The following is a 55,255-nucleotide window of genomic DNA, read 5'->3' as shown; positions in this document are numbered from 1 at the left end:
GCCGCGTGGGCGGCGAGCGCGTCGTTCCGCGGCAGCGACAAGCGCGGCGGCGCGAACGGCGGCCGCATCCGCCTCGAGCCGCAGCGCAGCTGGGAGGCCAACCGGCCCGAGCAGCTCGGCCGCGTGCTCGACGCGCTCGAGGCGATCAAGGCCGAGTTCGACGCCGAGGGCGGTGCCGAGGTCTCGATCGCCGACCTGGTGGTGCTCGCGGGCAACGTCGGCGTGCAGCAGGCGGCGGCAGCGGCGGGCCACGACGTCGAGATCCCCTTCCTGCCCGGCCGCACCGACGCCGCGCAGGAGCAGACGGACGTCGAGTCCTTCGGGTTCCTCGAGCCCGCGGCGGACGGCTTCCGCAACTACGAGAGCGCACGGGCCCTCGGCATCCCGGCCGAGCACCTGCTGCTTGACCGCGCCAATCTGCTGACCCTCTCGGCACCCGAGATGGCGGTGCTGCTCGGCGGCCTCCGGGTCATCGGCACCAACTGGGACGGCTCGCAGCACGGCGTGCTCACCGACCGCCCGGGCGCACTGACGAACGACTTCTTCGTCAACCTGCTCGACCTCGACACGCAGTGGCGCGCGCTCGACCCGCAGCAGCGTGCGTTCGAGGGCGTCGACGAGTCGAGCGGCGAGCGGCGCTGGACGGGCACCCGCGCCGACCTGGTGTTCGGCTCGAACTCCGAACTGCGCGCCGTCGCCGAGGTGTACGCGAGCGACGACGCCGAAGCGCAGTTCGTGCGCGACTTCGTCGCAGCCTGGGTCAAGGTCTCGAACCTCGACCGATTCGACGCGCGCTGACCCGCAACCGAAGCGCAACCGAACCGCAACTCGACTGCGGTCGAAGCGCCTGACCAGGGGCCGTTTCCGAACATTCGGAGGCGGCCCCTGGTCGTCGGTGACGGTTCTGCGTCGATTTCCCCTCGAAATGCTCAGGTTTTGCCATAATGAACACAAACCTGGGGGAAACCTCTCGATTCCATGAAAGAGAGCACAATGACTGGCGTCCTTCGCAACGCAGTTTCTGAAGCACTCGCGACCCTGCTGTTCGTCTTCACGATCATCGGCGCGATCAACAACGGCGGCGACTTCACGCCGCTCATCATCGGCTTCACCCTGATGGTGCTGGTCTACGCGACCGGCCACATCTCGGGTGCGCACCTCAACCCGGCCGTCTCGCTCGGCGCGCTCATCCGCGGCGCGCTCAGCGTCGGCGATTTCGTCGTCTACATCGTCGCCCAGTTCGTCGGCGGCGTGCTCGGCGCCCTGCTCGCCTCCGCCCTGTGGAAGCGCCCGGACGCCGCGGTCAAGATCGAGACCGGCCCGGCATTCATCGCCGAGCTCGTCTTCACCTTCGTGCTCGTCTTCGTCGTGCTCAACGTGGCCACCTCGAAGGACAACGAGGGCAACTCGTTCTACGGCCTCGCCATCGGCACCACCGTGTTCCTCGGCGCCTCGACCGTCGGCCCGATCTCGGGCGGCGGCTTCAACCCGGCAGTGGCCCTCGGCCTCGCGGTCAACGGCAACTTCGACTGGGCCAACATCTGGCTCTACATCCTCGCGCCGGCCGTCGGCGCGGTGCTCGCGGGCCTCGCGTTCCGCCTGCTCAACGCGCACGACCTGAAGAAGGTCGACGCCTAAGCACCGGCACCCGGCACCGCTCGCAGCGGTGCGCAGAGGGCCCGCACCGGTTCGCCGGGGCGGGCCCTCTGCCGTTCCGCCCCGGCGCCGCAATGCGACGTAATCCGGCGGGACCGCGGCCCGCGCCGCGCTTAGCATTGGCGGAGTTCCGGACCCGGCCGCGACGGCCACCGATCCCCAGGAGAGCGCATGACCGCCCCCACCCCGGTGACCGCCGACGCCGTCGTCGTCGACCTCGAGGGCACGACGAGCGCCGCAGGATTCATCCTCGGCGACCTCTACGACTACGCCCGGCCCCGGCTCGACGCCGTGCTCGGCCGCGCGGACGACGTCGTGCAGCAGGCCCGCGCTCAGGCGATCGCCGAAGCCGGCCTGCACGCCGACGCCTCCGACGCCGAGGTCGCGGACGCGCTCCGCCGCCTGATGGACTCCGACATCAAGTCGACGCCGCTGAAGACGATCCAGGGCGTGATCTGGGCCGAGGGCTTCGCCGCCGGCGAGATCACCTCGCACTTCTTCGACGACGTGCCTCCGCGGCTGCGCGACTGGCACGAGCGTGGGATCCGCATCGCGGTCTACTCCTCGGGCTCCGTCGCCTCGCAGCAGCCCTGGTTCCGCAACGCCCCGCAGGGCGACCTCTCGGGCCTCGTCGAAGCCTGGTTCGACACGGTGAACGCCGGCCCCAAGAAGGATCCGGCCTCCTACGCGCGGATCGCCGACGCCCTCGGCACCGATCCGGGGCGCACCCTGTTCCTCACCGACCACCCCGAGGAGGTCGACGCGGCGCTCGACGCCGGCTGGCGGGTCGTCGCGCTCGACCGCGCGGGAGAGCCGTGGGCGGGCGCCGACTTCGCAGCCCCCGCGGTGCCGCGCTTCGACCGCATCGAGGTCGTCCCTGCGGACGCCCCCGCGGGCGCCGTCGCCGCTCCCGCTGCAGGCGCAGGCGTCCCGCTCGTCCCCGCCGAGCGCCTGCGCGAGGCGGGCCGCGTGCTCGCCGCGGAGGCCTCCCGCTTCGCCGACTTCGGCTGGATGCGCGGCACGGCGGGCAACCTCTCGGCAGTGATGCACCGGGATCCCCTGCTGCTGGCGGTGACCGCGTCGGGCCTCGACAAGTCCGAGCTCACGGAGCGCGACGTCGTGCTCGTCGACGCCGCCGGTCGCAGCGCCGATCCCGCGGACGCACGCAAGCCCTCCGCCGAGTCCGGCCTGCACGCCCACATCGCCGCACGCACCGGCGCCGAGGCCGTGTTCCACGTGCACGCGCTCGACGCCGTGCTCGCCGGTCAACTGTGGCCCCAGGGCGTCGAGATCCGCGACCTCGAGATGCTGAAGGGCATCGGGCACCCGGCCCACGACGCGACCGTGCGGATCCCCGTGATCCCGAACCACCAGGACATGGCCGTCGAGGCCGCGCGCTTCGACGAGGTGTACGCGCCCGCGACGGACGGGACCCCCGAGGTGCCCGCGCTCATCGTGGCGGGGCACGGCATGTACGCCTGGGGCCGCACGGCGACCGCCGCACGGCACCACCTCGAGATCGTCGAGTGGCTGCTGCGCCACGCGGTCGCCGCCCGAGGCCTGTGACGGCGCCCCGCCCGGGGCGCCGCGGAACCCGAGACACCCGAACCCCGAGGAGGGACCGATGACGCTGCTCACGATCTGGAACGAGACCGATCCCGCGACCCCCGTGGTCGAGACCACCGACGAGACGGAGATCCGCACGGCGCTGAACGCGCTCGGTGCGCGCTTCTTCCGCTGGGAGGTCAAGGACTTCGCCGACGACGCGAGCCTCGACGAGATCCTCGCGCTCTACGCCGACGAGGTCGAGCAGGTGAAGCGGTCGGAGGGCTACACCCTCGTCGACATCGTCGGCCTCAGCCCCGCGCAGGCGAACTACGACGAGGTCAAGGGCCCGTCGCGCGAGAAGTTCCTGTCGGAGCACCAGCACGACGACGACGAGGACCGCTTCTTCGCCAAGGGCGCGGGCGTGTTCTACCTGCACGTGAACGGGAAGGTGCACGCGCTCTACTGCGAGGCGGGCGACCTCGTCTCGGTGCCGGCGAACACCACGCACTGGTTCGACATGGGCACCGCGCCCGAGTTCACCTCGATCCGCTTCTTCCACGATGAGGACGGCTGGGTCGGCCACTTCACGGGCAACCCGATCGCCGAGACCTTCGCGACCTTCGATCAGCTGCACGCGCGCCGAGCGGAGCTCGCCGCGGTCTGATCCGGCGGATCACCGCACGGCGCCGCGGTCCCGAGGACCGTCGCCGAAACGGGTCCGTCTCCGGTTCACCGGAGACGGACCCGTTCGCGTTCCGTCGGGTCAGAAATTCAGAGGATCATCGAGAAGAGCACCGAGAACCCGAGCAGGAATCCGGGCAGGCAGAGCACGGCGGCGACGATCCCCCACCACATCGCGCCCCATCGGCGCACCATTCCGGCCCAGATCGCCCCGAGCAGCGCGGACGGGAACAGCAGCAGGCAGGCGAGCCACATCCCGGCGAGCCAGCCGAGCCCGGCCCAGTTGTCGACGTTCACCAGCGCGCCGATCCAGCAGACCGCGAGCACCGCGTAGGGCAGGCCCACCATCCAGGAAGCGGCGGCGCCTCGGCGCAGCCGGCCTTCCGTCGCGTCGCGGGGAGGTTCCCACGACGCGTTCCAGCGGGTGCGCCGCCCGCGGCTCAGCCGCTCGCGGTACTCGGGCGGCAGCGGTGGCTGCTCCCAGGTCACGGGCCCGTCTCCGATCCGCCGATTCCGCCGGTCAGTCCAGCAGCAGTGCGGGCTCTTCGAGCACCGACGCGACATCGGCGACGAAGCGCGAGATCACGTCGCCGTCGACGATGCGGTGGTCGAAGGATCCGCCGACCGTGGTGACCATGCGCGGGCGCACCTCGCCGTCGACCACCCACGGCTTCTCGCGGATGGTGCCCATCGCCATGATCCCGCACTCGCCCGGGTTGAGGATCGGGGTGCCGAAGTCCATGCCGAACACGCCGATGTTCGTGATCGTGATCGTGCCGTGCTGCATCTCGGCGGGCTGCGTGCGCCCGTCGCGCGCGGTGATCGTGAGCTGTTCGATGGCCTTGGCCAGGTCGAGCAGGCTGAGGTCCTGCGCGTCCTTGATGTTCGGCACGACGAGGCCGCGCGGCGTCGCAGCGGCGATGCCGAGGTTCACGAAGTGGTGGCGGATGATCTCGGTCTCGGTGAACGTCGAGTTGACCTGCGGATTGCGGCGGATCGCCCACAGCATCGCCTTCGCGAAGATGAGCAGCGGCGAGACCTTGACCCCGGCGAAGTCGGGCGACGTCTTGAGCCGCTTCACGAACTCCATGGTGCGGGTCGCGTCGACGTCGGTGAAGACGCTCACGTGGGGCGCCTCGAACGCGCTCTCGACCATCGCCTTCGCGATCTGCTTGCGCATGCCCTTCAGCGGGATCCGCTCCTCGCGCGCCTCGGCGGGCTCCGGCGTCGAGAGGTTGCGGAACAGGCTCGCCTGCGAGGCCTGGCGCACGACGTCGTCGCGCAGGATCTCGCCCGCGATCCCCGTGCCGTGCACCTCGGCGAGGTCGACGCCGAGATCCTTCGCGAGCTTGCGGATCGGCGGCTTCGCGATCACCGGGGCCGCGGCGGCGACCGGGATCGGAGCGGCGTTCACCGGAGCGGCGCCCGCGAGCAGCGGCTCACCGCCGCGGCGACGGCGCGACTTCACGGTGCCGGCGGTGCCGTAGCCGACGAGCACGGCTCCCCCGGCGTCCTCCTCGTGCTGCACGCTCGCGGCGGCGTCCGCCACCGCGTCGCGGGTCTCGTCCGAGTCAGCGGGCGCGGGCGATGCCGCCGGAGCCGCGGCGGGAGCGTCCGGTGCGGACGGATCCGCCGCGTCGCCCGAGCGCACGCGCAGGATCGGGTCGCCGACGGGCACCGTCTGCCCGACCTCGGCCAGCAGCTCGGTGACCTCACCGGCGAACGGCGAAGGAAGCTCGACGAGCGACTTCGCCGTCTCGATCTCGCAGATCACCTGGTTCAGCTCGACGCGGTCGCCCGGGGCGACGTGCCACGTCACGATCTCGGCCTCGGTGAGGCCCTCGCCGACGTCGGGAAGGGGGAAGATCTGCTCGCTCATCGGGGATTCTCCTAGTAGTGCATCGTGCGATCGACGGCTTCGAGCACGCGATCGGCATCCGGCAGATAGATTCCTTCGAGGCGCGCGGGCGGGAACGGCACGTCGTATCCCGAGACGCGGAGCACGGGCGCCTGCAGCGAGTAGAAGCACTGCTCGGCCACGTGCGCGGCGATCTCGCTGCCGACGCTCGCGTTGCCCGGGGCCTCCTGCGCGACGACGAGGCGGCCGGTCTTGCGCACCGAGGCGAGCAGCGGCTCGTAGTCGATGGGCGACACGGAGCGCAGGTCGACGACCTCGAGGCTCGTCCCCTCGGCCGCGGCCACGTCGGCGGCCTGCAGCAGCGTGGTCACCATCGCACCGAAGCCGACCACGGTGCAGTCGGTGCCGGTGCGGGCGACGCGGGTGCGGTGCAGCTCGCCGGGGGCGCCGGTCGGATCGACCTCGCCCTTCTGCCAGTACTTCGCCTTGGGCTCGAAGAACAGCACCGGGTCGTCCGACGCGATCGCCTGCTGGATCATCCAGTAGGCGTCGTTCGGGGTGGAGGGCGCGACCACGCGCAGACCCGGAGTGTGCGCGAAGTACGCCTCGGGGCTCTCCTGGTGGTGCTCGACCGCACCGATGTGCCCGCCGTAGGGCACGCGGATCACGACCGGCATCGGTACGGTGCCGTCGTGCCGGCTCGTGATCTTGGCCAGCTGCGTGACGATCTGGTTGAAGGCCGGGAAGATGAAGCCCTCGAACTGGATCTCGATCACCGGGCGGTAGCCGCGCATGGCGAGGCCGATCGCGCTGCCCACGATCCCGGCCTCGGCGAGGGGCGTGTCGAGCACCCGCGCCGACCCGAACTCGGCCTGCAGCCGGTCGGTGACGCGGAACACGCCGCCGAGCGGGCCGATGTCCTCGCCCATCAGCAGCACGCGCTCGTCGGCGGCCATCGCGGCGCGCAACCCCTCGTTGATGGCGCGCGCCATCGGCAGGGTCTGCCGCTCGGTCAGCGTCTGCACGGCGCTCATGCAGCACCCTCCTCGAACGATGCCTCGTAGCGCGCGAGCCAGTCGCGCTGCTCCTCGATCCGCGGGTGCGGCTCGGAGTAGACGTGGGCGAACATGTCGTCGGCGTCGGGCGCCGGCAGGGTCAGGATCGCATCGCGCACCCGCTTGGCCTCGGCATCGGCCTCGGCGGCGGTGCGCTCGACGAACGCATCGTCGATGAGGCCGCGATCGCGCAGGTAGCGCTCGAACCGCTGGATCGGGTCGCGCTCCTGCCAGGCGGCGAGCTCGGCGTTCTCGCGGTACCGGGTCGGGTCGTCGCTCGTGGTGTGCGCCCCGATGCGGTACGTGAGCGCCTCGATGTAGCCCGGGCCGCCGCCCGTGCGCGCCTCGCGCAGGAACCGGCGCCCGACCGCGTAGGCCGCGAGCGGGTCGTTGCCGTCGATCTGCACGGCGCGGAGGCCGAAACCGAGCGCGCGGCGGTAGAGCGGGGTGCGCGACTGTCGCTCGACGGGCACCGAGATCGCCCAGCGGTTGTTCTGCACGACGAACACCTCGGGGGTCTGGTAGCTCGCGGCGAAGATCATCGCCTCGTTGGCGTCGCCCTGGCTGGTCGTGCCGTCGCCGTAGAACACGAGGGTCGCCTCGCCGGTCTCGGTGGCGGCCTCGCCCGCGTCCATCGAGGTGACGCCCGCGCGACGCTTCGCGTCGAGCAACTGCCCGAGCGCGTTGCCCGTCGCGTGCTGGGTCTGGGCCCCGAGCACGAGCGTGTAGAGGTGGAAGTTGCCGTTCGCCGGGTCGGTGACGTCCCAGCCGCCGTGCGTGAGGCCGCGGAACTGCGCCGCGACCTGCAGGAATCCCACGCCGCGGATCCGGGCGATCGCGTGCTCGCGGTACGCGGGGAAGATGTGGTCCTGCGGCTCGGAGGCACGGGCGATGCCCACCTGGCAGCCCTCCTGACCGACGCTCGGCACCCAGAGCGCCAGCTGCCCCTGCCGCTGCAGGTGCGTGCACTCGGTGTCGAAGGCGCGGGTGGCGACCATGTCGACGTACCACTGCCGCAGCTCGTCGTCGGTGACGCCTTCGAGCTCGGCGGCGTACTCCGCGGCGGTTCCGGACGGCGCGAACCGCCCGTCCTCATCGAGGAATCGGATCGGTTCCGGGTCGGCTCCGCTGTGCAGCGGGCTCGCGCTGATCTGTTCGGCCATCGTTCCGAGTGTAACGAGGCCGCATCGCGAATCGCGGATATGTTCGGGGCGTCCCGCCAGTCCGCCCGCTACCGGGCCGCGAGGAACCCGCGCACGATCCCGATCACCACGGGCAGGCTCTCGGCCTCCGCGACCGTGATCCGCACGCCCGCCCCCGGGAACGGGCGCACCAGGGTGCCCTCGGCGGCGAAGGCGGCGGCGAGGTCGGCCGCGCTCTCGACGCCGCCGGGCCCCTCGGGGATCCAGACGAAGTTGCCCTGCGCCTCCGGGATCGCAAGGCCCAGTCCGCGCAGACCCGAGACGAGCTCGGTGCGACGGGCGACGAGCACCTCGATACGGGCGGCGAGTTCGGCTCGGGCGTCCGGCTGCAGCGACGCGAGCGCGGCCGCCTCGGCGACGCCCGTGACCGAGAGCGGGATCGCGGTGACCTGCGCGGCGGCGAGGATCGCCGGGGCGCCGACGGCGTAGCCGATGCGCAGACCGGCGAGACCGTACGCCTTGGAGAAGGTGCGCAGCACGACCAGGTTGGGGTGGTTCGCGAGCACCTCTTCGCCGCGAACGGCCTCCGGGTCGGTGACGAACTCGCGGTAGGCCTCGTCGAGCACTACGAGGGTGTCGGCGGGCACGCGCTGCATGAAGCGCTCGAAGTCGGCGCGGCGGATCGTCGGACCGGTCGGGTTGTTGGGCGTGCAGAGCAGCACGATTCGGGTGCGCTCGGTGATCGCATCCGCCATCGCGTCGAGGTCGTGCTCGGCGTCCGCGGTGAGCGGCACGGGGACCGAGACGGCGCCCGAGCTCAGGCCGAGCGAGGGGTACGCCTCGAAGCTGGGCCAGGCGTGCAGCACTTCGTCGCCGGGGGCCGCTGCCGCGGCGACGAGCTGGAACAGGATCGCGACGGATCCGGCGGCGAGGTGCACGCCGTCGAGCGAGACGCCGAACTCGGCGGCGAGCGCGGCGCGCAGCTCGGGCATCGCGGCGGCGGCGTAGCGGTTGACCGCGGCGGGGTCGGAGAGCACGTCGACGACGGCCTGCAGCGGCGGGAACGGGTTCTCGTTGCTCGACAGCTTGAACCCGGGCCGGGTGGGTGCCGCGCCCTGGCGGTAGGGCGGCACGGCGAGCACGTCGGCCCGCAGGCGGACCGGGGGACGGGGGGCTGCGGACGCGGCTTCGCTCATCCCCTCAGCTTAGCCAGAGCCCCAGGCCAATCCCCGAGACGATCGCGCCGACCGCGGCGAGCGCGATCGCGGCCGCGGCGATGCGGCGAGCGGTGCGGGTCGCGCCCCCGACGGGGAGCCGCTCGGCGACCAGGCGACGCTCCTTCGCCTGCGCGAGTGCGACGAGGGGCGGGCCGGCGAAGACCGCCATGACGCCGAAGGCGGCGCAGGCGCCGGCCAGTGCGCCGCCGATGCCGACCCCGGCGTACGCGAACCAGACGACGACCGCCGTGATCGCCGCCACGACTCCGGTCAGGGCGGCGAGGCCCCCGACCGCGAGCCGCCCCCAGCCGGTGTTGGCCTCCTCGCGCTTGACCCGGGCGATGTGGCGCAGCGTCGAGGCGGAGTGCAGCCCCTCGAGCCGGCGCTCGTCGGCTCGGGACCCGAACAGGATCGCGAGCTCGGCGATGAGCAGTCCGAGCAGCGGCGCACCGATCGCGAACCAGTGCGTGACGACGCCCCACAGCGGCCACGGGAGGCAGACGAGGGCGAGCGGCACCGCGAATCGCAATCGCGGCGCCTGCTCCCAGGTCCGGCGGTACTCGCCGCGGGGCAGGGCGGAGCGCATGCCGATGAAGAGGATGACGAGGTTCTGGATCATCAGGACCACGAGGAGGAGGCACGCGAGCGGCACCGCGATCGCGACGGTGCTCCAGATCGCGAACGCCGGAATCAGGCGCCGACGGGTCCAGACCGTCTCGCGGAGCGCCCACGCGGAGGCCGAGTCGGTCGGGTCCGCTGCGAGCACCGACCGGATCAGTCGTGTGGCACCGACATCGGTGCGGGTACCGAGATCGGCCTGCTGCAGCAGGAGGTCGGAATTGCCGGGGTCGAGCGCAAGGCCCGCCCGCACCAGGCGGGCGGCCTCCCTGCGTTCGTTGATCTTGCTCATGACCGCAGCGGCCGAGCTGAGCACCGTCGGCTCGTTCGGCGCGAGCGACACCGCGGTCTGCGCGTGCTGGCGCGCCAGGTGGAGCGCGCCGGGCTGCCGCTGTCCGACGCCCGCCTCCGCGTGGGCGAGCAGCAGGTGCGCCCCGGCGAACCAGGAGGCTCGCGCCACCATTCCGCGAGCGAGATCGCGCGCGTCCTCGAAGCGTTCCAGATGGATCAGGGTCATGACGAGCGTCATCGGCAGCAGACCGTTCTCGGGCTCGAGCCCGACCGCGGTGCGGGCCGCGTGCTCGGCGGCGGCGAAGTTCTCGCGGGCCAGCTCGATCTCGGAGAGCAGGTCCCAGAGCCGCGGATCCTCCGGGAAGCTCGCGAGCCCGGTCCCGCACTCCTCCGCGGCCTCGTCGAGGCGACCGAACCCCTGCAGCGTCTCGACGCGCCTCGCGACGTCGCTCGCGGTCGTTCCGCGCTCGCTCATCGGGTCCTGCATGCGGCGGCGATCCTCTCGTGGTCCTCGGGCCAGGATAGGAGGCTCGCGGGATTCCCGGGCGGTTCCGCGGCCCGGGTGCGAGAATCGATGGCATGAGGATCATCGTCCGCATCATCGTCTGCGCGTTCGCGCTGTGGCTCACCACGCTGATCGTGGGCGGCAGCGGCGACCACGGCGTCTGGGTCGAGCCCTACGGCGACGACTCGAGCGCCCGGATCATGAGCTTCCTGCTCATCGCGCTCATCTTCGGCATCGTGAACGCCACGCTCGGCACCGTGATCCGCATCGTGTCGATCCCGCTCCGGATCCTGACCCTCGGCCTGTTCGGCCTGATCATCAACGGCTTCCTGCTGCTCGTGGTCGCCTGGTTCGCGAACGCGCTCGGCTGGGGCCTGCACGTCGACACGTTCTGGTGGGGCGTGCTCGGGGCGCTGGTGCTCTCGATCCTGTCGGGCATCATGAACGGGATCCTCGGCACCGGCAAGCGCGCGGACCGGGATCGCTGATCCGATGGCCGGGTCGACGACCGGGGCGGCCGTCGCCGCTCCCCTGCGCGTCTGCTTCGTCTGCACGGGCAACATCTGCCGCTCGCCCATGGCCGACGTGGTGTTCCGCGCCCTCGCCGAGCGGGCGGGATCGGGCGACCGCTTCGCCGTGACCTCGCGCGGAACGGGCGACTGGCATGTCGGCCAGCAGGCCGATGCGCGCGGGCGCGACGCCATGCGCCGGGCCGGCTACGACGGCGAGGCGCACCGGGCCGCGCAGCTGAGCGACGCCGACATCGCGGGCAACGACCTGCTGGTGGCGCTCGACCGCGGTCACGTGGACGCGCTGCGCGAGCGCGGAGCGGATCCCGACCGGATCGTGCTGCTGACCGAGTTCGATCCCGAGCACCCCGAGGATCCCGACGTGTTCGACCCCTATTACTCCGAGCAGCCCGTGTACGACCGGGTGCTCGCTCAGGTGGAGCGGAGCTGCGCCGTGCTGCTGGAGCGGCTCTCGGCGCGCGACGCGGCGGGTTCCGCGGGTCCCGCGTAGCTCGCCACGGGCAGCAGATCGCTCCAGCCGAGTTCGAGATAGAGGCGCCGACCGGCCGGCGAGGCGATGAGCACGCCCGTGTCGGCGCCCCGATCCATCGCCCACCCGGTGAGCGCCGCGACCACGCGACGCCCCAGGCCGCGCCGGCGGAATCGCTCGTCGGTCGAGATCCGGTCGAGGACCACGGAGCCCGCGGCGAGCGCCGCGATGCCGCGCGCCGCCTCGACGCCGTCGATCTCGAAGGACGCCCGGACCACGTCGCCGTCCTCAGCCAGGATCGCGTCGCCGTCGTGCGGCTCCGCCGTGAGGCGCACCGTCATCATCGTCTCGACCTGCGAGACCGTCGGCAGGCCTGCGAGCGCCGTCGCGGCCGCCGGCTCCGGGTCGCCGAGCACGGTCAGCCACCGGCGCGGGCCCGAGGCGAGCGCGGCGAGGCGCGCCGCCTCCGCGGGCGACGGATCCTCGACCACGAACTCGAGGTCGCGATGCTCGTCGCCGACTCGCACCAGCCAGGCGTCCCCGTCGCGCTCGAGCGGCTTCGCGCGGCACGCGGCCCAGCCCTCGGCCCATCGATCGACCATCAGCGACATCGCTGCTCCCCTCGCTCCCCTGCCCCGAGCCTACGCGCCGCAGGTTCGGACGATCCGGACCCGTTCAACCCTACGGATATGCTCGAGTCATGGCCGCACCCGAATCGCACCGCCGTCCCCCGCGATCCGCGACGCGGACCGCCGCACTGCTCGGCGGCATCGCCCTCGCTCTCGCGGCGTCCCTGACCGCGTGCTTCCCCCTGCAGTTCCCGCCGAAGCCCGCGCCGAGCACCTCGGCAGCTCCGGAGTCCTCCAGGCCGAGCGAGTCCAAGCCGAGCCCGAACGACTCCGAATCGGACGACTCGCAAGACGATGACGAGCGGGTCTTCGGCCCCGAGGATCCCGAGATCGACGGGTCCGGCCCGGTGGCACCGCGCCTGGAGGCCCTCGGCGATCGCTACCGGCAGATGCACGACGACGGGTCGCTGTGGAAGAAGATCCCGCAGACGAAGGAGAACGAGGGGGCGTACCTGGCTTTCCAGATCATCCTCACCGACATGCGCTCGGCAACCCGCTTCGGCGTCGACGATGCGACGCAGACCCAGTACGCGAAGCGTGCGAAGCACGCCGAGACCCTCCTGCTCGCCCAGAAGCCGCTCGGCACCAGCGTGAAGTACACGCTGAAGGACGGTCGCACCTTCCGCTACGACGGCGACACGGGCGAGGTCGGTCTCGACTAGGCCGGCGTCCGGATTCTGCCCGCTCCGCGCGATCCCGCTCCCCGCCCGGACGCGTGGGAGAATGATCGGACCAGCGCACGCCACCGACTCGGGAGAACGCCGAACATGACCTCGCTTCCCACGCAGCCCATCAGCCCGCTCGACGGCCGCTACCGCTCCGCGGTCGCCGGTCTCGGCGACTTCCTCTCGGAGGCGGGCCTCAACAAGGCCCGCGTGCACGTCGAGGTCGAGTGGCTCGTCTACCTCACCGAGCACTCGCTGCTCGGCGCCTCCCCCCTGAGCCCCGCCGAGGTCGCCGAGCTGCGCGCCTGGGCCGCGGACTTCGGCCAGGCCGAGATCGACCAGCTCGCCGAGACCGAGCGCACCACCCAGCACGACGTCAAGGCCGTCGAATACCTGGTGCGCGGCAAGCTCGACGAGATGGACCTGGGCCGCCTGGCCGAGCTGACCCACGTCTGCTGCACGAGCGAGGACATCAACAACCTCTCGTACGCCATCACGGTCAAGCAGGCCGTCGCCGAGGTGTGGCGTCCGAAGCTCGAGTCGGTCATCGTCGAGCTGGCGCGCCAGGCCGAGCAGTACCGCGAGCTCCCCATGATGAGCCGCACGCACGGCCAGCCGGCTACCCCGACCACGCTCGGCAAGGAGATCGCGGTGTTCGTGCACCGCCTCTCGCGCCAGGTCGCGCAGCTCGACCAGATCGAGTACCTGGGCAAGTTCTCGGGCGCCACGGGCACCTGGGCGGCGCACCTCGCCGCCGATCCCGACGCCGACTGGCTCGCGATCTCGCGCGAGTTCGTCGAGGGTCTCGACCTCGACTGGAACCCGATCACCACGCAGATCGAGTCGCACGACTGGCAGGCCGAGCTCTACAGCCGGATCGCCCACGTCAACCGGATCCTGCACAACCTGGCGACCGACATCTGGAGCTACATCTCCATCGGCTACTTCCGCCAGATCCCCGTCGAGGGCGCCACGGGCTCCTCGACCATGCCGCACAAGGTCAACCCGATCCGCTTCGAGAACGCCGAGGCCAACCTCGAGCTCTCGAACGCGATCCTCGACTCGCTCGCCGAGACCCTCGTGACGAGCCGCTGGCAGCGCGACCTCACCGATTCGTCGGCGCAGCGCAACATCGGCGTCGGCCTGGGCCACTCGGTGCTCGCGCTCGACAACATCCTCAAGGGCCTCGGCCAGATCGACGCGGCGCCCGAGGCGCTGGCCGCCGACCTCGACGCCAACTGGGAGGTGCTCGGCGAGGCGATCCAGACCGTGATCCGTGCCGAGGTGACCGCCGGCCGCTCCACCATCAAGGATCCCTACGCGGCGCTCAAGGAGCTGACCCGCGGCCGCCGCATCGGCCAGGCCGAGCTCGTCGAGTTCGTCGCGGGCCTCGAGATCGGGGACGCGGCCAAGCAGCGCCTGCTCGCGCTGACCCCCGCGACCTACACGGGCGCCGCCGCGCAGCTGCTCGACCTGCTCCGCGGGTGACGTGATGACGGCGGGCAGGGAGAACGGGGCGCCGCGGCGCCGAAGGTTCTCCCTGCTCGCCGTCGCCGACGAGTTCTTCTTCATCTTCGCCGGGATCGCGGCGTTCTGGCTCGCCTGGCTGCTGCTCTCCGAGAGCTTCCACCTGGGCTGGTGGGGCATCCTCGTCTTCGTGGTGTTCTGGGGCATGCTCGCCTACCTGGTGCTCCCCCGGATCCACCGCGTGCTCACGACGATCTACGTGCCCGACTACTTCATCGGCCGCACCCGCACGAGCGACGGCCTGCTGGGCGATCCCGTCAACCTCGCGCTGCAGGGCGAGGAGGCGCAGCTGCACGCCGCGATGCTCGCGGCGGGCTGGACCCGCGCCGATCCGGTGACCGCGCGCAGCTCGCTGCGCATCGTCACCTCGACGCTGAGCCGCCGGAGCTATCACGAAGCCCCGGTCAGCCCGCTGTTCCTGTTCGGGCGGATCCAGGACTTCGCGTATCAGCAGGAGGTGGAGGGCAACCCGGCCAAGCGGCACCACGTGCGGTTCTGGCGCACGCCCGACGACTGGCTGCTGCCGGGCGGCGCCCGGGTCGGGTGGCTCGCCGCGGGCACCTTCGACCGGGCCGTCGGGTTCTCGCTGTTCACCTTCCAGGTAACCCACCGCATCGATGCCGACATCGACATCGAGCGCGACTTCATCGTGGACTCGCTGCGCGGTGTGTCCCCGACGATCGAGCTCGAGATCCTGCGCGATTTCTCCACCGGCTACCACTCGCGCAACGGCGGCGGCGACAGCGTCCGCACCGACGGCCACCTGCCGGTGGTCGACCTGCGCGGGCTCGACGCGGAGGGGTTCAGCACCGACGAGTCCGACACCGGTGATCGCGAAACCACCGTCATCGAGGGAGGTGCGGCCGATGCACCGCGATGAACCGCGCAAGCGCTCGTCCGTCGAGTCCCCCGCGCCGCTGCTCGCGCACGAGACGGCCGTCTCGCCGCAGGCCAGGCGCCCCGGCACCACGGCCCTCGGTGCCGGGCTGACCTTCGCCCGCGCCCTCGTCGGAGCCTTCTGGCTCGGCGCGTACGCCCTCGTCTGGCGCGAGATGGGCGCCGAGATGGACCTCGACGTCGACGAGTCCCGCATCGCGCTCTGGCTCGTGCTGTTCTTCGGCGGCATCGGCGTGCTCGTGCTCCTCGTGCTCGCCTGGATGATCTGGCGTGGCAGCAACTTCGCCCGCGTCGTGACGATGGCGGGGCTCACCTTCAGCATCATCACGGCCGCGATCGGCTACTTCCGGGCCGGCCAGGAGATCACGATCAACACGTCGCTGCTGACGGTCGCCCTCGACATCCTGGTGCTGCTGGCGCTGTCCAGCCGCGAAGCGCGCGCCTGGGCGCGCGGCTCGCGGGTCCGGCGCCGCCTGCGCCGGGAGTCCCGCCGCAGCGCCCGGTCGGCTCGGCGCACCGGCTCGGCCGCGCGCGGATCCGTCGTGGGAAGATCCTGAGAAGCTCTCGCCCGACTTCATCAGATGATTGCTTCCGGCGCTATCCGTACGACAAGCTGGAGGCACACCGCCGAAAGGATCTGCTGCACATGCCGGAGTCCCAGGACACCACCGCTCCCGCTCGCTTCACCCGCGAGGGCACGCGCCACCGCTTCACCGCCCGCACCGGCACCGTCACAGCCGTGAGCCGCCCGGTGGAGGCGTACGTGCGAGTGACGCTGACCGGCCCGGACTTCGCCGACTTCGTCTCCACGGGCCCCGGAGACCACGCCCGCGTGTTCTTCCCCAACCCCGCCACGGGCGAGTACCTCGCTCCGACGCCCACAGGTGCCGGCGAGGACGGCATCGTGCGGCCCGACGGCCCGATGTTCGCCCGCGATTTCACGCCGCTGAATGTGCGCCGCGATCCCGAGACGGGCGAGGTCTCGGTCGACCTCGACTTCCTGCGGCACCAGGATCCCGGCCCCGCGGCCGCCTGGGCCGAGGCCGCCGAGGTCGGCGACTCGATCGTCGTGGTCGGCCCCCGCGGTTCGCACGGCCTGCCCCACGGCGTGCGCCGCGTCGTGATCGTGGCCGACGGCTCGGCGCTGCCCGCCGCAGCCCGCTGGGCGGCGGAACTGCCCGCGGACGTCGAGATCGAGGTCATCGCCGACGTGCCGCCGGCCGACCTGGAGTGGGTCGACGAGTACCTGCGCCTGCAGGGCGGCCGCGAGGTGCTGGTCAGCGAGGTGTTCGGCGGCCTCGACGACGCCGTGCGCGATACCGGGGTCGATGCCGAGACCTTCGTGTTCGGCGCGGGCGAGGCATCCCGCCTCGTGCCGCTGCGCCGCTTCCTCAAGTACGAGCTGCAGCTGCCGCGCGAGCAGTACGCGCTGAGCGGCTACTGGAAGCGCGGCACGGTCGCGTTCGACCACCACGCCCCCATCGATCCCGAGGATCCCGACGAGGAGTAGGCGCGAGCAGCGCTACCAGCTGCGCCGCACCGAGGCCTTCGGGCCGACCATCGTCCGGTCGCCGAGGCGGATCCCGGCGCAGTCCAGGAACGTGCAGCCCTGGTTGATGAACACCCGCTCGCTCATGGCCGTGAACTCGGCGCTGCGGATCTGCATCAGCCGATCGATGGGCCTGCGTTGCGACCCTCGGGGCTCAGTGCCAGACGTCGTCGGGGTGCTGCAGGTCCTTGCGCGCGGCCTCGTCCTCGGCGCTCGGCTTGCCGCCCAAGCCGACGAGCGCCACGACCATGACGGTCACGATGAACGCCGCACCCGCGAAGATGCCCGCGAGGGCGATCTCGCGCGTCGCCATGAGGACCACGAGCCCGGCGAACACCGAGAGCACCACGGCGAAGCCGATGAGCTCGAGCGGCTTCAGCCGATCGCGACGAGACGGGTCGACGGGTTGCTTCGAAGAGGATTCGGGCTGGGTCATGCTGTGGGTCCTTGCGTGAGGGCGTCCGCGGGTGCTCCGTCTGCTGCGGCCCCGCGCGAGTCGAATGCCGAGATGCCGAGGAACACGCCGCAGACGACGGCGTACCCCCCGAAGAAGCCGATCACCGCGACCGCATCGTCACGAGAGAGGAGGACGACGACCGCGAGCAGGGCCGAGAGCAGGACGGCGGGGAGGCCCGCCGCCCGGGTCTGCGTGCCGCGGAGCACGGTCGTGAGCTGGAGCAGCGCGACGAGGATCGCCCACGCGGTGACCACGAGCGACATCGCGAGCGTCTGGTCGGCGAACGGCAGCACCGCGAGCACCAGGGCCGCGGCGATCGCCGTGCCGGACTGCAGTACGGCGGTGCGCGCCAGCGCGGGATTCTGTCGCGATGCGGCGGCCTCGCAGGCCCACACCGCACCGAGCACGACGAGCGCGGCCACGACGAGCCAGCGATCGAACGCCGCCTGCTCGTGCAGGGTCGCGCTGAACGCGATCGCGAAGCCGATGACGAGCAGCACGCTCGCGCGGACGAACCGCACGGCGCGGAGGCTTCGATCGGCCGTCTCCGCTTGGAGGTCTCCCTCGTTCACCGCAGCTGCCACGCGTTCTTCCCGCCTTTCAGGTCCGATCCAGTCTACCGCCCGGTGCTGGGAGCCGAGCACGCTCGTGCGGGCTCCCGCAGGAACCGCCGATGCGTGCGCGACTCGAGCCGCGCGGCGCGCGTTACATGCCGCTCGGCATGTCCTGGAAGCGCGAGTAGTGGCCCTGGAACGCGACCGTGACGGTGCCCGTGGGACCGTTACGCTGCTTGGCCAGGATGAGGTCGGCCTCGCCCGCGCGCGGGTTGTCCTTCTCGTAGCTGGACTCGCGGTGCAGCAGGATCACCATGTCGGCGTCCTGCTCGAGCGAACCCGACTCGCGCAGGTCGCTGATGGCGGGCATCTTGTCGGCGCGCTGCTCGGACGCACGGTTCAGCTGCGACAGCGCGATGACCGGCACGTCGAGCTCCTTCGAGAGCAGCTTGAGCGCACGGGAGAACTCGCTGACCTCCTGCTGACGGCTCTCGGACTTCTTGCCGCTCGAGAGCAGCTGGAGGTAGTCGATCACGACCATGCGGAGCCCGTGCCGCTGCTTCAGACGTCGGCACTTCGCCCGGATCTCGACCAGCGTGAGGTTGGGGCTGTCGTCGATGAACAGCGGGGCGTCGTTGATGCGCGCCTGCGTCGCGGCGAGCTTCTGGAAGTCGCGACTGTCGAGCGCGCCCTTGCGGAGGGTCTGCATGGGGATCGTGGCCTCGGCCGAGAGCAGACGCATGGCGATCTCGGCGCGGCCCATCTCGAGCGAGAAGAAGACGGTGCAGGCGTTGGCGTGCACGGACGCGGAACGGGCGACGTCGAGCGCGAGCGTCGACTTACCCATGGCGGGACGCGCGGCGATGATGATCATCTGGCCGCCGGCGAAGCCGTTCGTCTTCTCGTCGAGCTCGGAGAAGCCGGTCGGCACGCCCATCATGCCGCCCTCCTGGTTCTGCGCCTTCTCGATCTCCTCGACGGCGGCGAGCACGGCGTCGGAGAGCGGGACGTAGTCGTCGGCCTGGGCCGCGCCGGTCACCGAGTAGATCTCGGACTGGGCCTGGTTGACCAGGTCGACCGCTTCGCCCTCGGCCGCGTACCCCATCTGGGCGATGCGGGTGCCGGCCTCGACGAGTCGGCGCAGCAGCGCCTTCTCGGAGACGATGTCGGCGTAGAAGCTCGCGTTGGCCGCCGTCGGCACGATGCTCGTGACGGTGTGCAGGTACTCGGCACCGCCGGCGCGCTGCAGATCGCCCGTCTTGGTGAGCTGGTCGGTGACGGTGATCGCGTCGGTGGGCTCACCGTGGGAGTAGAGCGCGAGGATCGCCTCGTAGATGACCTCGTGCTTGGGGACGTAGAAGTCCTTGCCGGTGAGCAGACCGGTGACGTCGGCGACCGCGTCCTTCGATAGCAGCATGCCGCCCAGCACGCTCTGCTCGGCGAGCAGGTCGTAGGGCGGGGTGCGCTCGGTGCCGCGACCCCCCTCGTCGTCCATGAGGGGATCGGGGATGCCGAGGTGGGCGATCGACACTCGTGTGCTCCTTCGTGCTGGCCGGGGAGGGTGTTCACCCATCAGACACCGGGCCACCGACATTCACGGTAGAGGGGTGCCGCGTGACCCACAAGGCGAGCAATCTCAACCCTGTGGATAACTCAGTGGAGAAGTCGCGGAAACCTCCCGCGTGTTATCCCCAGGCTTGTGGATAACGTGTGGATGAGTGGTGGAATCTCGCTCACCACAGGCCCAGGATCAGGAGTTTTCCGAAATCTCGCCTGTGGAATGCGGGAACCCTCATTCGAGAGTTGAATGTTGCTGCTCGCGTCCCGATTGTGGAGAGCAGATGCCCCGCCGGAGCGCCACGATCCCGTTTCGGAGGCATCGACGCGGGCGGGTCCTCCGTTCGGGCCGGTTCGGACGAGCGGGCGCCGGGTGCCGTCCCGGTGAACGATCGGCGAACGCGCCGCAGAATGCACTGGGGCGGCGGTTCCGAAGAACCGCCGCCCCAGTGCGTGCTCCCACCGTTCGCCGAGCGAGCGGTGGCGCGTCAGCGACTAGCGCTGAGCGATGATCTGCAGCGTGACGTCCGCGTCGACACCCTCGAAGAGGTGGATCGTCGCGCGGTACTCGCCGGTCGCCTTGATGGTCGGGAGCGTGATCTTGCGCTTGTCGATCTGGCCGATGCCGGCCTCGGCGACTGCGTCTGCCACGTTCGCGGGCTTGATCGAGCCGAAGAGACGGCCCTCAGCACCGGTCTTCGCGAACAGGCGGATCTTGCCCTCCTGGAGCTTCGCCTTGAGCGCCTGAGCGTCCTCGGCGGAAGCGTGCGCGCGCGCCTCGCGGGCGGCGCGGATCTGCGCGACCTGAGCCTCGCCACCGCGGCTCCAGTTCACCGCGTAGCCCTGGGGCACGAGGTAGTTGCGCGCGTAGCCGTTCTTGACCTCGACCACGTCACCCGCGGACCCGAGACCCTGAACCTCGTTCGTGAGAATCACCTTTGCCATGATTCGCCTCCTTAGCGGCCGGAGCCGGAGTAGGGGAGGAGCGCCATCTCGCGGGCGTTCTTCACGGCCTTCGCGATGAGACGCTGCTCCTGAACCGACACACCGGTGATGCGGCGGGCGCGGATCTTGCCGCGCTCAGAAATGAACTTGCGGAGGGTAGCGACATCCTTGTAGTCGATGACGCCGACCGTCTGCTTCTTCGCGGGCGCGGCGGCCTTCGCGTTCTTGCCGCGGCCCGGCTTGCGGCCTGCGCCGCTTGACTTGCCAGCCATATTGATCTCTTTTCGTGATCCGCCCCCGAGGGGGCAAAAGTGTAGTGAGAGGGTGCTCGCCCGAGGGCGAGCGTCCGAGCCCTGTTAGAAGGGCTGCTCGTCGTCGAAGCCTGAGCCGAAGTCGCCTGCCGACCCGCCCTGACCGCCGGTGCCCGAGTTCGCCCACGGGTTGTCCCCGCTGCGCTGGGCCGGCGCCGGAGCGGCCGACTGACCCCAACCGGGCTGCCCGGCGGGCTGTCCGCCACCGAAGCCGCCGCCCTGACCACGCGACTGACCACGGGTCACCTGGGTCGAGGCCCAGCGGAGCGTGGGGCCGACCTCTTCGACCTCGAGGTCGAGCGAGGTGCGCTGCTGCCCCTGGTTGTCGGTGTAGCTGCGCTGGGTGAGACGGCCCTGGACGATCACTCGCGTGCCCTTGGTGAGCGACGCGGCGATGTTGTCCGCGTACTCGCCGAAGGCGCGGCAGCCGAGGAACAGCGCCTCGCCGTCCGACCAGTCGCCCGACTGACGGTCGCGCACGCGCGGCGTCGAGGCGATCCGGAACGTCACCCAGGACTTACCGGCCTGGCTGACGCGCGGTTCGGGGTCGGCAACCAGGTTCCCGACGACGGTGATCAGCGGCTCGCCGGCCATGACTTATGCGCCCTGCTTCGCGGCGCGAGCGGCCTTGGCCTGGTCGCGCTTCGACTGAGCGGCACGCTGAGCGATGAGCTCGTCGGCGCGGAGGACCTTGGTGCGCAGCACGGCCTCGCTGAGGCCCAGCTGACGATCCAGCTCGTTCGTGGCCTCGGGCGTAGCGGTGAAGTTCACCACGACGTAGATGCCCTCGGACTGCTTCTTGATCTCGTAGGCGAGACGGCGCTTGCCCCAGATGTCGACGTTCTCGATCTCGCCGCCCGCGTTGCGGATGACCCCGAGGAACTTGTCCATGCTGGGGGCCACGGTGCGCTCGTCGATACCGGGATCGAGGATCACCATCAGTTCGTACGGATGCATTACTGACCCACCTCCTTCGGACTTCACGGCCACAGGATTTCTGTGACAGGAGGGTGTTTGTGCATTGTGTCCGTGGGCAGCGCGGATCGCGACGCGCACAGACAACCGTCACAGCCTATCAGTTCGAACGATTTCGCGCAGGCCTCACCGCTCGGTGATCGAAAGCCCCTGGAGCGCCGGATCCCCGAAGGTCCGCGCCGCCCAGCTCGGGCAGTCGACCTGCGCCATCAGCGCGCTGTTCGCGGGGGTGAACGCACGCAGCAGGATCGTGCGCTCCCGTTCGCCGTCGGCCGTCTGGTACCGGCTCGTGAGGCGCAGCATCTCGACGCTGCCGCCGCCGTCCAGGGGAACGGAGACCGTGCTGTCCGGCTCCACCTCCGGGCTCCCGGTTGCCCCGGTCCACGGCAGCCCGATCTTCAGCGCGGCCTCGAGCGTGTCGTCCGTCGCGGCGCGGTCGCTCGCCATCGACGCCTTCGGATCCCCGGCCCCCTGGTAGGTCATGAGCACGCAGCTCGTCCGCTCGTTGCGGATCCGGTTGACCCCCTGCTGGTCGATGATCTCGGCCGTCCAGCCGTTCGCGGAGTCGATCGTCATCGACCAGAAGGGACCCGCGGCGAAGTCGACCCGGGTGTCGAGCGAGTTCCCGGAGCCCGCGCCGCCGTCGGACGGAGCGGTCTCGCTCGGCGTGGGGGAGGGAGCGGATCCCGCCGTCGACGATCGCGGCTGCGCGCCGAGCACCCCGGCGACGAGGAACACCCCGAGGGCGATCACCAGCAGGAGCACGAGCGCCCCCGCGCCGATCCCGATCCAGGCGCCGACGGGCAGCCGACGGGCGGCGGAGGGCGGTGGTCCGTAGGGCGGGACGGGCGGCGCGAGCTGCGGGACCGTCGCCTGCGGCGGCGCGTACTGCGGGGGAGCGTACTGCGGCGGAGGCGCGTAGCGGGGCGCATCCGCGGGGGCAGGATCCGCCGGCGCGCCGCCCTGCGGGTCCGGTACCCCCGGGAAGTGCTGATCGGACATGGCGGCTCCGTTCGCTGCGAATCGCTTGCGCCTCACGATACCCGGCGCGGGCGCGAGCAGACGGAATACCCGGGGTCAGCCCTCGAGCGGCACGTGCGGGACCCGGCGGAAGCGTTCGACCCGCGCGATCGGCTCCCGCTGGCCGCCGACGTGCACGATGTCGTCGCCGTCGACCGTCAGCTGCGTGCCGTGAGCGCGCAGCGCGGCGACCTTGCGCTCCATCCAGTCCGAGACGTCGTGCGCCTCCACCCGATCCTCGTCGCCGGTCGCGTCGGAGGCGGTGATCGCCCAGAACGGCAGGCCCAGCGCCTGCGCGACCGCGCGGGACAGCCGGTGCGTCAGCACGTGGTCCGGGTGGCCGTAGCCCCCGTCGTCGTCGTAGCTCACGATCGCGGAGGCGCCCGCCTGGTAGGCCGCGGCGAGCAGATCGTTCAGCGCCTCGACCGCCGGCACGCTGGTCAGCGCGTCGCGGCTCGCGTCGCCCGCGGCGATCGCGCGACCGTCCGGCCCCCAGGCCATGCCCGAGTCCTCGTAGATGGTGGGGGAGAGCTCGTCGGCGCGGGCCGGGGGCACCCCGAGGAACGCGTGCCGCTGCACCCCGAGGAACGCGAGCGCCGCCGCCAGCTCCTGCTGCCGGTGCGGGGCGAGCCCGTCGGTCCCCGCGAGCGCCGCGAACGGCCCGGGCGTCACCTCGCCGCGCTCACCGCGGGTGAGCGTGACGAGCAGGGGCTCGCGCCCCGCCTCGGCGAGCCCCGCGAGGGTGCCGCCGGTCGTGATGGTCTCGTCGTCGGGGTGCGCGTGGACGAACATGACGCGCGCCGCCCCGTCGAACCAGTCGTGCGAATCCGTAATCATGCGAGCTCCTTCGCGGCCCATTCCCTCAGGCGCTCCTCGGCGGCCTCGGGCCCGATGGGACCCTCGTCGAGGCGCACCTCGAGCAAATACTTGTACGCGCGCCCGACGAGCGGCCCGGGCGGCACGCCGAGCACGGCCATGATCCGCTCGCCGTCGAGCTCGGGGCGCACGGCGGCGAGCTCCTCGGCCTCGGCCAGCCCGTCGATGCGGCGCTCGATGTCGTCGTAGGCGTGCTCCAGGCGCTCCGCCTTGCGCCGGTTGCGCGTGGTCACATCGGCGCGGGTGAGGATGTGCAGGCGCTCAAGCTCCTCGCCGGCGTCGCGCACGTAGCGGCGCACCGCCGAGTCGGTCCACTGCTGATCGCTGTAGCCGAAGAACCGCAGGTGCAGCTCCACCAGTCGGGCCACCCGCTTGACCGTGCTGTTGTCGAAGCGGAGCGCGCGCAGCCGCTTCTTGACGAGCTTCGCCCCGACGATGTCGTGGTGGTGGAAGGTCACGCCGCCGCGCTCGAAGCGGCGAGTGGCCGGCTTGCCGATGTCGTGCAGCAGCGCGGCGAGGCGCAGCACCGTGTCCGGGGCCTCGCCCGGGTGGCGCTCGCCCTCGAGCGCGATCGCCTGCTGCAGCACGGTCAGGCTGTGCTCGTAGACGTCCTTGTGGCGCCCGTGGTCGTCCTGCGTGGCGACGAGCGCGGTCAGCTCGGGCAGGAACCGCTCGGCGAGGCCCGTGTCGACCAGCAGCCGGAGGCCGGGTGCCGGGTCCGCGGCCGAGAGCAGCTTCACCAGTTCGTCGCGGATCCGTTCGGCCGAGATGATGTCGAGCCGCTCCGCGAACTCGACCATCGCCTCGCGCGTCTCGGACGCGACGTCGAATCCGAGCTGGGCGGCGAAGCGCGCGGCGCGCAGCATGCGCAGCGGGTCGTCGGTGAACGACGCCTCGGCGGAGCCCGGCGTGGAGATGCGCCCGGCGAGCAGATCCTCGACCCCGCCCGAGACGTCGACGAGGCGCATCTCGGGGAGCATGAGCGCGAGCGCGTTGATCGTGAAGTCCCGCCGCACGAGGTCGCCCTCGATCGTGTCGCCGTAACTGACCTCGGGCTTGCGGGAGTCGTCCCGGTAGACCTCCGCGCGGTAGGTCGTGATCTCGACGGTCTCGCCGTGGACCTTCGCGGCGATCGTGCCGAAGTCCCGGCCGACGTCCCAGGTCTGCGTACCGAGGTCGTCGAGGATCCGCTGCGTCTGCTCGGGACGGGCCGAGGTCGTGAAGTCGAGGTCGGTCACCGAGCGGCCGAGCAGGGCGTCGCGCACGGGCCCACCGACGATCGCGAACTCGTGCCCCGCGGCGGCGAACGCCTCGGCGAGCTCGCGGACGGGCCGCGAGTCGGCGATCGCACGCAGGTCGGCCATGGAATCGGCAAGGGGACGCATGGCTCAAGGGTACCGAGTGCGGCTGTGCGGCCCGCGCCTCAGGCCGCTCACGAGCCCGAGACTCTACACTGGGCGCATGCCCTGCCCGCCCGCCGCGCGCCGTCGAACGCGCCCCCGATCCGGCGCGCTCGCGCGGCTCGTCCGCGCGAGCGCCGCGGTGCTCGGGGTGACGATCGCGCTGGTCGGCGGCCCCGCCTCGGGCCTCCCGCTCGGCGGCCCGGCGGGCGCGTCGGCGCATGCCGACGAGACCTCCGACTCGACGAGCGATGCGACGTCGGCCGCGAAGCCGGAGCTCGTGGTCGCACCGGCGGAACCGGTCATCCGCGACGACGCCGCGTCGGTGGTGTTCCACGTGCTCGTGCGCAACGCGACGCAGCAGGATCTGCCCGCGGGCGGTCTCGAGCTCCGGATCGATCCGAAGCGGATCGCCTCGGCCGGCGCACTGGCCGACGGCCTCGCACCGCCGAAGGGCAGCGGGACCGCTCAGGCGGAGGCGATTCCCGGCTCGGTACTCGCGACCCAGCGCATCGATCCGACGAGCGCGGGCAACGAGCAGACCGTCTCGGTGACGGTGCGCCGGTCCGATCTCGCGATCCTGCTGGGTCAGGTCCCCGGCGTCTTCGCGGTGCACGCCTCGTTCACCCCCGACTCGGCCGGGACCGGCGTCTCGCCTTCGCCGTCGCCCTCCGCGTCCCCGCTGGATCCCTCGACCGCATCGGGCAGATCGCTCGCGGACCGCCTCGACGCGAGCGCTCCCGTCGTCTGGCGCGGCGTCGCCACGAAGCACCGCACCGCACTCACGGTGATCGTCCCGTTCCTGCTGCCCAGCACGGTCACGGGCATGCCCACCCGCGGCCAGCTCGGCGACGCGGCCGCCCGGCTCACGCCCCTGCTCGACGCCGCCGAGCGGCACCAGTCGACCCTGGCGATCGATCCCCGGCTCATCGCCGCGATCCGCGGCCTCGGGTCCCAGGCGCCCCAGTCCGCGCGCGAGCTGCTCGCGCGCCTCGAGGCGTCGACGCTCCCGCAGTTCCTGCTCCAGTTCGCCGACGCCGACCCGGCCGCGCAGGCCGCCCTCGGATCGGATCGCCTGCTCGAACCCAACGGGCTCGGCTACTACACCGCCACCGCACCGAGCACCGGCAGCGAGGACTCCTCCGGCCAGGATCAGAGCAGCGACGACACGGCGCCGACCGCGGACCCTGCTGCCGCCCCCACGCTCGACGAGCTCGTCGCGTGGCCGAACGGCTCCGCGCGGGCCTGGCCCGCCGACGGCCAGGCGGACGCCTCGACGCTCGCGCTGCTGCAGCACAGCGGCTCAGAGTCCGTCGTACTCGACTCGTCCAACGTCTCGCTGACGGGCGGCCCCGCCGCCCGCATCGACGGGATGCAGTCGCTCGTGGCGGATGCGCAGCTGGGCGCCTCGGTGCGCGGCGGTCTCGCGGCGACCACCGAGGCCGAACGGGGCGCCGACACCGCGGAAGCCGCCGCCCGCCTCGCCCTCCTCGCAGCACCCGACGGCACCGCGGGCAGCACCGTGCTCGCGCTCGACCGCCGCACCATGGCCGACGACGATCACCCCGAAGAGGTGTTCGAGGTGCTCGACACGCTCTCCTGGGTCTCGCCGGTCCGCGAGACCGCGCAGGTGACCGGCACCGCGACGCTGCGCTCCCAGAAGCCGGCGCAGGATCGCCTCGATCTCCTCAAGGACGCCATCGCCCGCGAGTCCGCCGTGACCGACCTCGCTCCGCTGCTCGCACGTCCCGAGAGCCTCGGCGAGTACCAGCGAGTGCGACTGCTCGCGCTGCTCTCGACCTCGGGGGCGTCGCCGGAGGCGGACTTCGCGAAGACGGCCTCCGACTACCGGGCGCGCGACGCGAAGCTGCTGAACGGCGTCACCGCGATCCGCAACGACCACACCCAGCTGGTGGGCGCCTCCACACGAGTTCCCGTGCTGCTGCGCAACGACCTGCCGTTCGACGCGGTCGTCACCGTCGCCGCGTCCCCGGCCTCCGCGGCCATCTCGGTCCCGACCCGATCCTTCCCGCGCGTCGAGATCCCCGCGAACAGCGGTCGCACCATGCTCATCCCGGTCGACAGCCGCATCTCGTCGGGGGAGTCCGGTCTCATCGTCGACATCTCGCCCGTCGGCGGCTCCGAGGTGACGTTCACCGGCACGCTGCCGCTCACCATCCGGAGCGTCGTCGAGACGGTCGCCCTGAGCGTGCTCGGCGGCCTCGCCGCGCTCCTGCTCGGCTTCGGCATCTGGCGCAGCATCCGCCGCCGCAGGCGGGCCGGAATATCCGAGGCCCCTGAAGAGTTTCACCCCCTGAACCCTGACCCGGAGTCGGAGAACCCGACGGATCAGGGCCGTCCACACCCCTAGGAGTGTCATGCACCAGATCATCATCATCGGCTCCGGCCCCGCCGGCTTCACCGCGGCCATCTACGCGGCGCGCGCCGGCCTCGAACCCGTGCTCATCGCGAGCTCGGTCGAACCCGGTGGCGAACTGATGAACACCACCGAGGTCGAGAACTTCCCGGGCTTCCCCGAGGGGATCCAGGGCCCCGAGCTGATGGAGAAGATGCAGGCGCAGGCCGAGCGCTTCGGCACCAAGGTCGTGTACGACGACGTCACCGCGGTCGAGCTCGCGGGCGACGTGAAGCGGATCAGCACGGGCGACGGCTCCGTGCACGAGGCGAAGTCGGTCATCTTCGCCACCGGCTCGGCCTACCGCAAGCTGGGCCTCGCCGACGAGGAGCGCCTCTCGGGCCACGGCGTCTCGTGGTGCGCCACCTGCGACGGCTTCTTCTTCCGCGAGAAGACGATCGCCGTCATCGGCGGCGGCGACTCGGCGATGGAGGAGGCGACGTTCCTCACGCGCTTCGCGTCGAAGGTCTACGTGGTGCACCGTCGCGAGGAGCTCAAGGCGTCGAAGATCATGCAGCAGCGCGCCTTCGACAACGAGAAGATCGAGTTCATCTGGAACAGCGAGGTCGCGGCGATCCAGGGCGAGACCGAGGTCACCGGCCTGACCCTGCGCAGCACCGTCGACGGCACCGAGCAGGAGCTGCCGATCGAGGGCCTGTTCATCGCCATCGGCAACGACCCCCGCGTGCACCTCGTGCACGGCCAGCTGGAGCTCACCGAGGACGGCACCATCGCCGTCGAGGGCCGCAGCTCGAAGACCGGGATCCCAGGCGTCTTCGCGGCGGGAGACGTGATCGATCCCAGCTACCGCCAGGCCATCACCGCCGCCGCGTCGGGCACGGTCGCCGCCCTCGACGCCGAGCACTACCTCGCCGCGCTCGAATCCTGAGCGCCCCGAACACTCACAGAAACAAGGAGTCAGCATGTCCCAGGCACTCGCAGTCACCGAGTCCACCTTCACCGACGAGGTCCTGAAGAGCGAGACCCCCGTGCTCGTCGACTTCTGGGCCGAGTGGTGCGGCCCGTGCCGCGCCGTTGCGCCGATCCTCGACCAGATCGCCGCGGAGCACGCGGGCAAGATCCGCATCGTCAAGGTGAACGTCGACGAGAACCCGGGCCTCGCGGCCCAGTACCGAATCACCTCCATCCCCGCGATGAAGGTGTTCAAGGCGGGCGAGGAGGTGCGCGAGATCATCGGCGCCATGCCGAAGCCGATGATCGAGGAGCACCTGAACGGCATCATCTGAGCCGTTCGTTCCCCGAACGCGTGAGGGCCCGGATCCGACTCGGATCCGGGCCCTCACGCGTCGGTCGCGACGCGTCGCCGCGACGGGCCGCTCAGCTCGCGCTGCGCTCAGCGGCTCCGGTCTCGGCGAGCGCGGTCAGCCGGTCGATCGAAGCCTGCAGGTTCTCCGCGGTGGTCGCGCGTGCGCGCTCCTGCCGCTTCGGATCCTCCAGATCGGTCCAGTCGTAGGTGTGGCGCACGAGCGTGCCGCCCTCGACGGGGGAGAGCTCCCAGCGCCACAGGTGACCCGGCTCGGCCTCTCCTTCGGGGGCCGGCTTCCACGCGATGCGGCGGCCCTCCTCGAACTCGACGATGCGGTTGAGGCGCACGGCGCCGGCCTTGGTCAGTGCCATGCGGAAGACATCGCCGACGGCGTGAACGCGCTGGCCGGGGGCGGCCTCGGAGAGGTTGTCGTTGCCGTCCCAGCGGGGCTGCTGGGACGGATCGGCGATCAGTTCGAACAGCACCTCGGCCGGGGCCTTGGTGGAGCCGACTGCGGAGACGATGCGCTGCTCTTCAGACATGCCGTCAGTCAATCATGCCGGGCTGAGCCCGGCATTCACCGGGCTCACAGCGGGTGCGTGGCCGGGGCCTACCCGAATCCGGGGTCGTCGATCTCGGCGAGGATCCGCTTCAGGTCCTGGATCGTCGCGAAGTCGATGATGATCTGGCCCTTCTTGGCCCCCAGCTTCACCGAGACGCGGGTGTCGAGACGGTCGCCCAGGCGATCCGCGATCTCCTCCAGCTGACCCTGGCGCCCGCCCGCACGCGGCTTCGGAGCCTTGCGCTTCGGCTCCTCCGAGGCGACGGCCTCGGCGGCGCGCACCGAGAGCCCCTCGTTCACGATCTTGTCCGCGAGATGGAGCATCGCGTCCGCGTCCCCGTCGAGCGAGAGGATCGCCCGAGCGTGCCCAGCGGTCAGCACGCCGGCCGCGACCCGGGCCTGCACGGCCTCGGGCAGCTTGAGCAGGCGGATCGTATTGGAGATCTGGGGCCGGGAGCGGCCGATGCGCTCGGCGAGCTGCTCCTGCGTGATGCCGAAGTCCGCGAGCAGCTGCTGGTAGGCCGACGCCTCTTCGAGCGGGTTGAGCTGGGCGCGGTGCAGGTTCTCGAGCAACGCGTCGCGCAGCATGTGCTCGTCGGCGGTGGTGCGCACGATCGCGGGGATGCTGTCGAGCCCCGCACGCTTCGAGGCGCGGAGCCGGCGCTCGCCCATGATGAGCTCGTACTTCGGTCCCTCGGCGGGAGCCGGCTCGATCGCGCGGACGACGATCGGCTGGAAGACGCCGAATTCGCGCACGCTGTGCGTGAGCTCATCGAGCGCCTGCTCGTCGAACTCGGTGCGCGGCTGCACGTGGTTGGGGACGATGTCCTCGACGGCGAGGCGCGTGAGCGTCGCGCCGGGCACGGCCTGCAGCTCGGGCTCCGGCTCAGCGGGGGTGCTCGCGGCCTTCGCCTGTGCGCGCGTGCGCGGCTTGGCCGCCGTCGTGCCCGAGGCCTCGGTGCCTGCGGCCGGAGCTTCGGAATCGGAGCCGGAGCCGTCCCAGGCCTCGTCGAGCTCGGTGTCGTTCGCCGGCGCCTCGGTCACGGTGCGGGCGGGGAAGAACACGTCGACGGGACGATCGCCCTCGGTCGTCGACTGGGGGATCAGGGCTCCGATCCCGCGTCCGAGACCGCTGCGCTTCTTCGTAGCCATCAGGCTCCTTCGTTGCTGGTGTTGACGGCGGGGGCCCCGCGCTCGGCCATCTCGGCCGCGGCCTCGAGGTAGGCGAGCGCTCCGATGGAGGCCGGGTCGTAGGCGAGCACGGTCTGGCCGTAGCTGGGCGCCTCCGAGATGCGCACCGAGCGCGGCACCGCGACGCGCAGGGTCTGGGTGGGGAAGTGCTCGCGCACCTCGGCCGCGACCTCGTGCGCGAGGTTGGTGCGGGCATCGAACATCGTGAGCAGGATCGTCGAGACGTTCAGGGTCGGGTTGAGGTGCTTCTGGATCAGCTGGATGTTGCCGAGCAGCTGGCTCAGACCCTCCAGCGCGTAGTACTCGCACTGGATCGGGATCAGCACCTCCTGCGCCGCGACGAACGCGTTGACCGTGAGGAGGCCGAGCGAGGGCGGGCAATCGATGAAGACGTAGTGGAACTCGCGCTCGGAGCGCTCGAGGAACGAGACGACGGCGCTGCGGAGCCGCTGCTCGCGTGCGACGAGCGAGACGAGCTCGATCTCGGCGCCGGCGAGGTTGATGGTCGACGGCACGCAGAACAGGTTCTCGTTGTCGGTGGTCGGCTGGATCGCCTCTTCGATCTCGCTGTCGCCGAGCAGCACCTCGTAGACGCTGGTGATCTCGGACTGGTGCGGGACCCCGAGCGCGGTGGACGCGTTGCCCTGGGGATCGAGGTCGATGACCAGCACGTTGGCCCCGCGGCGCGCGAGCGCCGAAGCGAGGTTGACGGTCGTGGTGGTCTTGCCCACCCCGCCCTTCTGGTTGGAGACGGTGATGATGCGCGGCTCAGTGGGCAACGGAGATTTGGTCCTCTCGAGTTTGCGTCGACGCCTGATCTTGTCCACCAGGTGGTCGCCCACCGGGGTGTTGTTCGTTGCAGTCATGGCATCCTCGTGCGTCATCGAATCGTCGGCGGAGGAGCCGGCCCGCTCACTCCGCCCGCGAGCCACGTTCTACTGTAGCCCGGAAGACCCGGGTCGTTTCGGCGAGCAAGCCCGTGCCGAGCTCCTCGACCGAGACACCGGTCACGCGGTGCTTGCGCAGCACCTTCTCGGCGGCCCGGATCTCGGCCTCGACCGAGGTGCCCTTGAGGAACAGCATCTCGCCGCCGTCGCGCAGCAGGGGAGCGGTGATCGGCACGAGGGTGCGCAGCGCCGTGACCGCGCGAGCCGTGACCTGGTCGACCTCGAACGCGTCGTGGTACTCCTCGGCACGGCCGCGCCGGACCTCGACATTCTCGAGCCCGAGCCGTTCGATCTGCTCGGACAGCCACGCGCAGCGGCGCTCCATGGGTTCGATCAGCAGGAACCGCGCGTCGGGCCGGACGATCGCGAGCACGAGCCCGGGCATCCCGCCGCCGGTGCCGATATCGGCCACGCGCGCACCGGAGGTGATGAGCGGCGCCAGGATCGCGCTGTTGAGCACGTGCCGGGTCCAGAGACGCGGGGGTTCGAGGGGCCCGATGAGTCCGAGCGGCTCACCGCGCTCCGCGAGATCCGCGGTGAAAGCGCGCAGCACATCGATCCGGTCGCCCGCGATCTGCGCGGCCGATGCCGGTTCCGACTCGACGGGAGCGGCCTGCTCGGCCTCGACGGACTCGGGAGCGTCGACCGGATCGATCGGAGTGCCGCGTTTCACGTGAAACCCCTTATGCCTGCGAGATGACGAGACGGCGGTCGCGGCCCTCGCCCCGCGACTCCGAGTGGTAGCCGCGCTCGGCGACGATGTCGTGCACGAGCTTGCGCTCGTACGACGACATCGGCTCGAGCTCGACCTCGGTGCGGCCGGCGGCGAGCTGCGCCACCGCCGCATCGACGAGGCGTCCGAGCTCGGCCGCGCGTGCGTCCCGCGAGCCGCCGATGTCGAGGATGAGCCGCGAGAAGCGACCGGTGCCGCCCTGCACCGCGAGGCGGGTCAGGTCCTGGAGCGCCTGCACGGTGTCGGGCATCGCGAGGCGGTCGAGGTCCTCACCGCCACCCGTCACCGAGACGTAGGCGCGACCGCTCGCGACCGAGATGTCGAGATCCCCGTCGAGGTCCGCGATGTCGAGGAAACCCTCGATGTAGTCCGCGGCGAGATCGCCCTCCGCCTCGAGCTCCTCGAGGGTGGGGTCTTCATTCGTCACCACGGCGCCGTTGCTTTCGGTCATGATCCGCTCCTGCCTACTTCTTCTTCTTGGCGCGCTTGGCGCTCATCGGCTGCTGACGCTGACCCTGGGCCTCGCCGGTACCCTCGATGCGATCGATCTCGGCGGCCTCCTCCTCGGTCAGCTTGCCCTTGGCCTTCAGTCGGGCCTGGCGCTGGCGCCACGCCTCGCTGCCGGGGGTCGGCATGTTCTTGATGACGATGTACTGCTGGCCCATGGTCCACAGGTTCGAGGTGAACCAGTAGATGTTGAGCGCGAGCGGGAAGGTCACGCCCGAGAAGATGAAGGCGAAGGGGATGATGTAGAGCAGGATCCGCTGCTGACGGTACATCGGCGAGTTCTTCGTCTCGTCCGAGACGTTCTTCGACATGATCTGCAGCTGGGTGAAGAACTGCGAGGCGATCATGAGGATCATGATGGCGCCGAGCAGGATGATGATGACCCAGTTCTGCTCGGCCCAGCCCTGCGTGAAGGTCATCTTCAGCGGAGCACCGAAAAGCTCAGCCGCGTTGAAGTTGTGCGTCAGCTCCTGGTTCATGAAGCCGATGCCCGTCTTGTTCTCGGCCGCGTGGCGCAGCACGTAGAACAGCGAGAAGAAGACCGGCATCTGGATCAGGATCGGCAGGCAGGAGGAGAACGGGTTGGTCCCGTGCTTCTTGTAGAGGGCCATCGTCTCGCGGCTCATGGCCTCGCGAGAGAACTGATCCGTCTTGCCCTTGTACTTCGCCTGGATCTTCTTCATCTCGGGGGCGAGATCCATCATGCGGCGCTGCGACTTGATCTGCCGGACCGTGATCGGGATCAGCGCCGAGCGCACCACGAGCACGAGGCCGATGATCGAGAGCACCCAGGTCAGGCCGGACGCCGGGTTCAGCCCGAAGAAGGTGAAGATCTGGTGCCAGACCGCCAGCACCAGCTCGACGAGCCAGCGCAGCGGCCAGAGCAGTGTTTCGATGAAGTCCACTGGGATTCAGGCCTTTCGGTACGTGGGGCGGACGAATCCGCTGGAGTTCGTGACGAATCGAGGACGCCGCTTCGGCGGGACGTCGTCGATCCCCCCGGGGGTGAAGGGATTGCACCGCAGGAGGCGCCAGACGGTGAGCGCGACGCCGGTGACGAAGCCGCGCTGTTGGAACGCTTCCAGAGCGTACCGGGAACAGCTGGGGTGATACCGGCACACCTGCCCGTAGAGCGGGGAGATGAGCCGGCGGTAGACCCGCATCACGGTGATCGCCGCGTTGCGGGGGAGCAGCCAGAGCTCGAGGACCGGAGCGGGGATCACGGTCGGCTTCCCGGTGCAGGGGCCGGATCCTGCTGCCCATCGCGCTCGGCGAGCATCCGCTCCACCTTGCCCAGGGCCCGGGTCACGTCGCGCTCCAGCCCCTCGAATCCGGCTTCTGCGCTGGCCGGCAGGGCGCGGAACACGATGTCCGCTCCCGCGAATCCGGCGTGCAGCCCCCGTTCGACGAGGAACTTCATGCGACGCCGGACGAGGTTCCTGGTGACCGCGTTGCCGACCGCCTTGGAGATGATGAAGCCGAACCGGGCAGGCTGATCCGGAGCGTCGGCCTCGCGCACATGCAAAACCGCGTGGGCGATGCATGTTGCACCACCCACGCGGTTTCCGGTTCGCACGATGCGCCGGTAGTCGTCACCCCGGGTGACGCGATGCTGCCGCGCGGGCACGATCGAACCGGGATGCGTGTGGACTAGGCCGTGAGCTTCGAGCGGCCCTTGCCGCGGCGCGCTGCGACGATGGCGCGGCCGGCGCGGGTACGCATGCGGGCGCGGAAGCCGTGCACCTTGGCGCGGCGGCGGTTGTTGGGCTGGAAGGTACGCTTGCTCATAAGAAGACTCCGTGACTTTTGGCAGTGCTCTCCGCCGCTCTCGGCGACGAAGAAGTTCGGACTCGATGGGGCGCGCGGCACCCGCGGAGAACGCTTCGCGAGCTCCGCAGCGCACACTGGCGCCCATACAAGGTGTTAACTTTACGCGCACTCGGGCCCACAGTCAAAGCGATCCTCCCAGAACACGCGCGAACGCGCGACACGGGGGCCCCAAACCGCGCGGTTTCCACGACTCCGCCGGTTCGACTTGCCTGTGGACAGATCTGTGACTAACGTGGGCGCAGGTGTTCTCCCGGGCGGATCAATCTGACAGAATCTCGCCGTTTTTCCGCCCTTCTGCTTGTGGATAATCTGGGGATAACACCCAGCACAGACTCACAACTTTTCGGACGGATCCCAGTGACAGAGGACGAGGTACAGGGGGTTTGGGCGCAGATCACCCGCGCGGTGGCTGACGACCCGATGGTGGCCCGCTCCCTGATCGGCCAGCTCGGCCTCGCGGTACCCCGCGGGGTCGGCGCGGGATCGCTGTACCTCGCGGTCCAGTACGACTTCACCCAGCGCCTGCTCGATCACGAGCTGCGGCCGGCCATCATGTCGGCGATCGCGAAGACCCCGGACGCCACGGGAATCGAGAACTTCATCGTGCTCGTCGATCCGACCCTGCAGGTCGATCACAGCGTCGGCACGGCGGAGCAGGAGACCGAAGCGGATCAGTCCGTCGATGCGGGTGCCCCCGTTGACGAGCAGCCTCCCGCAGCCGCTCCGGCCGAACCGGTCCGGCCCCTCCACGAGCCCTCGCCCCGCCACGGGCGGCGCGAGATCGAGGACAGCCGGCTGAACGAGAAGTACCGCTTTGACACCTTCGTCATCGGCCAGTCGAACCGTTTCGCCCACGCCGCATCCGTCGCCGTCGCCGAAGCTCCGGCTCGCGCCTACAATCCGCTCTTCATCTACGGCGACTCCGGCCTGGGCAAGACCCACCTGCTCCACGCGATCGGGCACTACACCCGAGAGCTGTTCCCCGACGTCCGCGTGCGCTACGTCAGCTCCGAGGACTTCACCAACGACTTCATCAACTCGATCGCCAACAACGAGGGCGCGGCGTTCCACCAGCGCTACCGCAGCGTCGATCTGCTGCTCGTCGACGACATCCAGTTCCTCGAGGGCAAGGCCGAGACCCAGGAAGCCTTCTTCCACACCTTCAACACGCTGCACGATCACAACAAGCAGGTCGTGATCACCAGCGATGTGCAGCCCAAGCAGCTCCGCGGCTTCGAGGAGCGCATGCTCTCGCGCTTCGAGTGGGGCCTGCTCACCGATATCCAGGTGCCCGACCTCGAGACCCGCATCGCGATCCTGCGCAAGAAGGCGCAGCGCGAGCAGCTCGTGATCGAGGACGAGATCCTCGAGTTCATCGCGACCAAGTTCTCCTCGAACATCCGAGAGCTCGAGGGCACCCTGATCCGAGTGACCGCGTTCGCGAGCCTCAACCAGCAGCGCATCGACATGAGCCTCGTGCAGACGGTGCTGAAGGATCTGATCTCGCTCGACGACGACAACGAAGTGCAGCCGTCGGACATCATCAACCGCACCGCGGACTACTTCGATCTGTCGGTCGACGACCTCTACGGGCAGTCCCGCGCGCAGCAGATCGCGCTCGCCCGCCAGATCGCGATGTACCTCTGCCGCGAGCTCACTCCGCTCTCCCTCCCCAAGATCGGTCAGCTCTTCGGCGGTCGCGATCACACCACGGTGATGTACGCGCACAAGAAGATCGCCCAGCTGCTCAAGGAGCGCCGCGCGGTCTACAACCAGGTCATGGAGATCACCGCCCGCGTGAAGCAGGCGCGCTGACCCGCGTCCCCTCCTCCGGTGCCGCGGGTGCTCTTCGGCGGCCCGGGAGGTGCTCCGCGCACGGCGCCGTCCGCCCGCGAAGCGCGCCCGCGGGCAAGCCGAGCTCGGTTCTCCCCAACCCTTTCCCCACTAGGCGTTAACGCCTCGATCCGGTCGAGTTATCCACAGTTTTCCACTGAGCTGTGGGTAACTGGGGAGAACTCGGGCGAGTCTGTGCATGGATCCGGGTCGCCTGTGGAATGCCGGGAGTGTTAACACTTCGGCGTGATTCCGCGGAACCCCATCGATCCACGTCCCACTCACAAGTCACAACCGTGTAGTTTGCTTACAGGGCTTGGCGGAGGCCGAGTTATCCACAGCATCCACAGGCGTTAACACCGTTAACAGTTCCATCTCTCTTACAGGGGATCTCGATCACGCGTTCCGCTCGGAGGCCCGGCCGGAGCCGGAAAACTGTTCACCGGAGCGACAACGGCACCGTTCCGCGGTTCCCGGCTGGGGAATGACAGGATCCGTGATGCTCACCGGACCCGAGTGTGCAAGGATTGTCAGGCCCGGAACTTGGCATTCGTCCCACCATCACGAGGAGTGGCTTCATGCGTTTCACCGTCAACCGTGACGTGTTCAGCGAGGCCGTCTCGTTCGCAGCGAAGCTGCTCCCGCAGCGGCCGACGCAGCCGCTGCTCAGCGGTGTGCTCCTCGAAGCCTCCGGTGACGCGGTGACGCTGTCCTCCTTCGACTACGAGGTCTCCTCGCGCACCTCGGTCACCGCCCAGGTAGCCGACGCCGGCCGCGCGCTCGTCTCGGGCCGTCTGCTGGGCGAGATCGCGCAGCGCCTTCCGCACGCCGACGTCGAGGTTTCGCTCGTCGAGAGCCGCGTGCAGGTGCGATGCGGCTCGGCCTCGTTCAGCCTCCCGGCCATGCCGGTCGAGGAGTACCCGCAGATCCCGAAGATCGATTCGGTCTCGGGCATCGTTCCGGCGGACGTCTTCGCCGAGGCCATCGCACAGGTGTCCCTCGCGGCCTCGAAGGACGATGTCACTCCGGTGATCACCGGCGTGCAGTTCGAGATCAGCGAGAACGCCCTCACGCTTACCGCGACCGACCGTTACCGAGTGGCGACCCGTCGCATCGACTGGGAGGCGCAGGACGGCTCGGGCGACCTGACGGCGCTGGTGCCCTCGAAGGTCGTCACCGAGGTCGGGAAGACCTTCTCGAACGCTGGCCAGGTGCAGGTCTCGATCATCAAGGACGGCGAGCGCGAGCTCGTGGCGTTCACCGGTGGGAACAAGACGGTGACCTCGCTGCTGATCAAGGGCAACTACCCGCCCGTCGGCCGACTTTTCCCTGATGGCATCGATAATTACGCGGTGATCAACACCAGTGACCTGGTCGAGGCCGTCGGTCGTGTCGGCCTGGTTCTCGAGCGGGAGGCCGCCCTGCGATTCTCCTTCGTCGAGGGGCAGGTCACCCTGGAGGCCGCAGGCTCGGAGACCGCGCAGGCGGTCGAGGTGGTCGACGCGCACCTCGTCGGCGACGAGATGATCGTCTCGCTCAAGCCGCAGTTCCTGCTCGACGGCCTACGTTCCACCCACGCGGAGTTCGCTCGCGTCGGCTTCACCCGCACCGACAACCCGGGCAAGCCGGGCCCGGTGCTCATCACGAGCCAGCGCAGCAAGGACGACGCCGACGAGCAGAGCTTCCGCTACCTGCTGCAGCCGAACCTGCTGCTCCGCTAAGGAGGGCCGATGCGGGTCGCGCATCTGTCTCTCGCCGATTTTCGCAACTACGCGACGGCGGAGGTGCCGTTCGCTGCCGGACCCAACCTGCTGGTCGGACGCAACGGGCAGGGCAAGACTAACCTCGCCGAAGCGATCGCCTATTTCGCGACCCTGAAGTCACATCGGGTGACCGGCGATGCCGCGCTGATTCGGGCAGGCCAGGAGTCTGCGATTCTTCGCATGCGTGTCGAATCGGGTGGCCGCGATGTGCTGCTCGAAGCACAGATCAATCGGGACCGCCCGAATCGGGCGCAGGTGAACCGGAACGCGGTTCGTCCGCGCGAGCTGACCCGGTGGTTCTCCACCGTACTGTTCGCTCCCGAAGACCTCGGAATCGTTCGTGGAGATCCCTCAGGACGCCGCCGCTTTCTCGACGAAGCGGTCGTGGCCCGGTCTCCTGCGCTGTCGGGAACGCTTTCCGACTACGAACGCGTGGTCAGGCAGCGCACTTCGCTGTTGAAATCTGCCAGAAGGGGCGCGCGAAGTGCCGTCGAGGCGACCCTGGACGTGTGGGATGCGCAGCTGGTGGATCACGGGTCCCGGATCATGGTGGCGCGACACGAGTTGCTCCGAGCTCTCGAGGAGCCACTTCGCGCTGGATATGAGACCCTGGTCGATCAGGATCACGGACCGAGATTGTCCCTCGCGGAGACCGTCGCAGCGGCTTGTGAGCGGGAGAGCGTTTCACGTGAAACAGAATCAGCGGAAGTTCCGACTCTAGGGGAGGGGAATGTTTCACGTGAAACCGAAGCCGAGCGACCTCGCGGCGACGTTTCACGTGAAACGGTTGCGGCCGAGTTTCGGAGGGCTCTTCAGGTTGTTCGGGCGCAGGAATTCGAACGCGGCGTGACCTTGGTCGGCCCGCACCGGGACGATCTCGTGCTGGAGCTGAATGGCCTCCCGGTGAAGGGCTACGCGAGCCACGGAGAATCCTGGTCATTCGCCCTTGCGCTTCGCCTGGGGATGGCAGTGCTGCTGCGCGGGGAGTCCGCGGGCGGCGATCCGGTCATTCTGCTGGACGATGTCTTCGCGGAGCTCGATACTCGGCGGCGGTCGAAGCTGATGTCTGCAGTCCAGAGCTTCGAGCAGGTCATTGTGACGGCCGCGGTGGAAGAAGATATCCCCGAGGGAATCGCTTGGCATCGCATCGGCGTCGAGCGAGGCACGGTCTCGGTCGGGAGCGCTGAGCAGTGAAGCCTGAGCATTCCGACTTCGCCAGCAGCGCGTATCTGCGGGCGAAGTCGGTATGGAAAGGGGTTCCGTATCGGCGCCGTCGACTCGGCTCGGACTCGACCGAGGGGGAGGGTCGCGCGCCGTTCGGAGCCGGGCGTGATCCGAGAATGCTCGGTGACATTCTCGCGAAGGCTGCGACGGACATGGGATGGAGTGCGGACCTCGAGCAGGCTCGTGTGATCACGGAGTGGGCCGAGTTCGTCGGGCAGCCGACTTCGGATCACACCGAGGTCGTCGGGGTTCGCGACGGGGTGCTGCTCCTGCAGTGCGACTCGACCGCGTGGGCAACCGAGCTCCGTCGGCTGAGGTCCGAGATTCTCACTCGGCTGCTGCGTGAGTTCCCGGACTCCGAGATTCGCGATCTTCGCTTCCTCGCACCGGGTGCACCCAGCTGGCGGCACGGCCCCAGGACGGTTCAGGGGCGCGGACCGAGGGATACGTACGGGTAGGACGAGCGGAGAATCGCTCTGACGCAAGTATTCTTGATCCGAAGTCGTCGGTTTACGTATCTCATCTGGGATTTAGTCTCCGCGGCAGAGTGCTGAGGCGACCCGCTTTTCGAGCTCGTTTCACGTGAAACGCGATCACGGTGTCCGGTTCGGTTCCTTCTGGAGATTGCGGGCATGCGCTCGGTTCCCTGGGCCGGATGAGCCGGTGCGGCGAGCGGTCGGAGGTCTGGATGAGGAGATGAGGGCGAGCTCGCGACTCCGTGTCTCCTGATGCGGCTGATGAGACCTCGCCACTCGAACGGGAGTTGCAGAGAGCTTGATGAGTGGGAGCCCCGGTGACTGTGGTGGCATCCGTGCTCGACGCGACAGGGGAGTCCGGGGGACCTGGCTCGCTCGGCGCGGGGGCGATCTGGTCGCACCTGCCGGAACGACTGGAGTGGCCGATCCGCGCCGCTCGGCGCAATGGGAGTTGAATTGGGTCTTCTCCCCGGCGCGGCAGGAGTTCCGTCCGCTTCTCGCCGCCTCGCCGGGCCCTCCTCTCGCGTAGCCCCTCTCCGGGCCACGCGGATGCTGGCCGGCGGGATGCGAATGCGTCGCCCGTCGGGTCCCGGCAACCCGGCCTTCGCGTATCGAAGAGATGAGTCCCCGTTCCCGTGGGGAATCGGGATCGATCGGATTCTGTCTCAGATCGTGCCGCGCCCGGCCGCGGTGTTCGATCGCGACGTCGGCGCTCCGGTCGGTTCGTGCTGGGGGAGGAGAACGTCGCGGGTGCGAGCTGTTCGGCGCCGGTGGAGATTCGTCCCCGCGGACCGCCGCGGCCCGTGGAAGCTGTGCGAGGAAGGGGAGCGGCCGGGCCGGGGTGGGAGGAGCGCGCGGGCCAGCGGGAAGCGCGGACTGGCGAGGGTGGCCCGGGCGGATCTCACTGGGCTGGCACGGAGCCGGTTCGGAAGCCCGGGTGTCGGTGAGCCAGACCGAGCCGTACTGCCCGGATCGTGCCGCCCGGGTGATCCTGGCTCGACGAACGGTCATGACCGAGTGAATTCGGTGGTTCGCATGCGGGAGCCGCCTGGCGGATCGAGCTCGTGGTGATCCGATCAGGGAGCCCGCTGGGGGCCGGTTCGAGAACGTGACGCGACGCAGGGTCTGGCACCGGGCGGAACCGGCCGAGAAGCAGCCCATTTCGGAGGGGGAACGATCCCACCCGGAATCCTCGCCCCAAAGGCCCGAAATCACGGTTCTGAGCGCCTCGAATTGATAGGCTGGGGTGTGAACGTGTCCGGGCCGGAAATCCGGCCTGAGGCGATCTTTGGAGAGTGTGACTCACAGCATGACTGATGAACAGGCTACGGCCGCGGAAGACTACGGTGCCGGAGCGATCCAGGTGCTCGAGGGCCTCGAGGCGGTACGCAAGCGCCCGGGTATGTACATCGGATCCACCGGGCCTCGCGGTCTGCACCACCTGGTGTACGAGATCGTCGACAACTCGGTCGATGAGGCGCTCGCCGGGTACTGCGATGCCATCGACGTGACGATCCTCGAGGACGGCGGCGTCCGCGTCATCGACAACGGCCGCGGTATCCCCGTCGATCCGCACTCGTCGGACCCGAGCAAGTCGACCGTCGAGGTCGTGCTGACCGTGCTGCACGCCGGCGGCAAGTTCGGCGGCGGCGGTTACGCCGTCTCGGGTGGCCTGCACGGCGTCGGCTCATCCGTCGTGAACGCGCTCTCGTCGCGCTTCGAGGTCGAGGTCAAGCGTCAGGGTTTCACGTGGAACATGGCGTTCGACGGCAGCGTGCCGACCGGACCGCTGGTGCAGGGGGAGCCGTCGGAAGAGACCGGCACCACCATCACCTTCTGGCCCAGCGCCGAGATCTTCGAGACCGTCGAGTTCGACTACCAGACGCTGCGCACCCGCTTCCAGCAGATGGCGTTCCTCAACAAGGGCCTCAAGATCATGCTCACCGACCTGCGCCCGCAGGAGCCGGTCGAGAACGAGGACGGCGAGCTCGTCGCGCCGGCTCCGCCGCATGACGAGTTCCTGTACGAGAAGGGCATCGAGGACTACGTCCACTACCTGAACTCGGCCAAGCGCGCGGAGCTCGTGAACGAGGAGATCATCTCGTTCGAGCTCGAGGACACCGAGCGTAAGATCTCGGCCGAGGTCGCGATGCAGTGGACCACGGCCTACACCGAGAGCGTCCACACCTACGCGAACACCATCAACACCCACGAGGGCGGCACGCACGAGGAGGGCTTCCGTGCGGCGCTGACGACCCTCGTCAACCGCTACGCACGAGAGAAGAACATTCTTCGCGAGAAGGACGACAACCTCTCGGGCGACGACGTTCGCGAGGGTCTGACCGCCGTCATCTCGGTCAAGCTGGGGGAGCCCCAGTTCGAGGGCCAGACCAAGACCAAGCTCGGCAACACCGAGGCGAAGGCGTTCGTGCAGAAGGTCGTCGGCGATCAGCTCGGCGACTGGTTCGAGCGCAACCCTGGCCCGGCGAAGGACATCATCCGCAAGGCGATCCAGGCCGCGACCGCGCGCCTCGCCGCACGCAAGGCGCGTGAGACCGCGCGCCGCAAGGGACTGCTCGAGTCCGGCGGCATGCCCGGCAAGCTGTCGGACTGCACCAGCAAGGACCCGGTGATCTCCGAGATCTTCATCGTCGAGGGCGACTCGGCCGGCGGTTCGGCCAAGACCGGCCGCAATCCGCACACGCAGGCGATCCTCCCGCTCCGCGGCAAGATCCTCAACGTGGAGAAGGCCCGCCTCGACCGCGCGCTGAACAACACCGAGGTCCAGGCGATGATCACTGCGTTCGGCGCGGGCATCGGCGAGGAGTTCGATCCCGAGAAGGCGCGCTACCACAAGATCGTGCTCATGGCCGATGCCGACGTCGACGGCCAGCACATCACGACGCTGCTGCTGACGCTGCTGTTCCGCTACATGCGGCCGCTCATCGATCTCGGCTACGTCTACCTCGCGCAGCCCCCGCTGTACCGCATCAAGTGGGCGAACGCCGAGCACGAGTACGTGTTCAGCGACGCCGAGCGCGACGAGCGCCTCACCGCCGGATCCCAGGCCGGCCGCCGCCTCGTGAAGGAGAGCGGCGTGCAGCGCTACAAGGGTCTCGGCGAGATGAACCACGAAGAGCTGTGGGAGACCACCATGAACCCGGAGACCCGCACCCTGCTGCAGGTCACCATGGACGATGCGGCGACCGCCGACGAGATCTTCGCCACCCTGATGGGCGAGGACGTCGAAGCGCGCCGCAGCTTCATCCAGCAGAACGCGAAGGACGTGCGTTTCCTTGACATCTGAGAACGAGACCCCCGATATGGACGACGCCACCGGCGCCGAGATCATCGTGGAGCTGGACGAGACCGGCCAGCCCATCGCGGCGAACCACGGGCGCATCGATCAGGTCGACCTGCAGCTCGAGATGCAGCGCTCCTACCTCGACTACGCCATGAGCGTGATCGTGGGCCGTGCGCTGCCCGACGTGCGCGACGGCCTCAAGCCGGTGCACCGCCGTGTGATTTACACGATGTACGACGGCGGCTACCGCCCCGACAAGGCCTTCTCGAAGTGCACGCGCGTGATCGGCGACGTGATGGGCCAGTTCCACCCGCACGGCGACACCGCCGTGTACGACTCGCTCGTGCGTCTCGTGCAGCCGTGGTCGCTGCGCTACCCCCTGGCCCTCGGCCAGGGCAACTTCGGTTCGCCCGGCAACGACGGCGCCGCCGCCCACCGATACACCGAGACCAAGATGTCCCCGCTCGCCATGGAGATGGTGCGCGACATCGACGAAGACACGGTCGACTTCCAGGACAACTACGACGGCCGTACCCAGGAGCCGACCGTGCTCACCGCACGGTTCCCGAACCTCCTGGTCAACGGCTCGGTCGGCATCGCGGTCGGCATGGCCACGAACATCCCGCCGCACAACCTCCGCGAGGTCTCCGAAGCGGCGATCTGGCACCTGGAGCACCCCGAGGCGAGCCGCGAGGACCTCCTCGAGGCGCTCATGGCCCGCGTCAAGGGGCCCGACTTCCCGACCGGCGCGCAGATCCTCGGCACCAAGGGGATCCGCGAGGCGTACCGCACCGGACGCGGCTCGATCACCATGCGCGCCGTGGTCAACATCGAGGAGATCCAGGGACGCACCTGCCTCGTCGTGACCGAGCTGCCCTACCAGGTCAACCCCGACAACCTCGCGGTCAAGATCGCCGACCTGGTCAAGGAGAACAAGGTCCAGGGGATCGCCGACATCCGCGACGAGACGAGCGGCCGCACCGGCCAGCGTCTCGTGATCGTGCTGAAGCGCGACGCGATCGCGAAGGTCGTGCTGAACAACCTGTACAAGCACACGCAGCTGCAGGAGAACTTCGGCGCGAACATGCTCGCGATCGTCGACGGCGTGCCCCGCACCCTCGCGCTCGACGGCTTCATCACCGCCTGGGCGAAGCACCAGATCGAGGTCATCGTCCGGCGTACCGAGTACCGCCTGAAGAAGGCCGAGGCCGAGGCGCACATCCAGCGCGGCTACCTCAAGGCGCTCGACGCGCTCGACGAAGTCATCGCTCTGATCCGTCGCTCGCCCACGGTCGACGAGGCTCGCGAGGGCCTCATGAAGCTGCTCGGCGTCGACCAGATCCAGGCGGACGCGATCCTCGGCCTGCAGCTGCGCCGCCTCGCGGCGCTCGAGCGACAGAAGATCCTGGAGCTCGCGGCCAAGCTCGAGGCCCAGATCGCCGAGTACCAGGGGATCCTGGCCTCGCCCGAGGAGCAGCGCAGCATCGTGGTCACCGAGCTCGGCGACCTCGTCGACAAGTACGGCGACGAGCGGCGCTCGACGATCCTGCACGGATTCGACGGCGAGATGTCGATGGAGGACCTGATCCCCGAGGAGGAGATGGTCGTCACCGTCACCCGCGGCGGATACATCAAGCGCACGCGCATCGACAACTACCGGACGCAGCACCGCGGCGGCAAGGGAGTCAAGGGTGCGGCGCTCCGCGCCGACGACATCGTCGAACACTTCTTCGTCACCACGACGCACCACTGGCTGCTGTTCTTCACGAACACGGGCCGCGTCTACCGCGCGAAGACGTACGAGGTGCCCGAGGGCGGCCGCGACGCGAAGGGCCAGCACCTCGCGAACCTGCTCGCGCTCGCGCCCGACGAGTCGGTCACGCAGATCCTCGACCTGCGCGAGTTCGAAGCGGATCGGTTCCTCGTGCTCGCGACCCGGGACGGCCTCGTCAAGAAGACCGCGCTGACCGAGTATGACACGAACCGCACGGGCGGCATCATCGCGATCAAGCTCCGCGACGAGGACGAGCTCGTCTCGGCCCTGATCGCGGAGTCCGACGACGATGTGCTGCTCATCTCGAAGCACGGCATGTCGGTGCGCTTCACGGCGTCCGACCAGGCGCTCCGCCCGATGGGCCGTTCCACGAGCGGTGTGCGCGGCATGAACTTCCGCGACGGGGATCAGCTGCTGCAGGCCTCGCGGATCACCGAGGGCGGCTTCGTCTTCGTGGTCACCGAGGGCGGCTACGCCAAGCGCACCGCGGTCGACGAGTACCGCGTGCAGAACCGCGGCGGCTTCGGCATCAAGGTGGCGAAGCTCGATGAGGCGCGCGGCGATCTGGTCGGCGGCTTCATCGTGGACGAGGGCGACGAGGTGCTCGCAGTGCTGGCCAGCGGCAAGGTCGTCCGGTCCAACGTCGCCGAGGTTCCTGCCAAGGGCCGGAACACGATGGGCGTCGTCTTTGCGAGATTCCCAGAGCGGGACCGTATTATTGGCATCGCGCGAAACACGGAGCGCGGTCTCGACGACGCCGAGGCCGAGAGCGCGGCCGGTGAGCCGGCCGAGACCGATGCTGCGGAGCACGCAGAAGACAAGGAAAGCCTGAATGAGTAACACTGTCGCCGATAAGCTGGCGCGCAAGACCCGCAAGAAAGCGCCGTCCAAGCAGGTACGCCTCAAGCTCGTCTACGTCGACTTCTGGTCGGCCGTGAAGTTCTCCTTCCTGGTGTCGGTCTGCTGGGCCATCGTCGGGATCGTCGCGACGGTGCTCGTCTATCTCGTGCTGATGCAGACCGGTCTGCTGGCCAAGGTCGACTCCCTGTTCATGGACGTCGTTGGCGATAAGAACAGCCTGATGACGTTCCTCGGTTTCCCGCAGGTCTTCGGATTCTCGGTCGTGGTCGGGATCCTGAACATCATCGTGGGCACCGCGCTCGGCGCGGTCGCATCGCTGATCTACAACCTCCTCACCCGCATCGTCGGCGGTTTCCAGCTGGGCTTCACCAGCAACTGATCGACGCCGAGCGGCGGTTCGCGTGCCCCGACGACCTCCACGGTCGGCGGGGCACGCGGCGTTTCCGGCCGCGGCGCGCGGAGCGGATCCGCCCGATTTGTGTTTTCGGCGAGTGTCCGTGTAGAGTCGTTTCTTGGTCAAGGGGCTATAGCTCAGGCGGTTAGAGCGCTTCACTGATAATGAAGAGGTCCCAGGTTCAAGTCCTGGTAGCCCCACCGAACGACTCGCAAGAGCCGTTCCGGGTCCTTAACTCAGTTGGTAGAGTGCCTGCTTTGCAAGCAGGATGTCGGGAGTTCGATTCTCCCAGGATCCACAGACAACGCCCCCGGTTCACGCCGGGGGCGTTCTGCGTTTCCGGGGCTCGCGGCGGCGGCGCGTGGCTCGGCGATGCGCTCGGCAGTTCCCGTGGCGGCGGTGCCCTCGGCGCCGCCTTCGGTGGCGCCGCTTCTGGCACGAGTGGACGTCCACTCGACGAGTGGGCGGCGAGTCACGCGCCGATAGAGCATCCGATCGTCGAGTGGATGTCCAATCGTTCAGAGGGTCGGGAGGATCGAGAATGTCGCGAAGAGCTGGAAGAGCGGAACGTGCGGGACTCTGGGAGCAGGGAGGTGCAGGACCCGGCCCCGGCGCCCGAAGCCGGGACCGGCGAGGCGCAGCACCCGACCCCAGCGAGGGGGCGCACCCTACTGCGGCAGCGGCGGATCTTCAATATTGAACGAACCGTTCTCGGCTACTAGAAAGGGGGAGGGCACTGAGCCCGCCCCGGCCACAAGCCGGGGTACTCCCTCGAGAGGATCCTCAACGATGAGATCATCATTCCGTCAGCGCTCCATCCGGGCGGCCGTCTGCACCGCAGCGGCGATCGGCCTGCTGGTGGGTTCGGCGACCACCGCCACCGCGGCCGTCGCGGAGCCGTCCACCCCCGTCCCGGTGAACCCGCCGGACGGCACCGTCATGAGCTACGTGGTGAACGCCGGCAAGGCGAACCCGGGTCAGGTGCGCAAGGTCGAGAAGGCCGTCACCGAGGCCGGAGGCGTAGTCGTGCAGACGTGGCCCGAGATCGGCGTTGTGGTCGCGCAGAGCGACCGCGCGGCGTTCCGCGACCGGGTCAAGGTCACGGGCAAGAACGCGGTCGAGTCGGTCGGTGCGACTCGCACCGTCGAGGTCTCCGACCGGGTGCAGGGCCCGCAGGTGCCCTGGGGTCCCGGTGCCTCCGGTTGGAAGCAGGGCGGCAAGAACAAGCGCGTCGACGTGGACGAGCCCACCACGCCGGTGCCGGCGAAGGCCGGCGACGCCATGGAGGCCCAGCAGTGGGACATGGCCATGATCAAGTCCGATCAGGCGAATGCGATCACCGACGGCAGCCGCAAGGTGCTCGTGGGTGTGCTCGACTCCGGCATCGACCCGCAGCACTCCGACCTGGCGCCGAACATCGACGTCGCGAACTCGGTGAACTGCACCGTGGGCGGCCGGCCCGACCAGACCGCCGGCGGCTGGGAGCCGACGACCTCGGACCACGGCACGCACGTGGCCGGCACGATCGCCGCGGCCCGCAACGGCACGGGCATCGTCGGCGTCGCCCCGAACGTGCGTCTCGCCTCGGTGAAGGTCGTGAACGACGACGGCTTCATCTACCCCGAGTACGCGATCTGCGGCTTCATGTGGGCCTCGCAGCGCGGCATGGACGTGACGAACAACAGCTACTACGTGGATCCCTTCGAGTTCTGGTGCGATGACCAGCCCGATCAGGCGGCCGTGCGCGAGGCGATGGCGCGCGCCGTGAACTGGTCCACCTCGCGCGGTGTGGTCAACGCGGCCGCCGCCGGCAACTCGGGACTCGACCTGACCGTGAACACGCGCGACGAGGGCAGCCCGAACGACGCTCCGGCTCCGACGCCGCGCACCATCAACCAGGGCTGCAAGGACATCCCCGCGCAGATCCCCGGTGTCGTCACCGTCTCCTCGGTCACGCAGACCGGCCAGCTGTCGTACTTCTCGAACCGCGGGCTCGGCGAGATCGACGTGGCGGCACCCGGATCCCGGATCCTGTCGACCCTGCCCGGCGGCGGTTACGGCCTGAAGAGCGGTACCTCGATGGCGACCCCGCACGTCGCGGGCGTGCTCGCCCTCATGAAGTCGGCGCACCCGAACCTGACGCCGGCGCAGCTGACGGCGAAGCTCAAGGCGGACGCGACGCCGACGCCCTGCTCGGCACCCGAGCGCGGCGCCGGCGCGGCCTGCGTGGGCACGACGGCGCTGAACAGCTACTTCGGCACGGGCCTCGTGAACGCGCTGAAGGCGGTGCAGTAGGGGACTGAGCCCCGACCGGCGGGGCCGGGATCGCCGACCGGCGGTCCCGGCCCCGTTCCGCGTTCAGCGACGGTCGGTGTCGGCGGCGCGGCCCGGTCGTCCGCGTCGCGCTCCGCGCACGCGCAGGTAGCTCCGGACGGACCGGATCGCGAGCGCCACGAAGATGAGCGCCGACGCGGCCCAGGGGATCCAGGGGTCGTCGTCGTTCGTGGGGATGAGGAAGAACAGCGCCGCCAGCCCGCCGCAGACGAGCAGTGCGATCCCCAGCAGCAGCTCGGGGAGCAGCCCGGGGAGCGGCTCAGGGGGAGGCCGGTGCGACGCGGCCGGTCCCTCGGCGGGCGGTCGCTCGGCCGCGGAACCGCGGGATCGCTGATCCGCCGCGACCCGGCGCAGCATCGCGATCACGGCGGCGCCGGCGCTCAGCGCGGTGAGGGCGATGACCACGAAGAACAGCGGTCCGTGGGCGAGCCCCAGCGGCCGCTCCCAGCACCATAGGACCGCGGCACCGACGGCGCCGAGCGAAAGCCCGGTCCAGGCGACCCAGCGCGCGTTCGACGGCGCGTGGCGGCCTCGGGACTGCGGCAACTGCGGGCCTCCGTCGGAGTCGTGCGCGGGAAGGATCGGACCTCCCGATCGTATCCGGACTCCTGTCGCGCATTCGGCACTCCTACACTGGCGATATGACGCACGATCCGCATGCCTGGCAGCCCGACGTCCTCGGACCGGGGTTCGCGCAGCGCACGATCCCGCTGGGGGAGGACGACGAGGGGCCGCTCGTCGCGACCCTCGTGCGATCGCTGCCCGGCGCCGTGCGCTTCACCGACCGACTGGCGGGCCGCTCGCGGATCGTCCACCCGCTCGCGGGGGTCGACGTGCTCTACGTGCACGGCTGGTCCGACTACTTCTTCCAGCGCGAGCTCGCGGCCTTCTATACGAGTCGCGGAGCGCGCTTCTTCGCGCTCGACCTCCGCAAGTACGGGCGCAGCCTGCGATCGGGGCAGACCCCGGGCTTCATCGAGGATCTCGCGCAGTACGATGCCGAGATCGGTGCGGCGCTCGAGATCATGTCGGCCGAGCCGGCGCACGGGGGATCGGCGGCCTTCGGCGGGCGGCCCCGGCGCCTGCTGCTCATGGGTCACTCGACCGGCGGCCTGATCCTCAGTCTGTGGGCCGACCGGCATCCCGGGGTGGCCTCGGGTCTGCTGCTCAACAGCCCGTGGCTCGAGTTCCAGCTGCCGGGGAGGATCCGGGCGAGCATCGCGCCGCTCGTCGACCTCAGCGCCCGCTTCAACCCGCGCGAATCCGCGCCGCAGTTCGACTTCGGCTACTACACGCGGGCGCAGCGCGCGGTCGCCGATGCGGAGCACCCGCTCGACGTGAACACCGAGTGGCGGCCGGAGCAGGCGATGGCGGTGCACGCCGGATGGCTGCGCGCGATCCTGCGGGGGCACAGCGAGGTGGTCGAGCGCGGGCTGCGCATCGCGGCGCCCGTCGGCGTGCTGCTGTCGCGACGGTGGATCTCGCCGATGCGCTGGAGCGAGGAGCTGACGAGCGTCGACTCCGTGCTCGATGTCGACGAGATCGCCCGTGCGGCGACCCGGCTCGGGCCCACCGTGACCATCGAGCGCATCGACGGCGCCCTGCACGACGTGTTCCTCTCGCGGCCGCCGGTGCGCGCCGAGGCGTACCGGCGACTCGAGGTGTGGCTGCGCGGCTGGATCGCGGAGATCGGCTGAGCATCGGCGCTCGCGCGAGACACTAGGCTCAGCACTATGGATATGCGGGTGGCGGCCTACGCGGTGATCGAGCGGCGCGGCTCGATCCTGCTCACGCACTGGCGCCGGGGTCGTATGCACGGGTGGACCCTGCCGGGCGGCGGCATCGAGAACGGCGAGGATCCGCAGCAGACGGTGGTCCGCGAGGTGCTCGAGGAGACGGGGCTCACGGCGAAGACGGGCAAGCTCCTCGGCGTCGATTCGCGGGTCATGATCCGCGAGGAGGTCGAGGACGGCCAGGATCCGCAGCTGCACACGATCCGGATCGTCTACCGGGCGACCGTCGCCGACGGACCGCTGCGGCACGAGGTCGACGGGTCCTCCGACGAGGCGCGCTGGGTGCCGATCCGGGAGATCCGCTCGCTCAAGACGCTCTCGCTCGTGCAGACCGGGCTGCGCATGGCGGGCATTTCGATGCGGAGCTCGAACGGACGCTCGGGATCCCGGCGTTCCCGGCGCTCCGGCGGTGGCTCCGGAAACGGTGCCGCGGCCGCGGGCGGCGGGGGATCGCAGCCGAAGAAGGCTGCGGCGGATCCGGAGCAGAGCGGCGAAAGCGCTCCGAAGGGTGCCGCGACGAAGAGCTCGGCTCCCCAGAGCTCCGGGCAGAAGTCCGGAGCCGCGAGGTCGGGCCCGCGCCGGGCACAGAAAGCGGGTGGGTCCCGCACCGCGGAACCCACCCGGAAGTCCGACTCCGCGACCGACTGATCGGCCGCGGGATCCGGCCTACTCGCCGGACTCGGGAGCGACCCAGAGCTCGTCGTCGCTGCGGAACGCCTGCCACAGGGTGTAGCCGACGCCCACGGCGGCGGCGATGCCCAGGCCGAGGGCGATGAACCCGCCCACGCCACGCTTCTTCTTCTGCGGGGCCAGGAGGCCGCGCTTCTCGCCGAAGCGGCGCACCTGCTGCGCGCCCTCGGCGTTCTCGAGCTGCTCGAGGGTGCGCACCGTGCTGGCGAGCGCGCCGGCCACGAGCGGCGCGGTCGCGCGACGCACCTGCTCGGACGCGCGTCGGGCGGCGAGGATGCCCCGGTCGACCTGCGGCCGAACGGTGGTCATCGCGTCGTTCACCCGTGGGGCCAGGTGCTCGTCGCTCAGACGACGGGCCTGGGAACCGGCGGCCTGCAGCACCTCCCCGGCGTGGCCGAGCACGATGCGCTGCTCGTCGAGCACGTCTTGCGCGTGGTTGCGCAGTCGACGCAGCTCGCGACGGTTCTTGCGAGTGAGTGACATGGGAACCTCCGATGCTTCCGCAGGATCGCGTGCCACCCACGCTACACCGAAGCGGCGCACAGTGCCTCCCAAAGCGCTGGCCGTAGAATTACTGCCATGACTCTTCACACTGCGGTCGCGACCGTTCACACCAACCACGGCGACATCGTCATCAACCTCTTCGGCGACCACGCGCCGAAGACCGTCAAGAACTTCGTCGACCTGTCGAACAAGGGCTTCTACGACGGTGTCATCTTCCACCGCATCATCAAGGACTTCATGATCCAGGGCGGCGACCCCACCGGCACCGGCACCGGCGGCCCGGGCTACAACTTCGACGACGAGATCCACCCGGAGCTCACCTTCGATCACCCGTACCAGCTGGCCATGGCCAACGCGGGCAAGCGTCCCGACATGACCGGTCGCCTCGCGGGCACCAACGGTTCGCAGTTCTTCATCACCACCATCGCTCCGGCGTGGCTGAACGGCAACCACACCATCTTCGGCGACGTCGCCGACGACGCGTCGAAGGCCGTGGTCGATGCGATCGCCGCGGTGCAGACCGGTGCGATGGACCGTCCCGTCGAGGACGTCGTCATCACCGGCGTCGATATCGCCGAGGTCTGAGGCGTGAGCCTGGGCGGGTCGCGGCCGGAGTTCGGCGAGCGCGCGGAGTACGGTCCGAACGACGTCTGCTACCGGCATCCGGACTCGCCCAGCTTCACTCTCTGCCAGCGCTGCGGCCGCACCATCTGCGCGCAGTGCCAGACGAACGCCCCCGTCGGCGTGCTGTGCCCCGAGTGCATGCGCGAGCTCCGCGGGGGCGCTCGTGCGTCCGGGCGCGGACCCGGCCGCACGCAGAATCGCGCCGCACGCAAGGTCACGGTGATGGGTCGACGGCTCGCCGCGACCGATGCCCCCGTGGTGACCTACGGGATCATGATCGCCTGCGTGGTGGTCTGGGTGGCGCAGCTCCTCATTCCTGACGCGACCCGGGCGCTCTGGTTCGCGCCGGCGCACGCGCTCCCGCAGCTGTACGAGCCGTGGCGCTTCATCACGGCGATGTTCACGCACTCGACGGGCAGCATCTTCCACATCCTCTTCAACATGCTCACGCTGTGGCTGTTCGGCCGCAATCTCGAGCAGTTGCTGGGCCGGCTGCCCTTCTTCTGGCTCTACATCTTCTCGGGGGTCGGTGGATCCATCGGCACGATGCTGTGGGCCTACGCCGATCCCGCCGCGGTGGTCGTGCCGACGGTCGGCGCCTCGGGCGCCATCTTCGGCGTCATGGGCGCGACGCTCGTGGCGTTCCGTGCGGCCGGCGTCAGCATCACCTCGCTCGCGGTGCTCATCGCGATCAACGTCGGCATCGGGTTCCTGCCGGGCAACAGCGTGTCCTGGCAGGCGCACCTCGGCGGCCTCGCCGTCGGCGCGCTCACCATGTGGATCCTGGTGCAGACCCGCGGCCCGCGTCGCAGGGGTGCACGGATCGGTGGATTGATCGGGCTCGGTGCGGTGCTCATCGCGCTGACGTTCGCGTACTTCGTCGTATCCCCGCTCCCTGCCGCAGCGCTGATCTGACCCGGTCAGGGCCGGATTCCCTGCGCCGGTGACCGGAAAAATCACACCGGTGTAGTTCGTCCCCAGTTGGGGAGAAAACTGTGGATAAGTCTGGGTGTTAACGCTTCCGGGGCGTCTGCTCCGGGCGGACCCCAACGAAAAAGCCGCCCGCCGCATCCTCAGATGCGGCGGGCGGCTTTTCGAGTTTCGGTGGGGTTACTTCCACCAGGGGGTCATGAGGAAGCCGATGAGCACGAGGCCGAAGCCGATGAAGATGTTGGCCTGGCCGAGCATGGGGATCGGCAGCTGCAGCGAAGAGCTGGTGATGTAGTAGAGCACGATCCAGAGCAGGCCGAGCAGCATGAAGCCGAACATGACCGGCTTGAACCACACCGGGTTCGGTGCGTCCTCGCGGGCTTCGCGCGCTTCGGCGCGGGTGCGCGTCACCTGGGACGCCTTTCGCTTGCTCACGTCTTTTGCAGCTGCTGCCATGCCCATGAGTCTATCCGGTAACCGACGGGGACCCGCTGATATTCCCGTTCGCACTAAAGGTGCCGAGGACACTAAGATGGATCCCGGAGGTTAAAGTCATCATGACCAGAAGTTCCGGGATCGACGTGGCCGTGTCCACCGCGATCCTCACCCTGCGCAAGACCGACCGCGGCGTCGTGCTCTCGCTGCCGCTCGTACGTCGCACCCGCGAGCCGTTCGCCGATCGTTGGGCGTTGCCCGGCGGCTGGCTCACCGCGACCGAGGCTCCGGTCGGCGCAGCCGCTCGCACGCTCGCCGAGACGACGGGTCTCGCCCCCAGCTACCTGGAGCAGCTCTACGCCTTCGGCGCCGTGGACCGCTCGCCCAGCCGCGTCGTATCGATCGTCTACTGGGCGCTGCTCCGCTCCGACCAGGTCGATGCGCAGAGCGCCGAGTACCGGCGCACGGGCCTCGCCCCGGAGAACGTGCGCTGGTTCGACGCCGACGACCTGCCGCCCCTGGCGTTCGACCACGCGCAGATCATCGAGTACGCGCTGTGGCGCCTGCGCAACAAGGTCGGCTACAGCCGCGTGGCCCAGGGCTTCCTGCCCGAGGAGTTCACGCTCGCCGAACTGCGCGAGGCCGTCGAGACGATCCTCGGCCGCAGGCTCGATCCGGCGAACTTCCGCCGCCAGGTCGAGTCGAGCGGCACGCTGATCGCCACCGACGAGTTCCGCACCGGCAACCATCGGCCCGCGCGGCTCTACCGGTCCAGTCCCGACGCCGAACTGGCCGACCGCGGTCCCCTCTCCTCCGAAGAAATGAGCATCCGATGAGCACCCCCGTCTCCCTCGATCCCTCTGTCGACCACCGGATCCTCGAGCTCGTCGCGGTGGGCGACGACGGCGTCTGCAACACGGACCTCGCCGCGGGCCCGTGGACCTTCGACGGGGTTCCCGGCTACGGTCCCGGATCCTCGATGGGCGACGTGATCCCCACGGGATCTCCGCGCCAGGGCGAGCTTCCCGCCGCGTACCGCGAGGCCGACGAGGCCGATCTGGAGGCGCGGATCGTCGCTGCGCGCGAGGTCCTGGGCGACCGGGTCGTCGTGCTCGGGCACTTCTACCAGCGCGAGGAGGTGGTCCGGCACGCGGACTACGTCGGCGACTCCTATCAGCTCGCCGTCGCGGCGAAGCGGCACCCGGAGGCCGAGGCGATCGTGTTCTGCGGCGTCCACTTCATGGCCGAGACCGCCGATCTGCTCTCGGGGCCCGAGCAGGCCGTGATCCTGCCGAACCTCGCCGCCGGCTGCTCGATGGCCGACATGGCCGACATCGATCAGGTCGAGGAGTGCTGGGAGCAGCTTGCCGAGGTGCTCGGGCCGCTCGACGTGCCGGACGCCGACGGGCTCCTGCCCGTGATCCCCGTCACCTACATGAACTCCTCCGCGGCGATCAAGGGCTTCGTGGGGCGCAACGGCGGGATCGTGTGCACCTCGTCGAACGCGCGGACCGTGCTCGAGTGGGCGTTCGCGCGCGGTCGCCGCGTGCTGTTCTTCCCGGATCAGCACCTGGGCCGCAACACGGCGAAGGAGATGGGCGTCGCGCTCGACCGCATGCCGATGTGGAATCCGCACCGTCCGCTCGGCGGGTCCTCGGCCGAGACGCTGGTCGATTCGCGCGTGATCCTGTGGCACGGCTTCTGCTCGGTGCACCGCCGGTTCACGACCGCGCAGATCGACCGGGCCCGCGCCGAGCATCCCGGGGTCCGCGTGATCGTGCACCCGGAGTGCCCGATGGAGGTCGTCGACGCCGCCGACGAGGCGGGATCCACCGCGTACATCCGCGAGGCGATCGAGGCCGCGACGGAGCCGACGGTGTTCGCGATCGGTACCGAGATCAACCTGGTGCGGCGCCTCGCGGCGCAGCACC

58 protein-coding genes and 2 tRNA genes are annotated in these 55,255 nt (G+C 69.8%); 30 read left to right on the top strand and 30 right to left on the bottom strand.

Annotated elements, in window-relative coordinates:
- The 4 genes from XM48_RS06540 to XM48_RS06520 all read left to right on the top strand — a co-directional run.
- A partial coding sequence (locus tag XM48_RS06540) for a peroxidase family protein (RefSeq protein WP_046454994.1) occupies positions 1-798 on the top strand: 798 nt, incomplete at its 5' end.
- A 195-nt stretch (positions 799-993) separates the two neighbouring features.
- Positions 994-1,638 (top strand): MIP/aquaporin family protein, encoded by a 645-nt coding sequence (locus XM48_RS06535; RefSeq protein ID WP_046454993.1) that lies wholly within the window; start codon positions 994-996, stop codon positions 1,636-1,638.
- Between the two features lie 189 nt (positions 1,639-1,827).
- Positions 1,828-3,222, top strand: a complete 1,395-nt coding sequence (mtnC, locus tag XM48_RS18455) for an acireductone synthase (RefSeq protein WP_231580823.1) — start codon at positions 1,828-1,830, stop codon at positions 3,220-3,222.
- Between the two features lie 58 nt (positions 3,223-3,280).
- The gene (locus XM48_RS06520) at positions 3,281-3,868 is read left to right on the top strand and encodes an acireductone dioxygenase (protein WP_046454992.1); all 588 of its coding nucleotides are present in this window, start codon (positions 3,281-3,283) and stop codon (positions 3,866-3,868) included.
- A gap of 107 nt (positions 3,869-3,975) precedes the next feature.
- On the opposite strand, the gene XM48_RS06515 is transcribed toward XM48_RS06520, so the two are convergent.
- From XM48_RS06515 to XM48_RS06490, 6 genes are all read right to left on the bottom strand, one after another.
- Positions 3,976-4,374, bottom strand: coding sequence for a hypothetical protein (locus XM48_RS06515; RefSeq protein WP_046454991.1), 399 nt, complete (start codon positions 4,372-4,374; stop codon positions 3,976-3,978).
- Positions 4,375-4,405: 31 nt separating this feature from the next.
- Positions 4,406-5,764 carry a dihydrolipoamide acetyltransferase family protein gene (locus tag XM48_RS06510; protein WP_046454990.1) on the bottom strand — a complete coding sequence of 453 codons (1,359 nt, stop codon included), beginning with the start codon at positions 5,762-5,764 and terminating at the stop codon, positions 4,406-4,408.
- An 11-nt stretch (positions 5,765-5,775) separates the two neighbouring features.
- Positions 5,776-6,777 (bottom strand): alpha-ketoacid dehydrogenase subunit beta, encoded by a 1,002-nt coding sequence (locus XM48_RS06505; RefSeq protein ID WP_197074159.1) that lies wholly within the window; start codon positions 6,775-6,777, stop codon positions 5,776-5,778.
- The gene (locus tag XM48_RS06500) at positions 6,774-7,961 is read right to left on the bottom strand and encodes a thiamine pyrophosphate-dependent enzyme (RefSeq protein ID WP_046454989.1); all 1,188 of its coding nucleotides are present in this window, start codon (positions 7,959-7,961) and stop codon (positions 6,774-6,776) included. The genes XM48_RS06505 and XM48_RS06500 overlap by 4 nt, the downstream gene beginning before the upstream one ends.
- 68 nt (positions 7,962-8,029) lie before the next feature.
- Positions 8,030-9,136: a histidinol-phosphate transaminase gene (locus tag XM48_RS06495; protein ID WP_046454988.1), complete on the bottom strand. Its 1,107-nt coding sequence runs from the start codon at positions 9,134-9,136 to the stop codon at positions 8,030-8,032.
- 4 nt (positions 9,137-9,140) lie between these two features.
- On the bottom strand, positions 9,141-10,541 hold the full coding sequence (locus XM48_RS06490; RefSeq protein WP_197074158.1) for a hypothetical protein: 1,401 nt from the start codon (positions 10,539-10,541) through the stop codon (positions 9,141-9,143).
- 104 nt (positions 10,542-10,645) lie between these two features.
- Here XM48_RS06490 and XM48_RS06485 point away from each other — a divergent pair, with 104 nt between their 5' ends.
- Positions 10,646-11,059, top strand: a complete 414-nt coding sequence (locus XM48_RS06485; RefSeq protein WP_046454986.1) for a phage holin family protein — start codon at positions 10,646-10,648, stop codon at positions 11,057-11,059.
- 4 nt (positions 11,060-11,063) lie between these two features.
- Complete coding sequence (locus XM48_RS06480; RefSeq protein ID WP_046454985.1) at positions 11,064-11,591, top strand: low molecular weight protein-tyrosine-phosphatase; 528 nt, start codon at positions 11,064-11,066, stop codon at positions 11,589-11,591.
- Here the strand turns inward: XM48_RS06480 and XM48_RS06475 are convergent.
- Entirely contained in the window at positions 11,513-12,181 is a 669-nt protein-coding gene (locus XM48_RS06475; RefSeq protein WP_046454984.1) for a GNAT family N-acetyltransferase, read from the bottom strand. The two genes, XM48_RS06480 and XM48_RS06475, sit on opposite strands and share 79 nt — an antisense overlap.
- A gap of 89 nt (positions 12,182-12,270) precedes the next feature.
- Between XM48_RS06475 and XM48_RS06470 the strand changes: the two genes are divergently transcribed.
- From XM48_RS06470 to XM48_RS06450, 5 genes are all read left to right on the top strand, one after another.
- The gene (locus XM48_RS06470; RefSeq protein ID WP_046454983.1) at positions 12,271-12,861 is read left to right on the top strand and encodes a hypothetical protein; all 591 of its coding nucleotides are present in this window, start codon (positions 12,271-12,273) and stop codon (positions 12,859-12,861) included.
- Between the two features lie 105 nt (positions 12,862-12,966).
- Positions 12,967-14,352: an adenylosuccinate lyase gene (gene purB, locus XM48_RS06465; RefSeq protein ID WP_046454982.1), complete on the top strand. Its 1,386-nt coding sequence runs from the start codon at positions 12,967-12,969 to the stop codon at positions 14,350-14,352.
- 4 nt (positions 14,353-14,356) lie between these two features.
- The gene (locus XM48_RS06460) at positions 14,357-15,271 is read left to right on the top strand and encodes an LssY C-terminal domain-containing protein (protein WP_084821034.1); all 915 of its coding nucleotides are present in this window, start codon (positions 14,357-14,359) and stop codon (positions 15,269-15,271) included.
- On the top strand, positions 15,258-15,845 hold the full coding sequence (locus XM48_RS16870) for a hypothetical protein (RefSeq protein ID WP_156174949.1): 588 nt from the start codon (positions 15,258-15,260) through the stop codon (positions 15,843-15,845). The genes XM48_RS06460 and XM48_RS16870 overlap by 14 nt, the downstream gene beginning before the upstream one ends.
- Before the next feature lie 89 nt (positions 15,846-15,934).
- A complete protein-coding gene (locus tag XM48_RS06450) occupies positions 15,935-16,798 on the top strand; it encodes a siderophore-interacting protein (RefSeq protein ID WP_046454981.1) in 864 nt (287 codons plus the stop codon).
- A 12-nt stretch (positions 16,799-16,810) separates the two neighbouring features.
- Here XM48_RS06450 and XM48_RS17825 read toward each other — a convergent pair whose 3' ends face one another.
- From XM48_RS17825 to XM48_RS06400, 11 genes are all read right to left on the bottom strand, one after another.
- The gene (locus XM48_RS17825) at positions 16,811-16,954 is read right to left on the bottom strand and encodes a hypothetical protein (RefSeq protein WP_156174948.1); all 144 of its coding nucleotides are present in this window, start codon (positions 16,952-16,954) and stop codon (positions 16,811-16,813) included.
- Positions 16,955-16,991: 37 nt separating this feature from the next.
- Positions 16,992-17,273, bottom strand: a complete 282-nt coding sequence (locus XM48_RS06445; protein ID WP_046454980.1) for a hypothetical protein — start codon at positions 17,271-17,273, stop codon at positions 16,992-16,994.
- Entirely contained in the window at positions 17,270-17,815 is a 546-nt protein-coding gene (locus XM48_RS06440; RefSeq protein WP_231580822.1) for a hypothetical protein, read from the bottom strand. Before XM48_RS06440 ends, XM48_RS06445 begins: the two co-directional genes overlap by 4 nt.
- Positions 17,816-17,999: 184 nt before the next feature.
- Complete coding sequence (gene dnaB, locus XM48_RS06435; RefSeq protein ID WP_046454979.1) at positions 18,000-19,379, bottom strand: replicative DNA helicase; 1,380 nt, start codon at positions 19,377-19,379, stop codon at positions 18,000-18,002.
- Between the two features lie 521 nt (positions 19,380-19,900).
- Positions 19,901-20,350, bottom strand: a complete 450-nt coding sequence (gene rplI / locus XM48_RS06430; protein ID WP_046454978.1) for a 50S ribosomal protein L9 — start codon at positions 20,348-20,350, stop codon at positions 19,901-19,903.
- Positions 20,351-20,361: 11 nt separating this feature from the next.
- Positions 20,362-20,622 (bottom strand): 30S ribosomal protein S18, encoded by a 261-nt coding sequence (rpsR, locus tag XM48_RS06425; RefSeq protein ID WP_046454977.1) that lies wholly within the window; start codon positions 20,620-20,622, stop codon positions 20,362-20,364.
- An 84-nt stretch (positions 20,623-20,706) separates the two neighbouring features.
- Complete coding sequence (ssb, locus tag XM48_RS06420) at positions 20,707-21,255, bottom strand: single-stranded DNA-binding protein (RefSeq protein ID WP_046454976.1); 549 nt, start codon at positions 21,253-21,255, stop codon at positions 20,707-20,709.
- 3 nt (positions 21,256-21,258) lie between these two features.
- Positions 21,259-21,618 (bottom strand): 30S ribosomal protein S6, encoded by a 360-nt coding sequence (gene rpsF / locus XM48_RS06415; protein WP_046454975.1) that lies wholly within the window; start codon positions 21,616-21,618, stop codon positions 21,259-21,261.
- A 144-nt stretch (positions 21,619-21,762) separates the two neighbouring features.
- The gene (locus XM48_RS06410; protein ID WP_046454974.1) at positions 21,763-22,638 is read right to left on the bottom strand and encodes a hypothetical protein; all 876 of its coding nucleotides are present in this window, start codon (positions 22,636-22,638) and stop codon (positions 21,763-21,765) included.
- 75 nt (positions 22,639-22,713) lie between these two features.
- Positions 22,714-23,493 (bottom strand): PIG-L family deacetylase, encoded by a 780-nt coding sequence (locus XM48_RS06405; protein WP_046454973.1) that lies wholly within the window; start codon positions 23,491-23,493, stop codon positions 22,714-22,716.
- A complete protein-coding gene (locus XM48_RS06400) occupies positions 23,490-24,917 on the bottom strand; it encodes a CCA tRNA nucleotidyltransferase (RefSeq protein WP_046454972.1) in 1,428 nt (475 codons plus the stop codon). Before XM48_RS06400 ends, XM48_RS06405 begins: the two co-directional genes overlap by 4 nt.
- A gap of 76 nt (positions 24,918-24,993) precedes the next feature.
- Between XM48_RS06400 and XM48_RS06390 the strand changes: the two genes are divergently transcribed.
- From XM48_RS06390 to trxA, 3 genes are read left to right on the top strand one after another with little or no spacing between them, the layout of a single operon-like run.
- On the top strand, positions 24,994-27,303 hold the full coding sequence (locus XM48_RS06390) for a DUF6049 family protein (protein ID WP_052961337.1): 2,310 nt from the start codon (positions 24,994-24,996) through the stop codon (positions 27,301-27,303).
- A gap of 7 nt (positions 27,304-27,310) precedes the next feature.
- Complete coding sequence (gene trxB / locus XM48_RS06385; protein ID WP_046454969.1) at positions 27,311-28,237, top strand: thioredoxin-disulfide reductase; 927 nt, start codon at positions 27,311-27,313, stop codon at positions 28,235-28,237.
- 34 nt (positions 28,238-28,271) lie between these two features.
- Entirely contained in the window at positions 28,272-28,595 is a 324-nt protein-coding gene (trxA, locus tag XM48_RS06380; protein WP_046454968.1) for a thioredoxin, read from the top strand.
- A 91-nt stretch (positions 28,596-28,686) separates the two neighbouring features.
- Here the strand turns inward: trxA and XM48_RS06375 are convergent, their stop codons facing one another.
- The 9 genes from XM48_RS06375 to rpmH all read right to left on the bottom strand — a co-directional run bounded on the left by XM48_RS06375 (position 28,687) and on the right by rpmH (position 34,343).
- Positions 28,687-29,157 carry an SRPBCC domain-containing protein gene (locus tag XM48_RS06375; protein ID WP_046454967.1) on the bottom strand — a complete coding sequence of 157 codons (471 nt, stop codon included), beginning with the start codon at positions 29,155-29,157 and terminating at the stop codon, positions 28,687-28,689.
- Positions 29,158-29,225: 68 nt separating this feature from the next.
- Positions 29,226-30,329, bottom strand: coding sequence for a ParB/RepB/Spo0J family partition protein (locus tag XM48_RS06370; protein WP_046454966.1), 1,104 nt, complete (start codon positions 30,327-30,329; stop codon positions 29,226-29,228).
- Entirely contained in the window at positions 30,329-31,234 is a 906-nt protein-coding gene (locus XM48_RS06365; RefSeq protein WP_046455001.1) for a ParA family protein, read from the bottom strand. The genes XM48_RS06370 and XM48_RS06365 overlap by 1 nt, the downstream gene beginning before the upstream one ends.
- A gap of 46 nt (positions 31,235-31,280) precedes the next feature.
- Positions 31,281-31,970, bottom strand: a complete 690-nt coding sequence (rsmG, locus tag XM48_RS06360; protein ID WP_046455000.1) for a 16S rRNA (guanine(527)-N(7))-methyltransferase RsmG — start codon at positions 31,968-31,970, stop codon at positions 31,281-31,283.
- A gap of 28 nt (positions 31,971-31,998) precedes the next feature.
- Positions 31,999-32,499: a R3H domain-containing nucleic acid-binding protein gene (locus tag XM48_RS06355; RefSeq protein WP_046454965.1), complete on the bottom strand. Its 501-nt coding sequence runs from the start codon at positions 32,497-32,499 to the stop codon at positions 31,999-32,001.
- A gap of 13 nt (positions 32,500-32,512) precedes the next feature.
- Positions 32,513-33,460 (bottom strand): membrane protein insertase YidC, encoded by a 948-nt coding sequence (yidC, locus tag XM48_RS06350; protein WP_046454964.1) that lies wholly within the window; start codon positions 33,458-33,460, stop codon positions 32,513-32,515.
- A gap of 6 nt (positions 33,461-33,466) precedes the next feature.
- Complete coding sequence (gene yidD / locus XM48_RS06345) at positions 33,467-33,775, bottom strand: membrane protein insertion efficiency factor YidD (protein ID WP_369699853.1); 309 nt, start codon at positions 33,773-33,775, stop codon at positions 33,467-33,469.
- On the bottom strand, positions 33,775-34,182 hold the full coding sequence (gene rnpA, locus XM48_RS06340) for a ribonuclease P protein component (RefSeq protein WP_046454963.1): 408 nt from the start codon (positions 34,180-34,182) through the stop codon (positions 33,775-33,777). The genes yidD and rnpA overlap by 1 nt, the downstream gene beginning before the upstream one ends.
- A 23-nt stretch (positions 34,183-34,205) precedes the next feature.
- Entirely contained in the window at positions 34,206-34,343 is a 138-nt protein-coding gene (rpmH, locus tag XM48_RS06335) for a 50S ribosomal protein L34 (RefSeq protein ID WP_010155609.1), read from the bottom strand.
- Between the two features lie 462 nt (positions 34,344-34,805).
- On the opposite strand from rpmH, the gene dnaA reads away from it, so the two are divergent.
- From dnaA to XM48_RS06285, 10 genes are all read left to right on the top strand, one after another.
- Complete coding sequence (gene dnaA, locus XM48_RS06330; protein WP_369699852.1) at positions 34,806-36,200, top strand: chromosomal replication initiator protein DnaA; 1,395 nt, start codon at positions 34,806-34,808, stop codon at positions 36,198-36,200.
- 596 nt (positions 36,201-36,796) lie between these two features.
- Complete coding sequence (gene dnaN, locus XM48_RS06325) at positions 36,797-37,939, top strand: DNA polymerase III subunit beta (RefSeq protein ID WP_046454962.1); 1,143 nt, start codon at positions 36,797-36,799, stop codon at positions 37,937-37,939.
- A 9-nt stretch (positions 37,940-37,948) separates the two neighbouring features.
- Complete coding sequence (gene recF, locus XM48_RS06320; protein ID WP_046454961.1) at positions 37,949-39,175, top strand: DNA replication/repair protein RecF; 1,227 nt, start codon at positions 37,949-37,951, stop codon at positions 39,173-39,175.
- Positions 39,176-39,321: 146 nt separating this feature from the next.
- Entirely contained in the window at positions 39,322-39,663 is a 342-nt protein-coding gene (locus tag XM48_RS18450; RefSeq protein WP_255350837.1) for a DUF721 domain-containing protein, read from the top strand.
- 1,327 nt (positions 39,664-40,990) lie between these two features.
- Positions 40,991-42,988: a DNA topoisomerase (ATP-hydrolyzing) subunit B gene (gyrB, locus tag XM48_RS06310; RefSeq protein ID WP_046454960.1), complete on the top strand. Its 1,998-nt coding sequence runs from the start codon at positions 40,991-40,993 to the stop codon at positions 42,986-42,988.
- Between the two features lie 16 nt (positions 42,989-43,004).
- Positions 43,005-45,599, top strand: coding sequence for a DNA gyrase subunit A (gene gyrA / locus XM48_RS06305; RefSeq protein ID WP_046454959.1), 2,595 nt, complete (start codon positions 43,005-43,007; stop codon positions 45,597-45,599).
- Positions 45,592-45,999: a DUF3566 domain-containing protein gene (locus tag XM48_RS06300; protein WP_046454958.1), complete on the top strand. Its 408-nt coding sequence runs from the start codon at positions 45,592-45,594 to the stop codon at positions 45,997-45,999. Before gyrA ends, XM48_RS06300 begins: the two co-directional genes overlap by 8 nt.
- Before the next feature lie 141 nt (positions 46,000-46,140).
- A tRNA-Ile gene (locus XM48_RS06295) sits at positions 46,141-46,214 on the top strand.
- A 25-nt stretch (positions 46,215-46,239) separates the two neighbouring features.
- A tRNA-Ala gene (locus tag XM48_RS06290) sits at positions 46,240-46,312 on the top strand.
- Positions 46,313-46,803: 491 nt separating this feature from the next.
- On the top strand, positions 46,804-48,309 hold the full coding sequence (locus XM48_RS06285) for a S8 family serine peptidase (RefSeq protein WP_046454957.1): 1,506 nt from the start codon (positions 46,804-46,806) through the stop codon (positions 48,307-48,309).
- 63 nt (positions 48,310-48,372) lie between these two features.
- Here the strand turns inward: XM48_RS06285 and XM48_RS06280 are convergent, their stop codons facing one another.
- A complete protein-coding gene (locus XM48_RS06280; RefSeq protein WP_046454956.1) occupies positions 48,373-48,894 on the bottom strand; it encodes a hypothetical protein in 522 nt (173 codons plus the stop codon).
- A gap of 95 nt (positions 48,895-48,989) precedes the next feature.
- Here XM48_RS06280 and XM48_RS06275 point away from each other — a divergent pair, with 95 nt between their 5' ends.
- Together XM48_RS06275 and XM48_RS18670 are read left to right on the top strand one after the other, a co-directional pair.
- Positions 48,990-50,045 (top strand): alpha/beta hydrolase, encoded by a 1,056-nt coding sequence (locus XM48_RS06275; RefSeq protein WP_046454955.1) that lies wholly within the window; start codon positions 48,990-48,992, stop codon positions 50,043-50,045.
- A gap of 36 nt (positions 50,046-50,081) precedes the next feature.
- Positions 50,082-50,789 (top strand): NUDIX hydrolase, encoded by a 708-nt coding sequence (locus XM48_RS18670; protein WP_336653353.1) that lies wholly within the window; start codon positions 50,082-50,084, stop codon positions 50,787-50,789.
- An 18-nt stretch (positions 50,790-50,807) separates the two neighbouring features.
- Here XM48_RS18670 and XM48_RS06265 read toward each other — a convergent pair whose 3' ends face one another.
- A complete protein-coding gene (locus XM48_RS06265) occupies positions 50,808-51,314 on the bottom strand; it encodes a hypothetical protein (protein WP_046454954.1) in 507 nt (168 codons plus the stop codon).
- A 96-nt stretch (positions 51,315-51,410) separates the two neighbouring features.
- Between XM48_RS06265 and XM48_RS06260 the strand changes: the two genes are divergently transcribed.
- Together XM48_RS06260 and XM48_RS06255 are read left to right on the top strand one after the other, a co-directional pair.
- Entirely contained in the window at positions 51,411-51,920 is a 510-nt protein-coding gene (locus XM48_RS06260; protein WP_046454953.1) for a peptidylprolyl isomerase, read from the top strand.
- A gap of 3 nt (positions 51,921-51,923) precedes the next feature.
- Positions 51,924-52,874: a rhomboid family intramembrane serine protease gene (locus XM48_RS06255; protein ID WP_231580820.1), complete on the top strand. Its 951-nt coding sequence runs from the start codon at positions 51,924-51,926 to the stop codon at positions 52,872-52,874.
- A 195-nt stretch (positions 52,875-53,069) separates the two neighbouring features.
- Here the strand turns inward: XM48_RS06255 and XM48_RS06250 are convergent, their stop codons facing one another.
- Positions 53,070-53,345, bottom strand: coding sequence for a cell division protein CrgA (locus tag XM48_RS06250; protein ID WP_197074157.1), 276 nt, complete (start codon positions 53,343-53,345; stop codon positions 53,070-53,072).
- A gap of 101 nt (positions 53,346-53,446) precedes the next feature.
- On the opposite strand from XM48_RS06250, the gene XM48_RS06245 reads away from it, so the two are divergent.
- Both XM48_RS06245 and nadA read left to right on the top strand, forming a co-directional pair.
- Entirely contained in the window at positions 53,447-54,160 is a 714-nt protein-coding gene (locus XM48_RS06245) for an NUDIX domain-containing protein (RefSeq protein WP_046454951.1), read from the top strand.
- A partial coding sequence (gene nadA / locus XM48_RS06240) for a quinolinate synthase NadA (RefSeq protein ID WP_046454950.1) occupies positions 54,157-55,255 on the top strand: 1,099 nt, incomplete at its 3' end. The genes XM48_RS06245 and nadA, both read left to right, overlap by 4 nt.

The sequence above is a fragment of the Leucobacter sp. Ag1 genome, from assembly GCF_000980875.1.
Taxonomy (GTDB): Bacteria; Actinomycetota; Actinomycetes; order Actinomycetales; family Microbacteriaceae; genus Leucobacter; species Leucobacter iarius.
The sequence above is the reverse complement of the archived record's forward strand: the minus strand, read 5'-3'. Positions and strand labels throughout refer to the sequence as shown.

Excerpts from the sequence above, each read along its gene's own strand:
- XM48_RS06535 (WP_046454993.1), top strand. The coding sequence starts at position 994 with ATGACTGGCGTCCTTCGCAACGCAGTTTCTGAAGCACTCGCGACCCTG.
- mtnC (WP_231580823.1), top strand. The coding sequence starts at position 1,828 with ATGACCGCCCCCACCCCGGTGACCGCCGACGCCGTCGTCGTCGACCTC.
- XM48_RS06520 (WP_046454992.1), top strand. The coding sequence starts at position 3,281 with ATGACGCTGCTCACGATCTGGAACGAGACCGATCCCGCGACCCCCGTG.
- XM48_RS06510 (WP_046454990.1), bottom strand. The coding sequence starts at position 5,764 with ATGAGCGAGCAGATCTTCCCCCTTCCCGACGTCGGCGAGGGCCTCACC.
- XM48_RS06505 (WP_197074159.1), bottom strand. The coding sequence starts at position 6,777 with ATGAGCGCCGTGCAGACGCTGACCGAGCGGCAGACCCTGCCGATGGCG.
- XM48_RS06500 (WP_046454989.1), bottom strand. The coding sequence starts at position 7,961 with ATGGCCGAACAGATCAGCGCGAGCCCGCTGCACAGCGGAGCCGACCCG.
- XM48_RS06495 (WP_046454988.1), bottom strand. The coding sequence starts at position 9,136 with ATGAGCGAAGCCGCGTCCGCAGCCCCCCGTCCCCCGGTCCGCCTGCGG.
- XM48_RS06490 (WP_197074158.1), bottom strand. The coding sequence starts at position 10,541 with ATGAGCGAGCGCGGAACGACCGCGAGCGACGTCGCGAGGCGCGTCGAG.
- XM48_RS06485 (WP_046454986.1), top strand. The coding sequence starts at position 10,646 with ATGAGGATCATCGTCCGCATCATCGTCTGCGCGTTCGCGCTGTGGCTC.
- XM48_RS06480 (WP_046454985.1), top strand. The coding sequence starts at position 11,064 with ATGGCCGGGTCGACGACCGGGGCGGCCGTCGCCGCTCCCCTGCGCGTC.
- XM48_RS06475 (WP_046454984.1), bottom strand. The coding sequence starts at position 12,181 with ATGTCGCTGATGGTCGATCGATGGGCCGAGGGCTGGGCCGCGTGCCGC.
- XM48_RS06470 (WP_046454983.1), top strand. The coding sequence starts at position 12,271 with ATGGCCGCACCCGAATCGCACCGCCGTCCCCCGCGATCCGCGACGCGG.
- purB (WP_046454982.1), top strand. The coding sequence starts at position 12,967 with ATGACCTCGCTTCCCACGCAGCCCATCAGCCCGCTCGACGGCCGCTAC.
- XM48_RS06460 (WP_084821034.1), top strand. The coding sequence starts at position 14,357 with ATGACGGCGGGCAGGGAGAACGGGGCGCCGCGGCGCCGAAGGTTCTCC.
- XM48_RS16870 (WP_156174949.1), top strand. The coding sequence starts at position 15,258 with ATGCACCGCGATGAACCGCGCAAGCGCTCGTCCGTCGAGTCCCCCGCG.
- XM48_RS06450 (WP_046454981.1), top strand. The coding sequence starts at position 15,935 with ATGCCGGAGTCCCAGGACACCACCGCTCCCGCTCGCTTCACCCGCGAG.
- XM48_RS17825 (WP_156174948.1), bottom strand. The coding sequence starts at position 16,954 with ATGCAGATCCGCAGCGCCGAGTTCACGGCCATGAGCGAGCGGGTGTTC.
- XM48_RS06445 (WP_046454980.1), bottom strand. The coding sequence starts at position 17,273 with ATGACCCAGCCCGAATCCTCTTCGAAGCAACCCGTCGACCCGTCTCGT.
- rplI (WP_046454978.1), bottom strand. The coding sequence starts at position 20,350 with ATGGCAAAGGTGATTCTCACGAACGAGGTTCAGGGTCTCGGGTCCGCG.
- rpsR (WP_046454977.1), bottom strand. The coding sequence starts at position 20,622 with ATGGCTGGCAAGTCAAGCGGCGCAGGCCGCAAGCCGGGCCGCGGCAAG.
- ssb (WP_046454976.1), bottom strand. The coding sequence starts at position 21,255 with ATGGCCGGCGAGCCGCTGATCACCGTCGTCGGGAACCTGGTTGCCGAC.
- rpsF (WP_046454975.1), bottom strand. The coding sequence starts at position 21,618 with ATGCATCCGTACGAACTGATGGTGATCCTCGATCCCGGTATCGACGAG.
- XM48_RS06410 (WP_046454974.1), bottom strand. The coding sequence starts at position 22,638 with ATGTCCGATCAGCACTTCCCGGGGGTACCGGACCCGCAGGGCGGCGCG.
- XM48_RS06405 (WP_046454973.1), bottom strand. The coding sequence starts at position 23,493 with ATGATTACGGATTCGCACGACTGGTTCGACGGGGCGGCGCGCGTCATG.
- XM48_RS06400 (WP_046454972.1), bottom strand. The coding sequence starts at position 24,917 with ATGCGTCCCCTTGCCGATTCCATGGCCGACCTGCGTGCGATCGCCGAC.
- XM48_RS06390 (WP_052961337.1), top strand. The coding sequence starts at position 24,994 with ATGCCCTGCCCGCCCGCCGCGCGCCGTCGAACGCGCCCCCGATCCGGC.
- trxB (WP_046454969.1), top strand. The coding sequence starts at position 27,311 with ATGCACCAGATCATCATCATCGGCTCCGGCCCCGCCGGCTTCACCGCG.
- trxA (WP_046454968.1), top strand. The coding sequence starts at position 28,272 with ATGTCCCAGGCACTCGCAGTCACCGAGTCCACCTTCACCGACGAGGTC.
- XM48_RS06375 (WP_046454967.1), bottom strand. The coding sequence starts at position 29,157 with ATGTCTGAAGAGCAGCGCATCGTCTCCGCAGTCGGCTCCACCAAGGCC.
- XM48_RS06370 (WP_046454966.1), bottom strand. The coding sequence starts at position 30,329 with ATGGCTACGAAGAAGCGCAGCGGTCTCGGACGCGGGATCGGAGCCCTG.
- XM48_RS06365 (WP_046455001.1), bottom strand. The coding sequence starts at position 31,234 with ATGACTGCAACGAACAACACCCCGGTGGGCGACCACCTGGTGGACAAG.
- XM48_RS06355 (WP_046454965.1), bottom strand. The coding sequence starts at position 32,499 with ATGACCGAAAGCAACGGCGCCGTGGTGACGAATGAAGACCCCACCCTC.
- rpmH (WP_010155609.1), bottom strand. The coding sequence starts at position 34,343 with ATGAGCAAGCGTACCTTCCAGCCCAACAACCGCCGCCGCGCCAAGGTG.
- dnaA (WP_369699852.1), top strand. The coding sequence starts at position 34,806 with ATGGTGGCCCGCTCCCTGATCGGCCAGCTCGGCCTCGCGGTACCCCGC.
- dnaN (WP_046454962.1), top strand. The coding sequence starts at position 36,797 with ATGCGTTTCACCGTCAACCGTGACGTGTTCAGCGAGGCCGTCTCGTTC.
- recF (WP_046454961.1), top strand. The coding sequence starts at position 37,949 with ATGCGGGTCGCGCATCTGTCTCTCGCCGATTTTCGCAACTACGCGACG.
- XM48_RS18450 (WP_255350837.1), top strand. The coding sequence starts at position 39,322 with ATGCTCGGTGACATTCTCGCGAAGGCTGCGACGGACATGGGATGGAGT.
- gyrB (WP_046454960.1), top strand. The coding sequence starts at position 40,991 with ATGACTGATGAACAGGCTACGGCCGCGGAAGACTACGGTGCCGGAGCG.
- gyrA (WP_046454959.1), top strand. The coding sequence starts at position 43,005 with ATGGACGACGCCACCGGCGCCGAGATCATCGTGGAGCTGGACGAGACC.
- XM48_RS06300 (WP_046454958.1), top strand. The coding sequence starts at position 45,592 with ATGAGTAACACTGTCGCCGATAAGCTGGCGCGCAAGACCCGCAAGAAA.
- XM48_RS06285 (WP_046454957.1), top strand. The coding sequence starts at position 46,804 with ATGAGATCATCATTCCGTCAGCGCTCCATCCGGGCGGCCGTCTGCACC.
- XM48_RS06275 (WP_046454955.1), top strand. The coding sequence starts at position 48,990 with ATGACGCACGATCCGCATGCCTGGCAGCCCGACGTCCTCGGACCGGGG.
- XM48_RS18670 (WP_336653353.1), top strand. The coding sequence starts at position 50,082 with ATGGATATGCGGGTGGCGGCCTACGCGGTGATCGAGCGGCGCGGCTCG.
- XM48_RS06265 (WP_046454954.1), bottom strand. The coding sequence starts at position 51,314 with ATGTCACTCACTCGCAAGAACCGTCGCGAGCTGCGTCGACTGCGCAAC.
- XM48_RS06260 (WP_046454953.1), top strand. The coding sequence starts at position 51,411 with ATGACTCTTCACACTGCGGTCGCGACCGTTCACACCAACCACGGCGAC.
- XM48_RS06250 (WP_197074157.1), bottom strand. The coding sequence starts at position 53,345 with ATGGCAGCAGCTGCAAAAGACGTGAGCAAGCGAAAGGCGTCCCAGGTG.
- XM48_RS06245 (WP_046454951.1), top strand. The coding sequence starts at position 53,447 with ATGACCAGAAGTTCCGGGATCGACGTGGCCGTGTCCACCGCGATCCTC.